Here is a 56308-nt window from a genome sequence, read left to right on the forward strand (position 1 = left end):
GGCTTTTTTCGTTTCTGGAACCGCCGCTGGGCCCGCGGATCAGTTCTTGCGGCTGCCGCCCAGCAACACGGCCAGCTGGCGCTTGGGCGCAGCCGGGCGGTCTTCTTCCTTGCGGGCATCCGTGTCGGTGGGCGCGGCAGAGGCGGAAGGCTCGTAGGGCTTGAGGAAGAAATCGTCCACCGGACGGCGTTCGGGGCGCGAGCGGCCACCGCGGTCGGCACGATCCGAGGTGCCGCGATCGCGGTCGCCACGGCTGGGGCGGTCGCCGCGATCACCGCGGTCGCGCTCTTCGCCGCCACGGCCATGGCTGCGGGCCAGCAATTCGGACGGCAACTCGAGATTGCCGCGCGGCACTTCGCGCTTGATCAGCTTCTCGATGTCCTGCAGGTAGCGCTCTTCCTCGGGGGTGAACAGCGCGATGGCCTCACCACTGGCGCCCGCCCGGCCGGTACGGCCGATGCGGTGCACGTAGTCTTCGGAATTGTGCGGCAGGTCGTAGTTGATGACGCAAGGCACGCCGGCCACGTCCAGGCCGCGCGCGGCCACGTCGGTGGCTACCAGCACTTCCAGCTCGCCTGCCTTGAAGGCTTCCAGCGCCTTCATGCGGTCAGCCTGGGTCTTGTCGCCGTGGATCGACTCGGCCTTGACGCCGTCGCGTTCCAGCTGGCGCGCCAGGCGGGCGGTGCCGATCTTGGTGTTCGAGAACACGATGACCTGCTTCAGGCCGCGCGACTTGACCAGATGCACGACGGCGGCGCGCTTGGCTTCGCCCGTCATCTTGTAGGCGATCTGCGTGACCGTGTCGGCCGTGGCGTTGCGCGCCGCGACCTCGATTTCGACGGGCTGGTTCAGAAAGGTGCGGCCCAGCTTGCGGATCTCGTTGCTGAAGGTGGCCGAGAACAGCAGGCCCTGGCGCTGCGGGGGCAGCAGCCTGATGATGCGGTCCAGGTCGGGCAGGAAGCCCATGTCCAGCATGCGGTCGGCTTCGTCCAGCACCAGGATGCCGACCTGGCTGAGGTTCACGTTCTTCTGTTCGACGTGATCGAGCAGGCGGCCCGGCGTGGCGACCAGCACCTCGCAGCCCTGGCGCAGTTCTTCCTTCTGCGGGCGGATGTCGACGCCGCCGAACACCACGGCCGAACGCAGCGGGGTGCGCTTGCTGTAGCGCTTGACGCTTTCGAAGACCTGGTCGGCCAGTTCGCGCGTGGGCGTGAGGATCAGCGCGCGCACCGGATGGCGCGCGGGCGAGGCGCTGGGATTGGCCAGCGGCATCAGGCGATGCAGGATCGGCACCGTGAACGCGGCGGTCTTGCCCGTGCCGGTCTGGGCGGCGCCCATGACGTCACGCCCCGCGACCACCACCGGAATGGCCTGCGCCTGGATGGGCGTGGGGGTGGTGTAGCCGGTTTCGACGATGGACTGGAGCAGGAGCGGGTGCAGACCGAAATCGGCGAAGGTGCGCGAAGGCGCGTCTGCGGCGGGCGCTGCGGGAGAGGTAGATTGCGTCATCAAGTGTGGCAGATACCGGGGCGGTGAAAGAACAAAACGGAAATACAACGCGTCCCGGATTGCTGTGGATAACTTATTTTAGCAGCCGGCCGCCCACGATCCCAACCCGTCCGCCCGAACACGGGAAAACCGGGCCGGCGCACGCGCCCGGAACCCGGTCTGCCGCCCCCCCCCCGCGCGGGAACTATCCGGCCAGCCAGCGCAGCGCCCACAGGGTGCACATGCCCGAGACGATGACCAGCACGGCGTTGCGGGTGCGCAGGAAGACCAGGATGCCGACGATGCCGGCCACCAGCTTGTAGTCGAAGACCGGGCCGATGCCGGTGCGCCAGGGCAGCATGTCGGGCACCAGGATGGCGGTGAGCGCCGCGGCCGGCGCGTAGCGCAGCGCGCGGCGCACGCCGTCGGGCAGCGGCAGGTAATCGCCGAACAGCATGAAGCCGGCGCGCGTGATGATGCTGCACGCCGTCAGCAGCAGGATGGCCGAATAGACGTAGATCTCGAAAGCACTCATGCCGGCCTCATCATGCGGGCTTTTTCAGATAGCGCTCGGCGGCGATGCCGGCGATGATGCCGACCACCACGGCGGCCGCCAGCCCCAGGCGCAGCGGCAGCGCCTGGCCCACCCAGGCAGTCAGGCCGGCGGCCAGCATGGACACCAGCACCGGCCGGGAACTGGCCAGCGGCACGGTGATGGCCAGCAGCGCCAGCACCGCCGCGAAATCGAGCGACCACGAGATCGGCACCTGCGAAGCCAGCACGATGCCCAGGATGGACGCCGTCTGCCAGGTGATCCAGCCGGGCGTGATGGCGCCCGCGAAGTACCAGACGTGCTCGCGCGTGCCGCGCTGCGACGCCTCGCCGAAGCGGGACATGAACAGCACGAACCCCATGTCGGTGGTGAAATAGCCCATGGCCAGGCGGCGCGGCCAACTGAGATGGCGGAAATACGGCTGCAGCGCCGCGCCGAAGATGATGAAGCGCAGGTTGACCACGAAACCGGCCGCGAAGATGAGCCACAGCGGCGCGCCCGCGGCGATCAGCGGCAGCGAGGTCAGTTGGGCCGAGCCCGCGTACATCAGCAGGGTCATGGCCAGGGCCATGGACTCGGTCAGCCCCGACTTGACCATGGCCACGCCGGTGACCAGGCCCCACGTGGACGTGGCGACCAGCGCGGGCGCCACCGCATGCACGCCAGCCAGGAAGGCCTCTTTGCGTTCGCGCCGTGTCTCCTCGGCGTCGGATGCTGCGTAATTGTCGGAGTCAGAAGCCAAGGACGAGCCCCTGGCGGATGTGGCGGGACGGCATGGAACCTGGACGGCAGAAATGGATCGATATTGTAGCCTTCGGCGCTTGATACAATACGCGCGACGATTGCCCGCCGTATCCCGGCTTTTTTCAGGAATACCTCAATGACCGCTGCTGCCTCGGCTGCCGTGCCCGCCCAGGAAGTCATCGAAGTCGGTGCCGAAGACCTGCCCATCCACTGTCCCGGCCCCAAGGCCCCGCTGTGGAGCATGCATCCCCGCGTGTTCCTCGACGTGGCCCACACCGGCTCGGCCCGCTGCCCGTACTGTGGCGCCGAATACCGCCTGAAGCCCGGCACGGTCCTGCGCGGCCACCACTAAACCCTAGTTGCGCGGCTTGCCATGTTCGCCACACCCGACGAAGCGGAACACGCCTTCTACGACGCCCTGGAGCAAGGCGACCTCGACCGCTTGATGCAGGTCTGGGCCGACGACGAGGAAATCGTCTGCATCCATCCGGGCGGCTTGCGCATCGTGGGCCACATGGCCGTCCACGAGTCGTGGCAGCAGATCCTGTCCAACGGCCCGCTGCACCTGCGCCCCCTGCGCCCGCTGGTCATACAGAGCATGATGTGCGCGGTGCACGTGCTGGTCGAACAGGTCTCGGCCGTCACGCGGGAAGGCACGCAATACGCCACCTGCTACGCCACCAACATCTATCACAAGGGGCCCGCCGGCTGGCGCATGGTCATGCACCATGCCTCCGCCGCGCCGCCCGAAGCCGGGGTGCTCGACCTGCACGACATCCCGGACAGGCTGCACTAGGCCCGGATGGTCTCGTTGGCTGCATCCCGTCTCGACACCACGCCCTGCCCGGTTCCCCCGTGGCTGCCCGGCCGGCATAGCCAGACGGTGTATGCCGCCCTGCTCGCGCAGTATCACCGGATCGCGTTCGTGCGCGACCGCGTCGATACCCCCGACGGCGACTTCGTCGATTTCGACTGGACGGGTCCGGGACTGTTTCCGCACAAGGCGGCCGACGGCAGCCCCATCAGCGGCCAGCCGCCCGTGGCCGCCGGCAAGGTCGCGGCCGCGCGCTGGATCGCGCCGGCCGACTGGGCCTCGCTGCCACAGGTGGCCGACACGCCCGCCCTCATCCTGTTCCACGGGCTGGAAGGCGGCAGCGCCAGCCGCTATGCGCAATCCATCGCGCACCATTTCCGTGCGCGGGGCTGGATCGTGGCCATCGCGCACTTCCGCGGCTGCTCGGGTTCGCCCAACCGCCTGGCGCGCGCCTATTATTCCGGCGACTCGGCCGAGGTCGGCTTCATGCTGGAAACGGTGCGCAGCCGCGTGCCGCACGCCCGCTGGCACGCCGTGGGCGTATCGCTGGGCGGCAACGCCATGCTGAAGTTCATCGGCGAACAGGGCGACGCCCTGCCGTGGCTGGCCGCCGCCTCGGCCGTATCCGTGCCGCTGGACCTGGCCGCCGGCGGCCGTGAACTGTGCAAGGGCTTCATCGCGCGCCAGATCTACTCGCGCTATTTCCTGAAGACGATGAAGCGCAAGGTGCTGGAGAAGGCCAAGCGCTTTCCGGGCGCCATCGACGTGCTGCGCATCGCCCACGCGCGCGACCTGCGCGATTTCGATGACGCCTACACCGCGCCCATGCACGGATTCCGCAACGCGCTCGATTACTGGACGCGCGCCTCCAGCAAACCCTGGCTGGCCCACGTGAAGGTGCCCACGCTGGTGCTGAACGCGCGCAACGATCCCTTCCTGCCCGAAAGCGCCCTGCCCGGCCCGGCCGACTGTTCGCCCAGCGTGCTGCTGCACCAACCGGCCCAGGGGGGACACGCGGGCTTTCCGACCGGCGCCTTCCCCGGCCACCTGAACTGGCTGCCCCAGCGCCTGGGGCGGTTCTTCGAGACCGGGCTGTAAACCGCGCCAGCCGCGCCCGAGGGCGCGGGTTTCACATCCTTCCCGTCACGACTTGAAGCGCTGCAGCAGTTCGCGCTCGTCGGCCAGCTTCTGCTTGACTTCCTTGATCTGCACGTCGATCTGCGATTGTTCGTAGAAGTCTTGCGAGATGCCGCGTGCCTGCTGCAACTGCGATTCGGCGGCGGCATAGGCGCCGGTCTGCAGATAGAAGCGCGCCATGTTGCGGCGCGCGGCCACCGTGCGGCCATTGCGGTCCTCGCTCTGGGCCAGCATCTGGTACAGGCCCGGCTCGTCGGCGCCCCATTGCTCGATGCGGTCGCGCAGGTAGTCCTGGGCCTCGTCGTTGCGGCCCGCGTCCTGCAGCACGGTGGCGTAGGCGATGCCCAGCGCCCGCCGGTCGGGCCAGCGCTTGATGGCCGCCTGGGCCTGCCGCATGGCCGCGCCGTCGTCCTTGCGCGCCAGGGCGATGTCGATGCCCAGCTTGGCCAGTTGCGGCGATTGATGGCCGCCCTCCTGGGCCATCTCCCAGGCCGTGGTGGCCTGCTTGGTCTCGTTGCGCTGCAGATGATAGAGCGCCAGGCCGTAGAACGCCGCCGACTTGCGCACGCCGGACAGCGCGCGCGACTCGTCCTGCAACTGCTGCTGCGCCGTGCGCAGGCTGAGAGCGTCGCGGCCCTGCACCACCCGCAGCTTGGCGCGGATATACCAATAGTCGTCGCTGTCCACATGGCGCACGGTAGACAGCTCGCGGATGCGGTTCTGCACGTCCGACATCCGGTCGATGGACAGCGGGTGGGTGCTGGCCCACGAGCCGCCGCCCATGCCCTCGTTCAGGCGGGAGGCATTCATCAGGCGCCCGAACATGCGCGCCATGCCGCTGGGGTCGTAGCCCGCCTTGGACAGCATCTGCAGGCCGGTGCGGTCGGCCTCGCGCTCGGCGTCGCGCGAGAAACCCAGTTGGCGGTTGATGGCGGCCGCCTGCCCGAAGGCGGCAACGCCCATGGCCAGGTTCCCGCCGCCGCCGGCCAACGCGGCCAGCAGCGCGCCGGCCAGGCTGGCCAGCATCACGGTGCTGTTCTGGTTCTGCTGGGTCATGCCGCGCGCGATGTGGCGCTGCACCACGTGCCCGATTTCGTGCGCGAGCACCGCCGCCAGTTCGGATTCGCTGTCGGAGGACACCACCAGGCCGGAATTGACCCCGACGAATCCTCCTGGCATGGCGAAGGCGTTGATCTCGGGATCGCGGACCGGAAAGACCTCGATGTCGGGCACGCCGCCGGGCGCGTTCATGGCCAGCTTGCGCGCCATGGTGGTGAGGTACTGGCTGATCTCGGGGTCGTTGATGTAGGTCGGGTCGCGCCGGCCCTGCGCCATGATGGCTTCGCCCAACTGCCGTTCGGTGGCCGGCGACAGCACGTCGGCCGACGCCGCCCCCATGGAAGGCAGGCCGACCGGCTGCGCGATGACGGGCGCCGCAGGCACGAGAATTGCTACGCAAATCCCGATGGCCATGGTGCGACGCAGAAATACCGAAGGATGTGTCATGTTACGACTCTGCATGGCACTATGATAGCCATACCTTTTGCAAGTTCGCCTACACATAATTCTTATCTACTCTGGAACCTCGATGCAACGAATCCGCAAAGCCGTTTTCCCCGTCGCCGGGATGGGTACGCGCTTCCTGCCCGCCACCAAGGCCATGCCGAAAGAAATGCTGCCGGTCGTGGATAAACCGCTGATCCAATATGCGGTTGAAGAAGCGGTCGCCGCCGGCATCACCGACCTCATCTTCGTGACGGGCCGCAACAAGCGCGCCATCGAGGACCATTTCGACTCCAATCCCGAACTGGAAACGGACCTGGAAGGCAAGAACAAGCAGGCGCTGCTGGCTATCGTGCGCGAGGTGCTGCCCGCGCACGTCAATTGCATCTACATCCGCCAGCGTTACCCGCTGGGCCTGGGCCACGCCGTGCTGACCGCCGCGCCAGCCGTGGGCAACGAACCCTTTGCCGTGCTGCTGGCCGACGACCTGATCGATGCCGACCAGCCCGTGATCGGCCAACTGGTCGACACGGCCGTGGCGCGCAACGCCAGCGTGCTGGGCGTGCAGGAAGTGCCCCACGAAGACACCAACAAGTATGGCATCGTCGCCAGCCAGACCATCGACGCCCGCACCGAGCGCGTCACCCACATGGTCGAGAAGCCCAAGCCTGAAGACGCGCCCTCGAACCTGGCCGTGGTCGGCCGCTACGTGCTCGAAGCCGAGATCTTCGACTACCTGCGCAACACCAAGTCGGGCGCCGGCAACGAGATCCAGCTGACCGACGGCATCGCCGCGCTGATGCGCGACCGGCCCGTCTACGCCTACCGCTACGAAGGCACGCGCTACGACTGCGGCAACAAGGAAGGCATGTTCCAGGCCACCGTGGCCTACGGCCGCAAGTATCACGGCCTGATCCCGGAATAAGTCCTCAAGTGGCGGGGCGCCGCGCCTGCGGCGCGCGCCCCGCCCTCGCCTGCCGGTCGGCGCGGCGCAGACGGCCCTTGCCCGACAGGCGCATCAAGGTGCCCAGGGCCACCAACAGGCCGACCACCTCCACCAATGCCGCCGGAATCCACATCGTCAGGCCACCGATCATCTGGTCGGTCTGCGCCGACATGGCCACGGCGCGTCCGCACAGTTCGAACAGCGGATAGATATCGGTCTCCGTGAAGGCGATGACGGCGCCCGCCACCATCTGCGGCGCCATCGTCAGCACGGGCGACAGCACGCGCCCGCCCGGGCTCATGGCCGCGGGCGGACTGGGCCGGCGGTCCAGGATCAGGTTCCAGTACAGGAAGCCGCTGATGACCACGGACCAGTTCATCAGCCGGTACAGGCGCCAATCGAGCATGCTGTAGAACTGCACCGACGGGATCAGCCACACCAGAACCAGGAAGACGAACAGGGCCGGCACGAGGATGCGGTGCGTCAGCACCCCTTGCAGCGCGCGCCCGGCGCCGGTGCGCAGGAAATCGCGCAGCCGCAGCCGCCAGGCCATGGGCAGGCCGGCCCGCATCGCGGACCCCGGAAAGGCGGCCATCACCAGCAGCGGGCCCAGGTGATGCAGCACCAGATGCTGGGCGCGATGGATGAAGAACATGCGCTCGGCGTAGTAATCCAGCCGGGTATGCAGGGACAGGTACAGCAGCGCCAGGCCGGCCCAGAAGAACACCTGCCGCGCCACGGTGACGCGATGCGCGCGCTGGCCGCGCACGAACAGCACGATGGCCGCGGCGAAGGCGGCGATCAGGGTGGGCGAGAATTCCCAGGGAACGAGCCAGCCGAGCAGATCCATGATCAGGGGGGACCTAGGGCCTGTTGACACTGAAGGCGCGCAGGCATCGCGCGGATGTCATGCGATTGTAGTGGAGCGCGGGTCGCGGCGATCAGGCATCAGAACCGCTGGGTGATCCCCATTCCCACGCGCGCGGTGCGCCCCGCCCCCTGGACGACGGGCTCGTCCAGCGTGCCGCCGGACAGGCGGGCGGCATACGCGTACAGGCTGGTGCGTGGCGACATGTCGAACCGGTATCCCAGCGAAGCCAGGCGGGCGGTTTTCGCGCGCGAGCCATCCTGCCAACGCCAATCCGGCGCCGCCATGGACCACTGCAGCAGGAGCGCGCCCGAGGCGCCCACGCCGATCTCGGCGCCCAGCAGCCAGGTATCGATGCCGCCGCCGCGCAGGAAAGCCGCCGGCCCCAGGCCGTCCAGCCCGCCCGCATTCTGGCTGGCGTAGCCATTGCGCAGGCGCGACCAGGCCATCGACAGGCGCAGGCCTTCCATCTTGTACGACAGGCCCGCCTGCCAGGCGCTGGGCGTACGATCGCCCAGCACATCGGCCGCCTGGCCCGCGTAATGCAGGCGATCCCAGCCCAGCACCGCCAGCCAGGTATCGGTTTCGTACTTCAGCCCGGCGCTCAGCGCGTGGCCGCGGCCACCGGAGGCTGCATCCGGCGCCACGCCGTCCGTCCGGCTCGTATCGAAGGCGTAGCCGACTCCTGCCTGCCAGCCCTCCACGACGGCCGTATGCAGGTTGACCAGATTATCCCGGCGGTAGTTGTCCGCCGCCCTGAACAGCGCCCCCATGCCCATGTCGCGCCAGGAGCCCACCTCCAGCGCGCTGGCATATTCCATCGAGAGGGTCTGCTGGCGGCCAAGGCGCAGCGACCCCACGCCGGGATGGGACAGGCCGGTCCAGGCGCCGTAGTCGAACAGGCGGCCGTCTTCATCCGCGTGGCCCGTCGCGGCGTCGAAGCCGCTTTCAAGACCGAACTCGGCGCTCCAGCCGTCATCCAGCGCCTCGCTGCCGCGCAGGCCCCACAGGCTGTCGGACAGGCCGCCGGACAGCGGCCGGACCGACGAGCCGGCGCCACTGACACGCGTGGCGGACAGGCCGGCATCGACCACGCCGTACAGGGCCAGGCCGGGATCGGCGGCACAGGCCGCGCCGGCCCACATGAGAACCGGCGCGGTGCGCACCGCGGCCCGGCAGGTGTAGCGCATCAAAGACTTCGTCATTGCCAACCATAACGGCGCACCCAAGCGCTCTTGACCACCTGCACCAGGCAGACGTATCCCATGAGAATCAGCGCCAGCCAGGGGAAGTACCCCAGTGGCAGCGCCCGCATGTCGAATGCCGGGGCCAGCGGCGACATCGGCAAGGCCACGCCCAACGCCATCACCAGCACCGTCGATACCAGCAGCGGCAGGCTGGCCCGGCTTTGCAGGAACGGAATGCGCCGCGTGCGGATCAGGTGCACCACCAGCGTCTGCGACAGCAGCCCTTCGACGAACCAGCCCGACTGGAACAGCGACTGGGCTTGCGGCACGTCGGCGTGGAATACATACCACATCAACGCGAAGGTGGCGACGTCGAACACCGAGCTCAGCGGACCGAAACACACCATGAAGCGGCCCAGCCCCGCCGGATCCCATTGCTGCGGGCTGCGCAGCGACTCGGGGTCGGCACGGTCGAACGGGATGGCGATCTGCGAAAAGTCGTACATCAGGTTCTGGATCAGCAACTGGGCCGGCAACATGGGCAGGAACGGCAGGAACGCGCTGGCGATCAATACCGAGAAGACATTGCCGAAGTTCGAGCTTGCCGTCATCTTCAGGTACTTGAGCATGTTGCAGAAGATGCGGCGGCCTTCCAGCACGCCGTCATGCAGCACCATCAGGCTCTTTTCCAGCAAGATGATGTCGGCGGCTTCCTTGGAAATGTCCACCGCCGAATCCACCGAGATGCCCACGTCCGCGGCACGCAGCGCGGGCGCGTCGTTGATGCCGTCACCCATGAAGCCCACCGTGGCGCCCTGCTGGCGCAACGCGCGCACGATGCGCTCTTTGTGCGCGGGCGTCAAGCGCGCGAACAGCGTGCCTTTCCGCACCGCCACGCCCAGCTCGGCGTCATTCATCGCATCCAGGTCGGCGCCAATGAACGCCTGCCCCGCTTCCAGCCCGACTTCGCGGCACACCTTGCGCGCCACGCGGTCCATGTCGCCCGTCAGCACCTTGATGGCCACGCCCGCGTCCATCAGCGCGCGCAGCGCGGGCGCGGCGGATTCCTTCGGCGGGTCCAGGAAGGCGATGTAGCCGATCAGGGTCAGGCCGGCCTCGTCCCCGAGGGCATACGGGCCGTGGTCCGCAGGCAGGTCGCGCACCGCCACGGCGATCACGCGCAGGCCCTCGGCATTCATGTCGCCGGTCTCGCGCCGGATCTGGTCGCGGCGGGCCTCATCGAGCGGCTGGTCGCCCCCCGGCCCGCGCACCGAACCGCACGCGGCCAGCATCTCTTCCACCGCGCCCTTGCAGATCAGCACATGGCCGCCATCGGCCGCATCGCGCGCGCTGACCACCACCGACATGCGGCGGCGCGCGAAGTCGAACGGAATCTCGTCGATTTTCACGTAGTTCGCCGCTGGATTCAGGCTGCGGCCCAGCTCGGCGTGCTCCAGCACCGCCACGTCCAGCAGGTTCTTCAGGCCGGTCTGGTAATGGCTGTTCAGGTATGCGTAGCTCAGCACCTCGTCGCTGGCCGCGCCGTCCACGTCGATGTGGCGTTCGAGCACGATGCGGTCCTGCGTCAGCGTGCCGGTCTTGTCGGTGCACAGCACGGTCATGGCGCCCAGGTTCTGGATGGCGTCCAGGCGCTTGACCACGACCTTGCGACGCGACATCGCCAGCGCGCCCTTGGCCAGCGTGGAGGTGACGATCATCGGCAGCATTTCGGGCGTCAGGCCCACGGCCACCGCCAGCGCGAACAGCAGCGCCTGCAGCCAGTCGTGCTTGGTCAGGCCGTTGATCAGGAACACCACCGGCACCATCACCAGCATGAAACGGATCAGCACCCAGCTGACGCGGTTGATGCCTTGCTGGAACCGGGTCGGCGCGCGCGAGACGGCCGACACGCTGCCGGCCAGCTGGCCGAAGCAGCTGCGCGCGCCGGTGCCCGTCACCAGCGCCAGGCCGGCGCCGCTGACCACGTTGGTGCCCATGAAGACGATGTTTTCCAGCTCCAGGGGATTGCCCAGGCCGGGCGTCGCCTGCACGAACTTTTCCACGGGCAACGCTTCACCCGTCAGCGCGGCCTGCGCCACGAACAGATCCTTGGCCGCCACCACGCGGCAATCGGCCGGCACCATGTCGCCGGCCGACAGGGCCACGACGTCGCCGGGCACCAGCTCGCGCAGCGGCACCTCGACCTTGCGGCCCGAACCGGGACGCAGCACGGTGGCCGTGTTCTGCACCATGGCGCGCAGCGACTCGGCGGCGGCATGCGAACGGCGCTCCTGTACGAAGCGCAGCAAGGTGGCCACGATCACCATGCCGGTGATCACGATGACCGACGACCAGTCCCGGTCGGCCGGTTCGGCCAGCTTCACGTCGGTGACCCAGGACACGGCCGCCAGCAGCGTCAGCAGCAGGTTGAAGGGATTGCGGTAGGCCAGCCAGAGATGGGTGTACCAGGCCAGCGGACGTTCCTGATCGACTTCGTTCGGGCCGAACTCGTCACGCAGCAGGGCCGCGCGTTCGACGGGCAGGCCCTGGGGCGTGGAATCGAGGCGGGCGTACAGCGCATCCAGGGGTTCGAAGGCGACATCCTGCAGCCGGCGGCCCGCGCGGCGCACCGCGCAGGCGGTGGCGGCAGGATCGGAACCGGGGCCGATGGGCTCCAGGATGGGCGTGCGCCGGAAATGGCGGCCGATATGGCGGACCCGGGCCGCCGACGAGAACAGGGACTTGAGCAAGTGCAGCATCGGAGCACTCCAATTTCTTGGTGGTGGAGTCAGTCCGGGCGAGCGGGTCCGCACAGGCCGCTACCGCCTGCCACTTGTTGGCGTGCAGTATGGGCGTGCAAGGTCACGACGCGACCGGCGTTCTGTGAACGGCGATGCGCCGGGCGTATTGGAGCGTGTGGCGGCGGGGTTGGGGTGGCCGGGAAATCCGGCGCACCGTCAGCGGCGGGCGCTGCACATTCCGTACGGCGGGACGCGCTGGTCCCGATCCGCGGGGAATGTGGAAAAGCGGATCAGGGCAGGCGTCGGGCCGCGCACGGCCGGCGCAATCGAGGCTCGGAATCTATGGCGCCTGGCATGGCGGCCTCCCTGGTGGATGTGAAAGGTCTGACCGCGCGGGTTACGCAGCGGCCGCCAGGGTGGCGGATGCTGCCGCGCTCGTGCCGAAGTGCACGTGGCGAACGGCCGGGTTGGCGCTCAGGCGCTTGGCCTGGGACATCAATTCGGCGCGCAGTTCGGGCGGACAGTCGACGGTGATGCAGGCTTGCGCCATGCCGGCTTGCGCCGTGGCGGCATCGACCTGGAACTGCGACACGCTGAGGCCAGCGGCCGAGAAATCCAGGCAGATCTGCTTGCGCAGCGAGTCGAGCGCATCGCGGGGGCAAACCACCGTCAGGCGTGACGTACCACGGCGGCGGCCGCCTGCCTCGGTACGCTCGACGCCGGCACGGCGCAGGAACAAGTCAAAGAAACGCATGCTGACCTCCTATGCTGCAAGGACGGAGCATCTTTGCCGCGAACGAACGCGCGCAGGCGCATGGCGTACCGGTTGCGGCTGGAAAAGACGCAAACAGACGCACCGCGCTGCGGCAACGCAACGGTTCTGGCGGTATGTGTAGCGGGGGGAATGTCCGGTAGCGGCGAAAAGCTGGCTAACCGGGAGATGTCCGCATCCTGCGCTGGCAGGACGCGGCAGAGGGATTCTGCGTGTGACCTGTCAGGCAGCGACGTCGATGCAAGATCGACTACTACTGTCGCCGGAATCGGTATTCACGGAAAGAACCCCTTGGGAATGATAACTTCGAGATCTTACCCGGGTTTGCCCTGATAAACAAGACTCGTAGCTTGATCGCCACAATTCCCGGGCAAGGGTTCTCAGCCGTAGAAATGCCAGATCAGATAGCCCGCGAACAGCACGTACAGCCCACCGACCGACGCCAGCGCCGTCACCGTCATGGCGCCGCGACGCAGGCGCATCCACAGCAGCGCGATGGACGCCAGCGTGAACAGCCCGGCGGCCCGCAGCGGCGCATCCAGCAGCCACGGCGTCATGAAAATGGCCATGGCGCTGGGAATAGTCGCCTGGATCATCATCGCGCCCGAGATGTTGGCCAGCGCCAGCCGCTCCTTGCCCTGCCGCACCCAGATCAGCGCGTTCAGGATCTCGGGCAGCTCGGTCGCCACCGGCGCCAACAGCAACGCGGCCAAGTGCGCGGAGATGCCCATGGCCACGCCCAGCGTCTCGATCTGCTGCACGAACACGCGCGACGCGGCGGCGATGACCACCAGCGCCAGCACGGTCTGCGTACAGGCCCAGAACATCGACGGGTCCGTATCGCGGGGGCGCAGCTTCAGCGGCTCCAGGCCGTCCTCTTCGATGCCGCCGTCATCGTGCGACAGCTCGCGCTTCACATACAGCGCATACACCGCCAGGAACAGGATGCCCAGCCACGGCTTCCAGGCAAAGGCCAGCAGGCCCAGCGCCACCTTGAGAACGAAGATGCCCATGAACCAACTCTGGTCGCGGGCCAGCCGGCCCTGGTCGGCCTTGATGGGAATGGATACGCCGACGTGCGCGGCGCGGCGATTGCGCCACAGCGCCAGGCCCACCACGGCATAGGCCACGGTGGCCAGCACCAGCGGGCCACCCATGGCGGCGCCGACGCCGATGTCTTTCTGCTCGGGGGTGTTGCCGAAGACCACGGCCATGAAGGTCACGGCGCTTTCGGGCAAGGCGGTGCCGAAGGCGGCCAGGACGGTGCCGGTGGCCGTGGCGCCCAATGCCATGCGGTGGCCGACCCACTCGACGCCGTTGACGAAGTATTCACAGGCCAGATAGATGATGGCCGCGGACAGCAGGAAGAGAGACAAATTGAGCAACATGACGCGCAGCCGGACGAGCGAACACAATGGCGCAACGCGCGGCTCGCCCGGCTGGGGTGAACGCGACGTGGCCAAAGGTCTCGCCTGGCTGGCCGGGAACCGGTATGAAAGCGGTGCCCGGCAGCTGCCGGCGCCATGGGGTGCAAGACCACCAAGTTTGTTGACGCGGGCTTTCGCAAAGGCTGCGAAATGGCTACTCCCCGATGGGGTGCGCGGATTTTAGCAGCACCCACCCCCCCGCTGTCGAGGCCCTTTGCATGATGTGCGGCGCTGCGGCACGGGTTCAGCGGGCTCAGCGGGCTCAGCGGGTTCAGCGCACGGACGGTGTTTCCGAGGCGATCCGCCTGGCGTGCTCGATGAAATAGGCCAGTTCCGGGCCGGGAACGGCACTGCGCCGGACGATGTAGGTGTGCAACACGGGCGCGGCGGCCTCCAGCGGACGGGCCGCCACGGCATACTTCCTGTTGCCCTGGAGGTGCGAGGCGGCCATGATCGCCACGCACTTTCCCGCGCTGACCTGGGCCAGCATGAACTCCGCGGTCGCCACGCGGCCCGCGACGAACGGCCGATGCGGCGTGCGCATCAGCACCTGCTCGACCTGGGCGGAAAACCCGGCGCACCAATCGGGATCGCCCAGCACCAGGGGATAGCTCTTCAACCTGTCCAGCGGGACAGCCGCATATTCGAGCAGGGGATGGTCGAGCGGCAACGCGGCGACCAGCGGCTCGCTGAGCACGGGCTCCGTCGTCAATGCGCCATCCGAGCCTGGCATGTGAGAGAACCCGGCATCGTAGAGCCCTTCGCGCAGCCCCGCCAGAAGCTGGGCTTCGGACACCTCGAACAGGCGGATCTCGATGCCTGGGAACGCCTCGTGGCATCGGTTGAGCAGCCTCGGGAACCGCGTCGACGTGCCGAAGTCCGCCTGGGCCACGCGCAACAGGCCGCGATAACCCTGCTTCCAGGATCTGACGGCATCCTGGCTTTGCTCCAGGGCGGCGAAGACCCGCGGCACGTGCGCCAGGAACACCTTGCCGGCGGACGTCAATTGGATGCTGCGCGTGCTCCTGGCGAACAGCCCCACGTCCAGCTCGCGCTCCAGCTCTTTGATGGTGCGGGAAAGCGCCGACTGATCGATGTGCAGCCGCTCGGCCGCCCGCGAGAAATGGAGTGTTTCCGCGACGACGAGAAAACAACGCAGGTGGCGCAGTTCCAAGGCTATTTCCTGGCCTCTCGATTGAATCCGGCGGGGGCGTGTGCACGGCCCGGCGGCCGGCGGGCGGGTGTGGAATGCTTCAGGATCAGCGCCACGGACAGCACGATCATGCCGCCGCCCGCCAGGATGGCGGGCGTCAGGGCTTCGCCCAGGAAAAGAATACCCCAGGCGATTCCGAACAACGGCGTCAGGAATGCCACCATCATCGCCCGGGCAGGGCCGACGTCGCGCAACAGCCGGAAGTACAGCAGGAATCCCAGGGCGCTGCAGAGCAGTCCCAGGCCGAGCAGGTTCAAGGCGGCGGCGCCACCGAGGGTGCCGGCGGGCGGCGCCAGGACCCACAGCGGCGCCAGCACGGCCGCGGCCAGCAACTGGCCGCATCCCGCCGAGCCCAGGGGATCCACATGGCTGGCGAAACGCCTGATGTAGACGCCTGCGCCGGCATAGGACGCCGCCGCCAGCAGGCATGCCAGGACACCGCACAGGAACTTTGCATCCGCCATGGCCGGCGGACCGGCGCCCGTGATGACCGCCACCCCCGCCAGGCCCAGCCCCAGTCCGACGACCTTGCCGCGCGTGAACGGCTGCCCCAGCCACCACGCGGCGAACACCGTGCCGAACAGCGGCGTGGTGGCATTGATGACAGCCGAATAGGCCGCCGGCAGGTACTGCGCGGCATAGGCGAACAGCAGGAACGGCAACCCGATGTTGAACACGCCGATCACGCCGTAGTGCCGCCAGTGCCTGCGCCAGGCTGGCCGGAAGCCGATGAACAGGAAATACAGCGACAGCGCGACGGCGCCGATGGCCACGCGCAGGTCGGCCGTTGCCACGGGGCCGAGCACCGGAGCGAGCACCCGCATGAAGACGAACGAGGCGCCCCAGACCGCGCTGAGCGCGAGCAGGCGGAACCAGTCGGCGCTGTTCATCCGCGCCCTCCGGTCAACCCGCCTTCCAGCCGGGCCTGGACATCGCGTCCTGCGGGACGATGCATGGCATCACGCTCCAATACCGGGCAAGGCACCCGCCACGCCATGCTATGGGATCGCATCGCTCGATTAAGGCCGTTCGGGCCTGGGACGTGGCCGGAATTGCATGGACGGGGTCAGGCGGCTGCGGTGCCTGGCCTCGTGGGCAATGGAGGATGGCGGCCGGGCCTGCTTTCCCGTGTTCCCGTGTTCCCGTTCGCCCGTTCGCCCGTTCGCCCGTTCGCCCGTTCGCCCGTTCGCCCGTTCGCCCGTTCGCCCGTTCGCCGGGACGGCGCGACGCATTTGCCACACCAGCCGCGTCATGCTTCGCGGTAAAGTCGCCGAATCTCCACCTCGACGCCGACGCCGCCATGTCCCTTCCGCCCAACGACATCACACCGTTCCAGCAGCGCCGCGCCCGCCTGCTGGCGCGGATGCGCGCACAGGGCGGTGGCATCGCCGTGCTGCCCACGGCACCGGCCGCCATGCGCAACCGCGACGCCGAGCATCCCTATCGTCATGACAGCGACTTCTATTATCTGAGCGGCTTCATCGAGCCCGAGGCCTGGCTGGTCCTGATCGCGGGCGCGGATGACCGTTCTCTGCTGTTCTGCCGGCCCCGCCATCCCGAGCAAGAAATCTGGGAAGGCCTGCGCTGGGGCCCCGAGGCGGCGGCCGAACGTTTCGGCTTCGACGACGCGCACAGCATCGAGACGCTGGACCAGGTGCTGCCCGACCTGCTGCTGGACCAGCCCGCGCTGTATGCGCCGATGGGGCTGGACGACACGCGCGGCAAGCAAATGCGAGGCTGGCTGGCGGCTGCCCGGGGCCGGGCACGCGCAGGCCGCCGCGCGCCCGAGCAATGGCGCGACCTGGGCGTTGCGCTGGCCGAGATGCGGCTGATCAAGGATCCCGACGAGATCGCCGCCATGCGCCGCGCGGCGCGCATCTCCGCGGGCGCCCACGCACGGGCCATGCGCGCGGCCCGCCCAGGCATGCACGAGTACGAGCTGGAAGCCGAGCTGTTATATGAATTCCGCCGCCATGGCGCCCAGGCGCCCGCCTACGGCAGCATCGTGGCCGCCGGCGCCAACGCCTGCGTGCTGCACTATCCCGCCGGCGACGCGGTGATGAAGGATGGCGACCTGGTGCTGATCGACGCGGGCTGCGAGTTCGACAGCTACGCCGCCGACATCACCCGCACGTTTCCCGTGAACGGCCGCTACAGCGGCCCGCAACGCGCCCTGTACGACCTGACGGTGGCCGCGCAGGAAGCGGCGGCGCAGGTCACGCGGCCCGGCAGGTCGTTCAACGACGGCCACCTGGCGGCGCTGCGCGTGCTGGCCCAGGGACTGATCGACGAGAAACTGCTGGAAGGATCGCTGGACGGCGTGCTGGAATCGGGCGCGTACTCGCGCTTCTACATGCATCGCACGGGCCATTGGCTGGGGCTTGACGTGCACGATGCCGGCGATTACCGCGAACCCGGCCCGATCGGCGAGGAGCGGCCCTGGCGCATGCTGCAGCCGGGCATGGTGCTGACGATCGAGCCGGGTCTCTACGTGCGGCCCGCCGATGACGTGCCGGCGCGCTTCTGGGACATCGGCATCCGCACCGAGGACGACGCCCTGGTCACCGACACAGGATGCGAACTGCTCACGCGCGGCGTGCCGGTGGATGCGCGCGAGATCGAGGCGCTGATGCGGGAATGAAGGCGATCGCGGGCCTGGCGGGCGCAGGCTCCAGGGCCGGCACGTCCCCCCCATCGGCCGCCGCTTGCGGCAGCCCGCCCACTACAACACGTAGCCGTCCAGCCAGCCCATCGCGGTCCAGGTGTAGACCACCACCATCGCGATGGCGAACATCGCCACGATGGCGCCCGCCATGCAGCCGAAGATCGCCACCAGCACGGGGCCCCAGCCGGTGTGCGTGACCCGGCCCAGGCCGGGATTGCACAGGCGGTCGAACTTCTCGTCGGGCATCAGGCTGTAGACCACGCCCTCGATGAAGCCCGCGACGGCGGGAATGAACAGCACGAAGAAGACGGGATTGTCGTACCAGGGGGTGAAGAACTGCGCGCCGGCCAGACACAGGCAGCAGAGCAGCGTCACCAGCCAGGCGTGCCGGCGCCCCAGGTACCACCAGTGCACGCCCAGCCAACCCAGGCCGCAGGCCAGCAGGCCCAAGGCAACCTTGCCGCGCGCGCGGCGCGGCGCAGCCACGGAGAACGTCGGCATGGACGGCGTAGGGGTCATCGTCACTGGCTCCACTTGAGGATCGTCGTGGCGGGCGCGGGCCCGCACGCATCGGACTGTCCTGGCCCGTGGCGGCGCTGCCGCCGCATGCTCGCCCGTGTCCGACCTGGGGATTGTAGCCATCGGGCAGTAAAATCGCCCGCATGAATGCTCCCGCCTACGATATCGCGGTGCTCGGCGCCGGCCCCGTCGGGCAGGTGCTGGCGCTGCTGCTGGCGCGCCTGGCGCCAGAACCCGCTCGCATCGCGCTGCTGCAAGGCGACGCCGCCCAGTCGCCTCGCGACCCGGCCGCCGATCCGCGCGTGCTGGCGCTGAACCACGGCAGCCGCGTGCTGCTGGATGCGTTGCGGGCCTGGCCCGCGCGCGCGGCCGACATCCGCCACATCCACGTGTCCCAATGCGGCCGGCTGGGCCGCACCCTGATCGACCACCGCGATTTCGGCGTGCCCGAGCTGGGCAGCACGGTGGGCTACGCCGGACTGCACGCCCGCCTGCAGGAACGCGTGGCGGCCAGCGGCGTCACCGTGCTCAATGGCCCGCCGGCGCGGGTGCTGTCGCAGGATGGCGGCGGCGCGCGCATCGAGCAGGGCCAGAACGTCCTTACCAGTTCCGTGGCCGTGCTGTGCGATGGCGCGGGCGGCCAGGACGTGCGGCGCGACTACGGACAGCATGCCGTGCTGACCAGCGCGCGCGCCACCCTGCCGCGCAACGGCTGGGCCTACGAGCGCTTCACCCGCGAAGGCCCGCTGGCCATGCTGCCGCACCCGCAGGCGGCCGACACGTATTCCGTGGTGTGGTGCTGTACCCCCGGCCGCGCCGCCGAACTGGCGCAACGGGACGACGCGGCGTTCTCCGCCGAACTCGCCCAGGCCTTCGGCACCCGGCTGGGGCGCCTGCACAGCCAGGCGCCGCGCCATGTCTTCCCCCTCGAACTCAAAGCCCGCCAGTCGCAGGCGCAGGGCCGGGTGGCCATCATCGGCAACGCCGCGCAGACGCTGCACCCCGTGGCCGGCCAGGGCTTGAACCTGGGTCTGCGCGATGCCGCGCAACTGGCGCAGGCGCTGGGGGGCTGGCTGGCCTCCCCCCAGGGCGATCCCGCTGCCTTGCTGGCGGACTTCGCCCGGACGCGCCGCGCGGACCGCTGGGTCACGGCCGGCCTGACCGACCTGATGCCGCGCCTGTTCGCCACCGGCCTGGCCCCGGTGGAACACGCCTGCGGCCTGGCGCTGCTGGCGCTGGATGTGACGCCGCCGCTGCGCGCGCCGCTGGCGCGGCACCTGTTGCAAGGCTTGCGCGCCTGATTTGACCGGTCACATGGCCTGCCGTGTCCCACCCCCGCCACGGAATCAACTGGTAACCCGGCATTTGACCGATGTCCTAAATAAGGGCCAAAACAAGCGGGGCTAAAATCCCGCGATGCGTATCGGCCCCTGGACTCTGCACAACAACGTATTGGTCGCCCCCATGGCGGGCGTGACCGACCGTCCCTATCGCCAACTGTGCAAACGGCTGGGCGCGGGCTATGCCGTCTCCGAGATGGCGGCCAGCAACCCGCGCCTGTGGGACAGCGTCAAGACCTCGCGGCGCCTGAACCACGACGGCGAGATCGATCCCGTCTCGGTGCAGATCGCCGGCGCCGATCCCGCCATGATGGCCGAGGCCGCCGCGTTCAACGTCTCGCGCGGCGCGCGCATCATCGACATCAACATGGGGTGCCCGGTCAAGAAGGTCTGCAACCTGGCCAGCGGCTCGGCGCTGCTGCGCCACGAAGACCTGATCGCCCGCATCCTGGATGCCGTGGTGGGCGCCTGCGCGCCCCTGGGCATCCCCGTCACCCTGAAAACCCGCACCGGCTGGGACCGCGCCAGCCGCAACGCCGTGCGCGTGGCCCTCCTGGCGCAGGAAGCCGGCATCGCCGCCCTGACGCTGCATGGCCGCACGCGCGCCGACCTGTACACCGGCGAAGCCGAATACGACACCATCCGTGAAGTCAAGGCCGCCCTGCGGATTCCCGTGGTCGCCAACGGAGATATCGACTCGCCCGAGAAGGCCCGGGCCGTCCTGGATTACACTGGCGCCGATGCGGTGATGGTTGGCCGCGCGGCGCAGGGACGTCCCTGGATCTTCCGCGAGATCGACCATTACCTTCGAACCGGCGCAAAGCTGCCGCCCCCCACGACGGCCGAAATGCGCGACCTTTTGCTGGAACACCTCGACGATCACTACCGCTTCTATGGCGAGCACACGGGCGTTCGCACCGCGCGCAAGCACATAGGCTGGTACCTCGAAGGCCTGCCCGAGGCCGAGGAATTCCGGGGCCGCATGAACCAGATCGACAACACCGCCGACCAGGCGCGCGCGGTGTCGTCATGGTTCGAGGACCTGGTGCGTGCAGAGGCCGCCGCCCGACCCGCGGGCGCAGCACCGATTCCGCTGGCGGCCTGAGCCGACCGCCCGCAACCTCCATTCATACATACAACAAACAATCGATCTGTATATGAGCAAGCAAGATGTTCTCCAAGAATGCGTCCGTGCCAGCCTGGAGCGCTATTTCGAGGACCTGGGCGATTCCGAGCCGCACGACATGTGGGACATGGTGATGCGCTGCGTCGAACGCCCCGTCCTGGAAGTGGCCCTGGAGCGCGCCGGCGGCAATCAGTCGCGTGCCTCGGAGATGCTTGGCATCACCCGCAATACCCTGCGCAAGAAGCTGCTTGCGCACAATATCCAGCTCTGATCCGATCCTTCCGCCCATGAAAATCGAAACCGCCCTGCTTTCGGTCTCCGACAAGACCGGCATCGTCGAATTCGCACGCGCGCTGCACACGCGCGGCGTGCGCCTGCTGTCCACCGGCGGCACCGCCCGCCTGCTGGCCGAGTCCGGCCTGCCCGTGACCGAAGTGGCCGAGCACACCGGCCAGCCCGAGATCCTGGACGGCCGCGTCAAGACGCTGCACCCCAAGATCCACGGTGGCCTGCTGGCGCGCCGCGACAGCGCCGAACACCTCGAGACGCTGGGCAAGCACGGCATCGACCGCATCGACATGCTGGTGGTGAACCTCTACCCCTTCCGCGAGACCATCGCGAAGGCGGGCTGCACGTTCGCCGACGCCGTCGAGAACATCGACATCGGCGGCCCGGCCATGCTGCGCGCCGCGGCCAAGAACCACGGCACCGAGGAAGGCGGTGTCACCGTCGTCATCGACCCGGTGGACTACAGCCGCGTGCTGACCGAGATCGACCAGTCGGGCAAGACCTCTTACGCGCTGCGCCTGGAACTGGCCGGCAAGGTCTACGCGCACACCGCCGCGTACGACGGCGCCATCGCCGCCTACCTGAGCAGCCTGACCGAACCGGCCCCCGCGCAGGATGCCGAGCCCGCCCGCCAGGAATGGCCGCGCGTGCTGACGCTGCAGGTGCGCCAGGAACAGGCGCTGCGCTACGGCGAGAACCCCCATCAAAGCGCCGCCTTCTACGTCGACGCACAGCGTCCGGCCGGCCTCTTGGGCAACTACAGGCAGTTGCAGGGCAAGGAACTGTCCTATAACAACATCGCCGACGCCGATGCCGCCTGGGAGTGCGTGCGCGGCTTCGACACGCCGGCCTGCGTCATCGTCAAGCACGCCAATCCGTGCGGCGTGGCCGTGGCTGACGATCCACTGGCGGCCTACCAGAAGGCCTTCAAGACCGATCCCACGTCGGCCTTCGGCGGCATCATCGCCTTCAATCGCCCGGTGGACGCGGCCACGGCCGAAGCGGTCAGCGGCCAGTTCATGGAAGTGCTGCTGGCGCCCGCCTATGATGGCGCCGCGCTGGCCATCCTGGCTGGCAAGAAGAACGTGCGCGTGCTGCAGGTGCCGATGGGCCCCGGCCAGAACGCGCTGGACGTCAAGCGCGTGGGCGGCGGCTGGCTGGTGCAGACCCCGGACGCCTACGCCGTGCCGCGCGACGCGCTGAAGGTCGTCAGCAAGCGCGCGCCGACCGACGCCGAGATGGACGATCTGGCGTTTGCCTGGAAGGTCGCCAAGTACGTGAAGTCGAACGCCATCGTGTTCTGCGCGGGCGGCATGACGCTGGGCGTGGGTGCCGGCCAGATGAGCCGCATCGACTCGGCCCGCATCGCCTCGATCAAGGCCGAGAATGCCGGCCTGACGCTGCGCGGCTCGGCGGTGGCGTCGGATGCCTTCTTCCCGTTCCGCGACGGCCTGGACGTGGTGGTGGCCGCGGGCGCCACCTGCGTGATCCAGCCCGGCGGCAGCGTGCGCGACGACGAAGTGATCGCCGCGGCCGACGAGCACGGCATCGCCATGGTGCTGACCGGCACCCGGCACTTCCGTCACTGACCGGATGCGCGTCCTCGGTATCGATCCCGGCCTGCGCCGCACCGGTTTCGGTGTGATCGACGCCGAGGGCATGCGTCTGCGTTATGTGGCCAGCGGCACCATCGTGGTTCCGCCGGCCCTGCCGCTGCCCGAGCGGCTGAAAGTCATCCTGGACAACCTGCGCCAGGTGGCCCGCGACACGCAGCCCGACGTGGCCGCGCTGGAGATTGTCTTCCTGAACGCCAATCCGGCATCCACCCTGCTGCTGGGCCAGGCCCGCGGCGCGGCGCTGTGCGCGCTGGCCGACAGCGGCCTGGACGTGCACGAGTACACCGCCTTGCAGATCAAGAAGGCGGTGGTCGGCACGGGGCGTGCGGCCAAGGAACAGGTGCAGATGATGGTGCAGCGGCTGTTGTCGCTGGACGGCACGCCCGCGCCGGACTCGGCCGATGCCCTGGCCTGCGCAATCTGCCATGCGCATGTGGGGCCGCTGCAACAGCGATTGGGAAGTGTGCTGGAGCGCGTTGGAGCGCGGGGCACGCGGCCTGGGGTGCGGAATGGGCGGTTGGTGGGGTGAAGGTTCGCGCACGCAGCGGATGTTAGCCGTTGAACAAGGCCTGCGGCGATTCGGCTGCAAAAATACGGCGCAGCCAGTTGCGCAGTTGAGGGGTCTGCGCTTGTTCGATCTGTTGCGATGCCCAATCGGGAATCGAGCCGAACTTCTGCTCGAGCTGATCGTGCAACGCCGTCGACAAGGCGCGCCTTTCGCCTTCCTTGAGGCCGATCTCTTCGCCTTGTTTGAGACCGATCTCGATACCGCGTTTGGTATAGACCCGTTCAAAGCTGGTGACGTAAGCCATTGAGGACTCCTTCTTGATGTCTTCGACTGCGCGGACGTAGGCGTTCTCCTGCTCGGCAGGCAACGCCAGCATCCAGTCGATCAGTCTGAGCAAGGTACTGGATTGCGCGCTGGGATAGCGCAGTTCGAGCAGAAAGCGGACCAGTCCGAGCTTTGCCGGCATTCTCTGGGGACGACGATGTTGCTGGGCCAGCAGCTGCGCCATCACGATCACGCCGAAAGGATTGCTGCGCGCCAGGGTTCGCAGTTCCGGCCACCGCGCCAGCCAGCTTTCCAGAAAGAGGGATCGATATCGCAATGGCCGCGCGTTCTGAATAGACTGATGTTCGGCCGTCAGACGATCAGGTCCCGCACCGCGCGTAAAAATCACCAATGAGCAGACCGTGACGAACACTTGCGCATCGTCCTGGGCGAGTGCGGGCTGCAGCACATAGCGATCATGGATGCGGTAATCGTACTGCCGCACGCGCAAGGTTGTCCGTCGCAATGCCGCGCAGGAAGGACGCCGGCTTTCGACCTCGACATGCAGCAGCAGCCGCGGATAGCGACTGCACTTCAAGGCCAACCGAACCAGTTTATCCACATGGCGACGGCTGCGGCCTATGCCCGGAACAAGATCCTGGAACTCTTTGTCCAGGAACGTCGGCGGCTGATGCCAGTCGATCCGCGCATGCAACGAAGGCGAGAACATCGCGATGGCTTCGGGGAGAAAGCACTCCAGCGCTTCCTTCCAGGCAGAATCGTAGTCCTCGTGATCGCGCGGGCTGTCGTGGTCCATGAAGCGGCTTACCCGCGGAACAGGAAACCCGCACTCTAGGCGTCATCGCCACGTGCCGCCAGATCGGCATCTACGTAGAGCGATAAATGTCCCTCTGCAACGGAACACCGACATCCTGAACTGCCTCCCGAAGGTCGGAGTCATGTCCAACTGGTTGGCCAGGCCCACGCCGATGATCGAGCCCACCAGCGTGTGCGAGCTGGACGACGGCAGGCCGAAATACCAGGTGCCCAGATTCCACACGATGGCGGCCAAGAGCAGCGCGAACACCATCGCCATGCCCGCGCCCGATCCGACCTGCAGGATAAGCTCGACGGGCAAGAGCGAGATGATGCCGAAGGCCACCGCGCCGCCGGACGTCAGCACGCCCAGGAAGTTGAAGAAGCCCGACCACAGCACGGCGACCTGCGCGGGCATGGAGCGCGTATAGATGACGGTGGCCACGGCGTTGGCCGTGTCATGGAAGCCGTTGACGAACTCGAAGCCCAGCGCGATCAGCAGGGCCAGGCCCAGCAGGATCCAGGGCACGGCCTGCGAGGCGTTCTCCAGGTCCCGGGACAGCGCATAACCCACGTACGTCAGGCCCAGCACCACCACCAGCATGAATACCGAAGTGAACAGTTTGTCGTTGCCGCGCTTGTCCAGCGGATGCGGCGCAGCCCCTGCGGGAGCGGTCTGTTCGTAAGTCGTGTCGGCCATGAACCTCGTCCTCATCGAATGTCGAGTGCGGGATAAGGCAGGCAGAGGCGATGACAGTCGGGTTTCAAGCAGGCATGGGGCAACCATTGCGCCGCAAACCTTACCAACGCTTACCGGCGGCGTTCCGTTGGACATGAATTCCAGCCGCTTGCGCAGTTCGCCATATCGCTGGACCAGGCGATCGCGCAATCCGCCGCGTGGGGTATCCGGCATGCGTCAGTGCTCCGTGCGCAATAGAGAGGGGCAGCGCGTCACGGCGCCAGGACCGTCCGGCACCAGCAGCAGCAGCACGGGTTGCGGCATGGCCGGCGGCGGCGGGGCAAAGCGCAAGGCCCGCAGGGCGGCATCCACGGCCTGGTCCCGGGCCGCTTCGCCGGTCGAATCCAGCAAGCGCAAGCCGGCCACCTGGCCCATGCCATCCAGCCGCATCTGCAGGGCCAACCGATAGCGGCCCGGGCGGGTCTGTTGCTGGCGGCACAAAACCTGCGTCACCTCGGTCTGCAGGCGCGCCACGTAATCGCCATACGACGCCTGCGCCGACGACCGCGCGGCAGACGGTTCGGACGTTCCTTGAGGGGCGTAGACGATCACGGCGTCGCCGCCGATGAAGCGCGCCAGCAGGCCCGTGCCCGACAGCAGCCGCTGCATCGCGACGCTGGCCGTGTACGAACCAGCCACTTCCCGGACCGGCTGATCGCTGTAGCGGTCGTCCAGCATCACCGCGATGCCGGTCGCCCGGCCATAGGCATGCAGGGCGGGGCCCAGCGTACCGGCATCGATGCGGAATGGAATCTGCTCGGGACCCTGCGCCTGCGCCGGCTGCCAACAAGGCGACAAGGCCAGCAGCGAGAGGCATCCCGTCAGCATCCATGCACTGGCTGACGTTTGCGTGCCGGTCATGTGTGTCGAGTGGAGTACGGCCTGGCGTGGAAGGCGCCCGGGCCCGATGAGGAAGTGCGTGCGCCGACATCGTATGAGCGCCTCGTGACTGTTACATGACAGCATGGCGTAAGCATCCCGCGCCGGGGCGATAGAATCCGCCATCGGCCGCCGTTCCGCGCGGCCCCTTTTGCCTGCGAATCCATGATCGGCCGCCTGACCGGAACCCTGCTCGAAAAGACCCCGCCCACCGTCCTGGTGGACGTCAATGGCGTCGGCTACGAAGTCGACGTGCCCATGAGCACGCTGTACGCCCTGCCGGAGAACGGCGCGCGCGTCACGCTGCACACCCACGTGATCGTGCGCGAGGATGCGCACCTGCTGTTCGGCTTCGCCTCGCCCTCCGAACGCGCCGCCTTCCGCCAGTTGATCAAGATCACCGGCGTGGGCGCCCGCATGGCGCTGGCGCTGCTGTCGGGGCTGTCGGTGGCCGAACTGGCCCAGGCGGTCACGCTGCAGGAATCCGGCCGGCTGACGCGCGTGCCCGGCATCGGCAAGAAGACCGCCGAGCGGCTGCTGCTGGAACTGAAGGGCAAGCTGGGCGCGGACATCGGCGCCACGCCGCACGCCGTGCCGGACAGCCAATCCGACATCCTGAACGCGCTGATGGCGCTGGGTTACTCGGACAAGGAATCGGTGCTGGCGATGAAGCAGCTGCCGGAAGGCGTCAGCGTGTCGGACGGCATCCGCCTGGCGCTGAAGGCATTGGTGCGCTGACGAGAAAACCGCACGCGCGAGGCCTGGCCGGCCAACGGGGGGCGCATGCAACGCCGATCGGAACACCTGCGGGCTTCGCCATCATCGCGGCGCACCGCAAGCCGGTATCCCCTGGAACGGCAGGCTACGGCAGCCCCGTCTGCGCCGGCTGCCCGCCGCGCTTCAGGTAGCCCGGCGCCACGGCCTCCAGCGGCGTGGGAATCACGCCGAGGTCGGGCGACATTCCCTGGGGACACACATTGTCCACGGTCAGCGAATCCAGGTTGTCGCGCGACATCAGCGGCGTACCTGGCAGCATTTCGAAGAATCCCGCCTGGATCTTGCCCAGGCCCATGGGGACGTCCACGACCCGCCGCGGATGGCCGCTCCAGATCGCACAGAGCCTGACGACGTCGCCCAGGGTGTGAACCTGCGGACCGCACAGTTCATAGGCCTGGCCCCAGGTCTCGGTGCGGCGCAGCGCATTGGCCATGGCCGACGCCACGTCGCTGACATACACCGGCTGGATGCGCGCCCCCGCGCCCGCCATCGGCAGCACGGGAAACCATCGCGCCAGACGGGCAAAGAGGTTGGTGAAATTATCGTCGGGACCGAACACGACGGATGGACGAAAAATGGTCCATCCGCCCTCCCACCCTTGCAGCTCGGTCTTCACCGCATGCTCGCCATCGCCCTTGGAGCGCGCGTACATGCTCGGACCCTGCGCATCCGCCCCCAGGGCGCTCATGTGCAGCAGGCGCGCCACCCCATTGCGGCGGCAGGCCTGCGCGATACGCCGCGGCAGCTGCACGTGCGAGCGGGAAAAGCCCTCGCCATACGGCTTGCCATGCCCGCCGTGCAACACGCCCACGAGATTGACCACGGCGCCGCACTGGACCATCAGGCGGTCGAGTTCGGCATCGTCGTGCACGTCGGCCTGGATCAGCGTGACCGCGGGCAGCACCTGCAGGTCGCGCCCGTTGGCATAGCGCCGCGTGGGCACCAGCAACTGGTGTCCATCGGCTGACAGCCGCGCCGCGAGGTGGCGGCCGATGAAGCCGGTTCCGCCGATGACTAGGATACGCATGCGTGGTCGCTCCTGGTTCGTGTGGTAGGCCGGGCTGTTCCATCCCGGTTGGATCGGGTTGCCGCAACCGGCGTGCCTGCGCACGCACTGGCTAAGGCTGCGCGGCAGCGCCCAGGCTGGCGCGTATCAACCGCGCCAGCCCACTTGAATCGCCGTTATACGCCTGGATCGACGCGCGCACCATCTCGGCCTGCCCCACCGCGCTCCAGTCGGCACGATGGCCGGCCTGGCGCGCCAGTTGCCCGATGAACTCGCGCTGGGTGCGGCCATTGCCCTCGCGAAAGGGGTGCAGCACGTTGATCTCGCCCAGGTAATGCCCCGCGCGGATGCTGAAACGGTCCACGTCCAGCCCCTGCAGATAATCTTCGCCGGCCAGTTGCTCGAACAACTGCCCCGCCGCGCTTTCGATCATCAGGCGGCGCGCGAACATGGTCTGTCCCTTGGTGATCTCGACATGGCGCACCTGGCCGGCCCAATCGTAGACGTCGCCGAACAGGCGTTCGTGGATCTTCAGCAGATGGGTCAGGTCGAACCGGCCCGCCACGGGGCGCTCGCGCAGTTCGGCGGCCCGTAAAAAAGAAAGGGTGGACTCGACCTTGTCGAGCGCACCCTGGCTTTTGATACCCAGGAGATTGCGCAGCACTTCCGTACCCGGATACAGGTAGGGATCGCCACGGTCTCCGGCGTACTTCATGGCATGTCTAACCGGACCCGCATCTTGAAATCCGCGACGGCGGCGCCGATGGTGATTTCGCCGCGGGCCCATCGTTCGGCATCGGCCACGGCACGGGGATCGGGTTCGAGACCTTCGATACGTTGGCTGGCCAGCGCGCTGCGGATGGCCGCCATGCGTTCGATCTGCTCCTGTTCCGCCACCAGGGAAACGGCTACGGTTTCCGGCGCGGCATCAGCGGTTTTCGGCATTGAGAACATCTTGTTATCTTACCGCAAAACCCCTGATATTTCATATGTTTAAACCCTTCGGGGACAGATGGATCAGGCCGCCACCAGACGGCCGTAATTGGCCAGGTCGACGTTGCCGCCGCTGAGGATGACGCCGACGCGCGCGCCCTCGGGGATCGCCACCCGCTTGTTCAGCACGGCAGCGGCGGCCAGGCAGCCGGTGGGCTCGACGACGATCTTCATGCGCTCGGCGAACATGCGCATGGTCTGGGCCAGTTGCTCGTCGGTCACGGTGAGGATGTCGGTGACGTGCTCGCGGATGATGGGGAAAGTCAGGTCGCCCAGGTGTGTGGTGGCCGCGCCATCGGCCAGGGTCTTGGGCGTGGGGATGCGCACCACTTCGCCCTTGCGCAGCGACTGCTGGCCATCGTTTCCGGCCTCGGGCTCGACGCCATAGACCTTGCACGACGGCGACAGCGCCTTGGCCGACAGCAGCGAGCCCGACAGCAGGCCGCCGCCGCCCAGGCAGACGAACAGGTAGTCCAAGTCGCCCACTTCCTCGAACAATTCCTTGGCGGCCGTGCCCTGGCCGGCGATGACGTCGGGGTGGTCATACGGCGGGATCAGCGAGGCCCCGGTCTTCTCCTGGATGGCGCGGGCCACGGCCTCGCGGTCTTCCTTGTAGCGGTCGTAGGTGACGACGTTGCCGCCGTAGCCCTGCGTGGCGGCCTTCTTGGCGGCCGGCGCGTCCTCGGGCATGACGATGGTGGCCTGGACGCCCTGAAGGCGCGCGCTCAGCGCGATGGCCTGGGCGTGGTTGCCCGACGAGAAGGTGATGACGCCGGCCGCGCGCTGCCCGGGCGAGAGCTGCGAGATGGCGAAGTAACCGCCGCGGAACTTGAACGCACCCATGCGCTGCAGGTTCTCGGCCTTGAAATACAGCCTGGCGCCGGCCAGCGCATCGGCCGTGGCCGAAGTGAGAACCGGAGTGCGGTGCGCAACACCCGCCAGCACTTCGCTGGCGCGGACGACGTCGGAATACGTGGGCAGGGCGGTCGGCATGATGATCCTGGGCGTGTCGGGAAAAGGGCAAAACGGGATGATACGCCTGACGCATGCACGGCTGCGAGGGTGCGCCGCGACCGGTGCCCGGGCATGCACGCCAAGCTGCGCACCCGCCATGCGTCCCCTGCGCGCGCCCGCCTTACCGCGCCTGTACAAGCGCCCGCCCGTGGCCGCCCGTATGCACACGTTCGCAAAAGATGCCGTGGTGTACCATGACCCCGCGCATCCGCCCGCGCTACGAACCATGGCCATCCAGAACGACTCGCTTTCCTCCCTGCCCGACGCGCCCCGACTGGTCGCGCCGCAGCCGACCTCGCCCAACGAGGAATCCATCGAACGCGCCCTGCGCCCGAAAGCGCTGCAAGAGTACGTGGGGCAGGCGCGCGCGCGCGAACAACTGGAAATCTTCATCGCGGCGGCCCGCGGGCGCAACGAATCGCTGGACCACGTGCTGCTGTTCGGCCCGCCCGGCCTGGGCAAGACCACGCTGGCGCACATCATCGCGCACGAAATGGGCGTGCAACTGCGCCAGACCTCCGGCCCCGTGCTGGAGCGCCCTGGCGACCTGGCCGCGCTGCTGACCAACCTGGAACGCAACGACGTCCTGTTCATCGACGAGATCCACCGGCTGTCGCCGGTCGTCGAGGAAATCCTGTATCCCGCCCTGGAAGACTTCCAGATCGACATCCTGATCGGCGAAGGCCCGGCGGCGCGCAGCGTCAAGCTAGACCTGCAGCCGTTCACGCTGGTGGGCGCCACCACGCGCGCGGGCATGCTGACCAATCCGCTGCGCGACCGCTTCGGCATCGTCTCGCGGCTGGAGTTCTACGACGTGGCCGACCTGTCGCGCATCGTCACGCGCAGCGCCGGCCTGCTCAATGCCACCATCACCCCCGAGGGCGCCCAGGAAGTGGCGCGCCGCGCGCGCGGCACGCCGCGTATCGCCAATCGCCTGCTGCGCCGCGTGCGCGACTATGCCGAAGTGAAGGCGGGCGGCGTCATCGACGCCGACGTGGCCGGCCGCGCGCTGTCCATGCTGGAGGTCGATCCGCAGGGCCTGGACCTGATGGACCGCAAGCTGCTGGAAGCCATCGTGCACAAGTTCGACGGCGGCCCGGTGGGCGTGGACAGCCTGGCCGCGGCCATCGGCGAAGAGCGCGACACCATCGAGGACGTGATCGAACCCTACCTGATCCAGCACGGCTACCTGCAGCGCACCTCGCGCGGCCGCATGGCCACGCGGACGACGTGGCAACACCTGGGGCTGGCGGTGCCCGCCGGGCGGCCGGGCGCGGGCAGCGGCGACCTGTTCGAATAACGTCACGGCGGATCACGCATCGGCGCGAGGCCGCTGCAGGGGCGTTTCGGCGCCGGGGATCAACGCTTCCGACGTCGCGGCATCGGCCGCTTCCCGCGCCTGCGACACCGCCGCATCGTCCCCGGGCGCCGTCCCGGCCTCGGGCGCTGGCGGTGATTCCGTGGCGGATGCCGGCGGCGTCACCACGTCGGCCTGGGGCTCGGCCATTTCCATGGTGGTGTCCAATTCGGGATCGACCCGCGGGTCCAGCGTGACCGACGCGGGCGAGCTCTGCAGCGAATCCGGCATGGGCACGAAGTGCGTGGGCGCTTCATCGACCTGGTGCGCGCCGGTGACGCGGCCCGGCTGCACGCGCCAGACCAGGATGACTGCGCAGGCCGAAATGAACACGTAGTACATCGCCGGCCCGCCCACCGACATCAGGAAGCCCGCGATCAGCGGTCCCAGGCAGGCGCCCACCCCGTAGGTCATCAGCAGGATGGCGCTGAGGCTGACGCGGCGCTGCGGCTCGACGTGGTCGTTGGCGAAGGCGGCGCCCAGCGGGTAGAGGGTGAACTGCAACACGCCGAACACGCAGGACAGCGCGATCAGCAGCCAGTACGGCAGCGTGACGAAGCCCCACATCGCCACCGGCAGCAGCACCAGCAAGGCGGCGTTGAAGCGGATCAGGCCCGCGCGGTTGATGCGGTCGGACAGCCAGCCCATCGGCCATTGCGACAGCAGGCCGCAGGTGACGGCGGACGCCACGAACACCGCGATCTGCGAGGTCGTCAGGCCGTACTTCAGCGCGAACACCGGCGCCAGGCCGTAGAACGCGCCGGACAGGTTGCCCGCCACGAACAGCACCGTCAGCGACAGCGGCACGCGCTTCAGGTAGAAGCGCAGGTCCAGCGGCGCGGGCAAGGGCGTGGGCGGATGCGAGCGGGCGGTGATGGCGATCGGCACCAGGCACAGCACCATGCACATGGCCACCAGCGTCAGCGGGCCGTTGTCCATGTCGGCGTACAGCGTCAGCGCCAACTGGCCCAGCACGGTGCCCAGGCCGGACACGGCCATGTAGAGGGAGAACACGCGCCCGCGCTGGCTGTTCTCGGTCTGTTCGTTCAGCCAGCTTTCGATGACCATCAGCTCGGTCACCATCACCACGCCGGCGACGATGCGCAGCGGCAGCCAGTAGAGGGGATCGTCGATCAGCATCTGGCCCAGGATCATGCTGGTGGCGATGGCCGCGCAGGCCGAGAAGGCCCGTATGTGGCCGACCCGGATGATCAGCTTGTGGCCCAGGCGCGCGCCGCAGACCAGGCCGAAGTAGTAACCGGCCATCAGCAGGCCGATCCAGGTCTCGCTGACCTCGGCCTGCGACAGCCGCAGGCCCATGTAGGTATTGAACAGGCCCGTGCCGACCAGCATCAGCAAGGTGGCGCTGTATAGCGGGGAAAACGTCGAGAATGTGGAAATCATGGCAACTCGGCCGGTACGCGGCGGGATTGCCGGCCGGGACGCGCATGGCGTACCCGGCCGTGGGTGCGACGGAAAGGAATCAGGCTTGCGACAGCATCGTGTCGACGTCGCTGACCTCGAACTTGCCGGGGGCCTCGACGTTGAGCGCCTTGACCACGCCGTCCTCGATCAGGGCGGAATAACGCTGCGAGCGCACGCCCATGCCGCGCTGCGTCAGGTCCAGTTCCAGGCCCAGTTCGCGCGTCCACAGCGCGGAGCCGTCGGCCAGCATGCGCACCTTGCCGGCGGCCTGCTGCTCGCGGCCCCAGGCGCCCATCACGAAGGCGTCGTTGACCGACACGCACCACACTTCGTCCACGCCCTTTTCGCGCAGTTGCTCTGCCTTGGCGACGAAGCCGGGCAGGTGCTTGGCCGAGCAGGTCGGCGTGAAGGCGCCCGGCACGGCGAACAGCGCGATCTTCTTGCCTCGCACCAGGTCGGAAACCTGGAAGGCGTTCGGACCGAGCTGGCAGCCCTCGGTTTCGGTTTCGATGAATTCGGTCAGCGTGCCTTCGGGCACGCGATCGCCGACTTTGATGGTCATGGACCTCTCCGTGATGGGGAAATGGGAGCACGGCACTTCGCCGTGTCCGCCGCCTCAATCATAGATCGACTCGCCGGGCGACATGGCCCGTGATGCTGCAAGCTGCAACGACCGGAAACCGGTCTTGCCCCTGGGCATGCCTCTGGGCAAGGCCGGCACCGCGCCGCAACGGCCCGCAACGGCCTCGAACGAGCGTGACGGGGCTGCGCTCAGGCCGAGCCGCGACCGGCCGGCAGGCCGTGCGTGGCGAACCAGTCCATCATGCGCTTCCACGCCTGCTCGGCCTCGGTCTTGCTGTAGCTGGGACGGTAGTCGGCATGGAAGGCATGGCCCACGTCGGGATAGACGTCGATGCGCGAGGCGCGCGCGGCCTCGGGGCCCTTGGCCAGGGCGGCGCGCATCCTGTCCACGTCTTCCAGCGGAATGCCGGCGTCCTTGCCGCCGTAGGCGCCCAGCACCGGGGCGTTCAGCTTGTCGACCAGGCTGAGCGCCGAGGCGGGCTTGAGCTCGCTGGGCTGGCCGCCCAACTGGCCGTACCAGGCCGCGCCGGCCTTCAGCCTGGGATTGTGCGCGCTGTACAGCCACACATTGCGGCCGCCCCAGCAGAAACCCACGATGCCCAGTTTCTCGGCCGCGCCGCCTTCGGTGGCGGCCCATTTGGCGGTGGCGTCCAGATCGGCCATGACCTGGGCATCGCCGGCCTTGTCCACGACTTCCTTGCGCAGCGTGGGGATGTCCGTGTACTTGGACGGGTCGCCGTGCCGCGCGAACAGTTCGGGCGCGACGGCCAGATAACCCGCGTGCGCCAGGCGGCGGCACACGTCCTGGATGTACTCGTGCACGCCGAATATCTCGGACACCACCAGGAGAGTGGGCAGGTTCTTCTTGCCCGCCGGCGCCGCGCGATAGGCCGGCATGTTGCCGTCGGTGGTGGGGATCTGCACCTTGCCGGCGGTCAGCCCGCTGGCATCGGTGTGGATGGCGGTCTGCGCGTTGGCCTGGCCAGCCGCCAGCGCGAAGCCCGAGGCCACGCTGGTGACAATGAAACCGCGGCGCGACACGCGCAGCGGGGGCAACAGGCTGTCGAATTCGGGATCCTTGACTTCCATGGTGGTGCGAGCCTCCGGTAGTGACTAAGGGAATTACTGCAGCGAGAAATCGACACGCGTGGGCGGACCGCCATCCTCGATGCCCTGGGCATCGAGCCTGGGCTCGACCACGAAGATGCGGTCGGCCGGCCCCTGCGCCTGCAACGGTTCGTAGACGGCCCGCGCGCGCGCCTCGGCCAGATCGCGCAAGGCCTGCGGCCCGATGGGCGCGGCATCCAGCAGCATGGTTTCCATCTGCGCCGCCGGGATGGACTTGGACAGGCCGATGAAGTTCCTGGGCTTGTCCTTCAGATCCGTGGCATCGTAGACCTTTTCCAGGTACCTGGTTCGATCCTCGGCCGACAGCCGGACGCTTGCCGCGTCGGGCGTCCGGGTCCGGCTGGCGGTATCGCGCAGCTTGGCCTGGCGCATCTGCGCCTCCAGCCAGGCGTGACGCAGCGCGGATTCGTCGGTGGCCGGATCGGCCCGGCCCGTCACGTCCAGTTTCAATGCGGGACGGTCGTTCAAGGCTTTTGCCAGCGTATCGATGCGTTGCCGCGCATCGCCCGCCAGTTCCGCGCTGCCCGGCTCGAAAGCGATGAAAGACAGCTCCTCACCGCCGCCGCCGAAAGCCGAGGCCAGCAATCGGAATGGCGAGGCGATGGCCTTGCCCAGCAGGTTCGACACCACGCGCCACACCAGCCCGCCCACCGAGAACCGCGGATCGTCCAGCGAACCCGACACCGGCAGGTCCAGGTCGATATTGCCCTGGCTGTCCTTGAGCAGCGCCACGGCCAGCAGCACCGGCAACTGGATGGCGTCGGCGCTGTCCGTCTTGTCGCCGAAAGTCAGCTGGTTCAGCACCAGGCGGTTGCTGGCCTGCAGTTCGCGGTTCCTGATCTGGTAGTGCACGTCCAGCGACAGCTTGCCCCGCTTGATCGGATAGCCCACGTACTTTGCGGAATACGTGGTGAAGCGCGGCAGGTCCACGCCCTTGGCCGCCGCCTTCAGGTCGAGCGACAGGAATTTCTCGAACGGCTGCACGCTGCCCGAGACCGAGAACGGGGCGCTGCCGTAGACGCGGCCGCCCACGTTGACGCGGGCCGGCGCGGGCCGGGTGGACGAGACGCCCGACACCGTGCCCTCGATGCGGGACAGTTCCGCCGAATAGTTGGGCTTGACGAAGCGGTCGTTGAACGTCATGCGGCCGCGCTTGAGCGTCACGCTGGCGACGGCGATGTCGGGCAAGGCCCGCGCCTGACGCGCGGCAGGCGCGGCGGCGGGCCCACGCGCACGGGTCTGCGTGTCCTGCGTGATGGACCCCGCGGCCTGGCCCGGCTCGGCCACCAGGTCCAGCACGTTCAGGCGGCCCTCGGCATTGAGCAGCACGTTGCCGTAGAAATCTTCCAGCACGACGTCGCCCAGGTTCGCGCCGATGCGCTCGCCCGCCAGCGACAGGTCCATGCCGGACAGGCCCAGGTGCTTCCAGTTCAGGAAGTCGGCCTGGTTGACGCGGTCTTCGAGGTTCAGGTCGTTGACGTCCAGCGCGCCGCGCCAAGCGGCGCGCATGGGCGTTGCGCCATTGGCCGCCGCGAACTCGGCCTGGCCGCGCGCAGCCACCGAGACGCTGCGCACCGTGGCGTTCAGGCTGGAGGCCGCATAGGGCGCGAACGGCGTCAGGTCCAGGCCCGCCAGGTCGACGGAAGTCTTGACGGACAGCGGCTGCGGCACCAGGGTGCCCCGCAGGGCGAGGCTGGCGCCGCCTTGCAGGCCGGTGGCCTTCAGCGTGAAAGCCGTGGGCCGCGAACCCAGCGCCACATGATCGGCGGTCAGCGCCAGGCTGCCCAACGCGATCGGGATGGAAGGGGTGACGCCCTCGTCGCGCAGCGACAGGTTGGCCAGTTCCACCTTCAGGTCCTGCGCGGATACCTGCGTGCCGGCCAGCATCACGCGCGCCTGCGCGCCGAGGCGGCCATCCAGCAGTTGCACGGGGGACTGGCCCCGCACCAGGCCCGCGAAAGGCGCCAGGGACAGCCGCTCGACCGTCAGGTCCGCGTCCAGCGCCAGCGGTTGCAGCGTTACCGGCGTGGCCAGCCGCAAGCGGCTGCCGTCGGCGGGATTGTCCATGTATGCCCAGACGCGCATGGGCTGGCCGGCGGCCTGCGGGAAAGCCACTTCCTCGATGGCCACGGACAGTCCGTCCAGCGGGTAGTCCAGGCCAGTCGGCTCGTCGCGCACCCGGACGGCGGCATCGGTCAGGCCGATGCCGGCGACGTGGATTTTCCAGGGCGGTGGCTCGGCGGGCCTGGCCCCGGACGCGGGCGCCCCCACATGGGCCAGCGCGTTCACTACCCTGGACCAGTTCAATTGCCGGTTCGCATCGCGCTGCACCAGCGCCTGGGCACGCGCCAACTGCACCAGATGCATGTCCAGCGTGCCCGCCAGCGGCTCGAAGGCGATGCCCTGCACCCGCAGCGACTGCCAGGCCAGCAGCGGCGCGCCGCCCGCTTCGCGCAGGTCCAGGCCGCGCACGCCCGCCTCGCCCTGCACCCGGATGCGCGGCGCCGTGTCGGCAGGCTGTTCGAACAGCACTTGCAGATTCGAATCCAGCAGCCCCTTTTCCAGCTTGACCGGCAGTTTCACGGGCCACACGTCCGCCCACTTTTCCAGGTCGAGTCCGTCGAACTTCAGGTTCAGGCTATAGGACGGCGTCGTGTCGAAAGGCCGGGCCGTGCCGCCCAGTTCGAAGACGCTGCCGTTGATGCGCAGATGCACGCGGGGCAGCACGTCGATCTCGGTGGCGTGGCGGAACGTGGAGATGAAGGGCAGGCCGATCCGCAGATCGTCGATGACCTGCCGGCGGCCCGTGACCCGGTCGTCCAGGCTGATCGCGCCGCCTTCCAGCACCACGTTGCTCAGGGAGAAGCGCGGCAGGCCGCCGTCGGGCGGGCTGGGCGGGCGGGCGGCGGCCTGCTCGGCCAGGCGCTGCGGGATATCGGAGAAATTGAAGCGCGCCGCGTCCTCGCGCACCAGGGTCAGCTTGGGCTGGCTGACGCGTACCCGGTCGACCACCGGCGCCGCGCGCACCAGCGAGGCCCACGAGGCGCTGACGTCCAGCTCGACCACTTCCAGCAAGGGCGCGGCGCCGGGCTGCGCGATGGACAGTTCGTGCGCGCGCAGCGTCAGCGTGAAGGGGTTGAACCCGATGTGGCCCACGGATATCTGGCGGCCCAGCATGGCGGACACGTCATCGGTCAGCGCGCCGCGCACCACGTAGGGCACCAGCCATGCCGACAAGCCCAGCAAGGCCAGCATGGCCAGCGCAAGGACCAGGATGACTGTCGCGATACGGCGGCCAAACCCGGCGCCCGGCATCCGCAGCGGCATTGCGCGATCTCCCGACATGGACTGCGGGGGATTATCGCGCCCCGTCCCTGGCTCGTCTATCATAGGCGCGACAAGGCGGCTTCCCTGGCGAAGCCGTCCAACGAACCCACCCCTGCTCGATCAGAATATCCCTATGTCGTCCCCTCCCACGCTCAGCCACCTGGATGATTCCGGCCAGGTCCGCATGGTCGACGTCGGCGCCAAGTCGGACACCGATCGCGTGGCGATCGCATACGGCCGCGTGCGCATGAATGCCCACGCCTATGGCCTGCTGACCGCCCCCGGCCAGGGCAAGGGCGAAGTGCTCAATACCGCCCGCGTGGCCGCCGTGCTGGCCGCCAAGCGCTGCGCCGAGCTGATCCCGCTGTGCCACAGCCTGCCCCTGGCCTTCGTCGGCATCGACTTCGGCCTGCTGGACGACGCCCACGCCGTCGAAATCCGCGCCACCTGCCGCACGCAGTACAAGACCGGCGTCGAGATGGAAGCCATGACCGCCTGCAGCGTGGCCGCGCTCACCATCTACGACATGTGCAAGGCCGCCGACAAGGGCATCGTCATCGAACAGATACGCCTGGAATACAAGGCCGGAGGAAAAAGCGGTGAATGGCGCAACGGTTAATCTGCTCTACTTCGCCCGCGTGGCGGAACTGATCGGCAAGCGCTCGGAAAGCTGGCCGATTTCCGGCGTCACCACGGGCGCGCAATTGCTGGCCGAACTGCAGCAGCGCTATCCCCAACTGGGGCCCGCCCCGCGCCTGCGGCTGGCCATCAACCACGAACACGCCAAGAGCACCGAGCCGGTGCAACCGGGCGACGAGGTGGCCATCTTCGAGCCGGTCACCGGAGGCTGACGCCATGATCCAGGTGCAGGAAGCCGATTTCGACGCCGCCGCGCTGACGGCCGGACTGCGCGCCCGCACGGGCGCCCAGGCCGGCGCGCTGGTCACGTTCACGGGCTACGTGCGCGACTTCTCGCCCGACCAGCCCACCGGCACGCTGTACCTCGAACACTATCCGGGCATGTGCGAGCGCGAACTGGACAGCATCGCCGCCACCGCGCGCCAGCGCTGGAACCTGGCCGGCACGGTCATCGTGCATCGCGTCGGCGCGCTGTCCCGCGAGGCCCAGATCGTGTTCGTCGCCACGGCCAGCGCCCATCGCGGCGATGCCTTCCGCGGCTGCGAGTACATCATCGACGCGCTGAAGACGCGCGCGCCCTTCTGGAAGCGCGAGACCCTCGCTTCCGGCCAACAGTTCTGGGTCGAGCAACGCCAGGCAGACGACGACCGGACCCAGGCCTGGGAGGCCGGCGGTCCCCCCAAGGAACGACCATGACAGACCTCATCTCGCTGGGCTGCGCCGTGCTGACGGTCAGCGACAAGCGTACGGCGGGCGACGACACCTCGGGCAACCTGCTGGCGCAGAGCCTGGCGCAGGCCGGCCACGTCTGCGTCAGGCGCGACATCGTGCCCGAGAACCTGTATCAGATCCGCCGCGTGATCAGCGACTGGATCGCCGACCCCGCGGTGCAGGTCATCCTGACCTCGGGCGGCACGGGCTTCTCGCACAAGAACTCGGTGCCCGAGGCGGTGGCGCCGCTGTTCGACAAGGAAATCGCGGGCTTCGGTGAACTGTTCCGCCAGTTGTCGTATGCCGAGGTCGGCAGTTCGACGATCCAATCCCGGGCGCTGGCGGGCCACGCCAACGATACGGTCATCTTCTGCATGCCCGGATCGAACGACGCCGTGGCCCTGGCCTGGACGCACATCATCCGCGAGCAACTGGACAGCAGCTACAAGCCCTGCAACTTCGCCACCCATCTGCATCGCCGCGCCAACCCGGCCTGAGCTCGCCCGGCCACCGCCGGCCGGTGCGCGGTCTCCCTTCGTACAACAGGCATCCCCAGGTTTCTCCATGCTCGAATTCGATCAGGCACAGGCCCAGTTGGCCGACGCCGCGCCCGCTCCCACCCGCACCGAAACCGTCTCGCTGGCCGAGGCACCGGGCCGCGTGCTGGCCGTCCCGCTGGACGCCACGCTTGATCTGCCGCCGGCGGACAACAGCGCCATGGACGGCTACGCCATCCGCCATGCCGACTACCAGCCCGGCGCGCGCCTGCCCATCCAGCAGCGCATCTACGCGGGCGACATGCCCCGGCCGCTGGCGCCCGGCCAGGCCGCGCGCCTGTTCACCGGCAGCCTGATTCCGGAAGGCGCCGACACGGTCATCGTCCAGGAAGACACGCGCGAGGCCGACGGCCACGTCGAGATCACCGAAGCGCCCCGCGCGCTGGGCCAGCACATCCGCCGCCGTGGCGAGGATACCCGCGCGGGCCGGCCGCTGCTGGCCGCGGGCACCGTGCTGCAGGCCGCGCACGTGGCGCTGCTGGCCTCGCAGGGCCTGGCGGACGTGCAGGTCTACGCGAAGCTGCGCGTGGGCGTGCTGACCACGGGCGACGAACTGGTGCCGCCGGGCGCCGCGCGCGCCACCCAGCAGATCTACAACTCGAACGCCAGCATGCTGGGCGCGCTGGTGCGCGGCATCGGCGCCGAGCTGACGCAGGCGCTGCACGCCCGCGATGAAGAGTCCGACCTGCAGGCCGCGTTGCAGACGCTGGTGGACGACTGCGACCTGGTGCTGAGCGTGGGCGGCGTGTCGGTGGGCGAGAAAGACCTGGTCAAGCCCGCCATCGAATCCCTGGGCGGCGAACTGACGCTGTGGAAGGTACGCATGAAGCCGGGCAAGCCGGTGGCGCTGGCCCGCATCGAAGGCACGCCGCTGGTGTGCCTGCCGGGCAACCCGGTGTCCGCCTACGCGGTGTTCGCCGTGCTGGTGTCGCCGATGCTGCGCCGCATGCAGGGCCGCACCGAGATCCATCCGCCACTGTCGCGCGCCGCGCTGCGCATCGAACGGCCGCGCCAGGACAGCCGCGAGGAGTTCGTGCGGGTGCAGGCGCATGCGCTGCCGGATGGCGGCATGGAACTGACGCCTTACGGCAATCAGGGATCGGGCGTCATCAGTTCCCTGCCGTGGGCGACCGGGCTGGCCCGTCTGCCGGCCGATGTGCTGGTGCAGGACGGCGCACAGGTGCCCTACTACGACCTGCGGCACTGGCTGGCCTAGGAGTCTGCGGCGTAACGCCCGGCTTCCGACAGCTCCTGCGCCGTATTGATGTTCAGGAAGGCATGCGGGGCGGCATCGTCGAAGGCCACGTCGATCACGCCCGCGCGTTGCTGCCATAGCTCGACCTTGCGGTCTCCGGCCAGCAGATAGTCGCGCAGTCCGGGCGCCTGGTCCGTGCGGACCGCCATGCACACCGAATGCCGGCGGCCCTGCGCGCAGGCCACGGCGATGGGCGCGCCTTGCGCCTGCGCCGCGCGCACCAGGCGTGGCGCCAGATCGGCGGGCAGGAACGGCGTATCGCAAGATGCGGTGACCAGCCAACGCCCCGGCCAGGCCGCCAGGCCCGCCGCGACGCCCGCCAACGGGCCTGACCAGGCCGGCAGGCCGTCATCGTCGGACAATACCCTGCCCACGGCCGCATAACGTTCGAGATTGCGGTTGGCGCTGATCAGCAGGCCCTCGACCTGCGGCGCCAGGCGCAGCGCCACGCGCCGCACCAGCGGCACGCCGGCCAGCTCCAGCCAGCCCTTGTCGGCCTCGCCCAGCCGCGCACCGCGTCCGCCCGCCAGGATCAGGCCGCCGATGCCGGCCCGGGACGATGGGCGCTCAGCCACCGATGTAGCTCATCTCGACCTTGCGCGGCGCGGGCCCCGCCGGATCGGAATCCGACGCATGCCCCGCGCGCCGCTCGGAATAGTTGTCGGCGCGCGCCCCCCAGACCGACGCCAGGCGCGCGGCCAATTGTTCGTCGGATGCGCCTGAGCGCAGCGGGTCGCGCAGGTCGTGGCCCTGCGTGGCGAACAGGCACAGGAACAGCTTGCCCTCGGGCGACAGGCGCGCGCGCGTACAGCCTTCGCAGAAGGCATGCGACACGCTGGAGATGACGCCGATCTCGCCGCCGCCGTCCAGGTAGCGCCAGCGCTCGGCCACGCGGCCCATGGGATCGGTCTGCAGCGGCGCCAGGGGCCACACCGAGCCGATGCGCGCCAGCACGTCGGCGCTGGGCAGCACCTCGGTCAGGTTCCAGCCATTGGTGCTGCCGACGTCCATGTATTCGATGAAGCGCAGCACGTGTCCGGTATTGCGGAAACGCCGCGCCATGGCCACGACCTGGTCGTCGTTGACGCCGCGCCGCACCACCATGTTGATCTTCACGGGCGACAGCCCCGCCTCGGCTGCGGCATCGATGCCGCGCAGCACGTCATCGGGCGTGAACTGGCTGTCGCTCATGCGCGCGAACAGGGTGGGATCGAGCGCGTCGAGGCTGACGGTGACGCGGTTCAGGCCCGCCGCTTTCAGCGCGCGCGCCTTGCGGGCCAGCAGCACGCCGTTGGTGGTCAAGGTCAGGTCCAGCGGCCGTCCTTCCGGCGTGCGCAGCTCGGCCAGCAACCCGACGAGCGTCTCGATGTTCTTGCGCAGCAGGGGTTCGCCGCCGGTAAGCCGGATCTTCTCCGTGCCCTGCCGGGCGAACACGCCGGCCAGCCGCGCGATCTCCTCGAAGCTGAGCAGCGCGGAATGCGGCATGAAGGTGTAGTTGCCGTCGAACACTTCGCGCGGCATGCAATAGGTGCAGCGGAAATTGCAGCGGTCGGTGACCGAGATGCGCAGGTCGCGCAGCGGCCTGGCCCGGCGGTCGAGCAGGTCCTGGCCCGGCGCGGGCACGGGACCGGCGGGGAACGCTGCTGTGCCGTCGTTTGGACGGCGATCGGCCAGGAAAATCACTTTCGTCATGGGGAAATCATAGCGCGGCGGGCGCGAACGCTCCGTCATGGTCCATGGCTGGCGCTGTCCCGGGTTTTCCGGCCTCAGTGCCTTGTCGTCACTGCCTTGTCGTTGGGAAGGCCTCTCGTATCGTCTGCAGGCGGCCGGTTTCCGTGGCGTCATAGCCGATCAGTTGCCCGACATACCCGACGTACTCCGCGCTGCGCATGATGGCCAGCAGGTCCTGCATGGCGGGCGTGTCCAGCGACGTCTTCCGGATGGCGAAGAAGTAGCGCTCGCGCACCAGCGGGATGAAATCCAGCCCGAACCGCCAGGCTGCCGTTTCCACGCCCACCCCGGTATCCGCCATGCCGCTGGCGATGTGCGCGGCGATCGCCATGTGGGTGAACTCGTTGGTTTCGTACCCCTGCACCTGGCTGATCGAGACCCCTGCGCGCTCCAGCATCACGCCGACCAGGTAGCGCGTGCTGGAACCGATCTGGCGGTTGACGAAGCGGACGTCGGGGCGCGCCAGGTCGGCCATGCCGTCGATGTGCTTGGGGTTCCCGGGCTGCACGAACAGGCCGGTGCTGCGCGTGGCCAGGTGGATCAGCAGGTAGTCGTCGGGGTGCAGCCAGGCGGCGTAGCGGGACATGATGGCGGCCTCGAAATCGCCGCAGGGGATCTGGAAACCAGCCAGGTCGCATTCGCGGCGCTCCAGCGAGGCCAGCGCCTCGATGGCCGTGCGGTAGCGCAGTTCCAGGCCGGGGCTGCGGCCGCCCATGTGCTGCATCAGCGCCTCGACGGCGAAGCCGTGGCTGGCATGCAGGCGCAGGTGCGGCACGCTTTGCGGCAGGAGGCGCTGCAGTTCCTCCTGCAACTCGGATGCCATGCTTTCCAGCGTGGGCATCAGGCGGGCTTCGATGCGCCGATTGGCCCACAGGAGCCGCTGCGCGAATTCGGACAGGGTGGTGCCCTGGCGGCGCTTGGTGATCAGCAACTGGGTGCCGAAGATGCCCTCGAAACGGCGCAGCACGCCCCAGGCATGCCGGTACGACAGCCCACAGGCGCGGCAGGCGCCGGCGATGTTGCCGGTGGCGTCGATGGCCGACAACAGCGCCAGCACGTCCTGCAGCGGCAGGTCGCCGTCTTCGGGCGTGCCGGACAGCAGCCATTGCGGGCGCAGGCCCAGTTGGAACTTATATGTCATTTATTTCTTATTGAGACGCTGAAATTTCAGGATTAGAGTTAGCGCCATCGGGGTCTCGACTTTATTAATATGTTTTTTCAAGCATATTAATCACGCACAGACGCCAAGGCAATCACGAACAGGACCCGTCCGAAGGCGGGCCATAAAGGAGACAAGCCATGCGCCAGCGCGAGGCCAGGTCCGATCTGTCGTCCACGGGCGCCGCCCGCGGGGGCCCGCAATCCCTGGCGGATGCCCAGTCGTCCGAATCCGCCGACATCGCCGCCGCCGCGCGCGTGCTGGCCCGGTTGAAAGACCAGCCCGGCGCGCTGCTGCCCATCCTGCACGGCATCCAGGAAGACCTGGGCTGTATTCCGCCCGAGACGGTGGCGCTGATCGCCGAGGCGCTGCACCTGTCCCGGGCCGAAGTGCACGGCGTCATCACTTTCTATCCGCATTTCCGCCAGGCGCCGCATGGCCGGCACACGTTGGCGGTGTGCCGCGCCGAATCCTGCCAGGCCCTGGGCGCCGAGCGCCTGGCCGACCATGCCCGCGAACGCCTGGGCTGCGATTTCCATGCCACCAGCGGCGACGGCGCCTTCACGCTCGAACCGGTCTATTGCCTGGGCCTGTGCGCCCAGTCGCCCGCGGTGATGCTGGACGGCCGGCCGCACGCGCGGGTCACGCCGGCCCGCCTGGACCGCCTGCTGGACGCGGCGCGCGACGCGGAGGGTGTGCAATGAATCCCGTCACCCTCTACCTTCCCCGCGATGCCGCCGCGCTGGCCATGGACGCCGACGCGGTCGCCACGGCCATCGAGCACGAGGCGAAGCAACGCGGCCAGGCCGTGAAACTGGTGCGCAACGGCTCGCGCGGCCTGCTGTGGCTCGAACCGCTGGTCGAGGTGGCGACACCGGCCGGCCGCATCGCCTATGGCCCTGTGCAGCCCGAGGACGTGCCGGCCCTGTTCGATGCGGGCTGGCTGCAAGGCGGCGCGCACGCGCTGTGCCACGGCCTCACCGACGACATTCCCTACCTGAAGAACCAGGAGCGCCTGACCTTCGCGCGGGTCGGCATCACCGACCCGCTGTCCACCGAGGACTACCTGGCCCACGGCGGCATGGCGGGCGTGCGCCGCGCCATCGGCATGACGCCGCAGGCGATCGTGGACGAAGTCACGCAATCCGGCCTGCGCGGCCGGGGCGGCGCGGCCTTTCCCACGGGCATCAAGTGGAAGACGGTGCTGTCCTCGCCCGCCGACCAGAAGTACATCGTGTGCAATGCCGACGAGGGCGACTCGGGCACCTTCGCCGACCGGCTGCTGATGGAAGGCGATCCGTACGTGCTGATCGAAGGCATGACCATCGCCGGCCTGGCCGTGCAGGCGACGATGGGCTACCTCTACGTGCGCTCCGAGTATCCGCACGCCATCGCCACGCTGGAAGCCGCCATCGAGCGCGCCCGCGACGCCGGCTGGCTGGGCGACGACGCGCACGGCAGCGGGCGGCGCTTCGACCTGGAAGTGCGCAAGGGCGCGGGCGCCTACATCTGCGGCGAAGAGACCTCGCTGCTGGAAAGCCTGGAAGGCAAGCGCGGCGTGGTGCGCGCCAAGCCGCCGCTGCCCGCCATGCGCGGCCTGTTCGGCAAGCCCACCGTCATCAACAACGTGATCTCGCTGGCCTCCGTGCCCATCATCCTGGCGCGCGGCGCGGCCTTCTACCGAAACTACGGCGTGGGCCGCTCGCAGGGCACCCTGCCCTTCCAGCTGGCCGGCAACCTGAAGCACGGCGGGCTGGTGGAAAAGGCCTTCGGCCTGACGCTGCGCGACCTGCTGTACGGCTTCGGCGGCGGCAGCGCCACCGGGCGGCCATTGCGCGCGGTGCAGGTGGGCGGACCGCTGGGCGCCTACCTGCCCGAATCGCAATGGGACGTGCCGCTGGACTACGAGGCCTATGCCAAGATCTCGGCCATGATCGGCCACGGTGGCCTGGTGGCCTTCGACGACAGCGTCGACATGCTGCGCATGGCCCGCTACGCCATGGCGTTCTGCGCGGTGGAGTCGTGCGGCAAGTGCACGCCCTGCCGTATCGGATCGACGCGCGGCGTCGAAACGCTGGACAAGATCGCCGCGGGCGGTCCCGCGCGCGAACAGCAGGTGCATCTGCTGCGCGACCTGTGCGACACCATGCTGGGCGGCTCGCTGTGCGCGCTGGGCGGGATGGCGCCGTACCCGGTGCTGTCCGCGCTGAATCACTTCCCCGAAGACTTCGGCGTGTCCGCCGACCACGCCGCCACGACGGCGGCTTGAAGGAGATCACGCCATGCTCGAAACCGTCGTCAAGCGCGACCGCGACCTGGGCACCCCGGCCCGGGTGTCCGAAAAGCTGATCACCCTGACCATCGACGGCCAGGAGATCTCGGTGCCCGAGGGCTCCTCGGTGATGCGCGCCGCCGCGCAGGCCGGCATCAACATCCCCAAGCTGTGCGCCACCGACAGCCTGGAAGCCTTCGGCTCGTGCCGCCTGTGCCTGGTGCAGATCGATGGCCGCCGCGGCTATCCCGCCTCGTGCACCACGCCCGTGGAAGAAGGCATGGTCGTGTACACCGAGACGCCCAAGCTGCATGACCTGCGGCGCGGCGTGATGGAACTGTACATCTCCGACCATCCGCTCGATTGCCTGACCTGTCCCGCCAACGGCGACTGCGAACTGCAGGACATGGCCGGCGTGGTGGGCCTGCGCAACGTGCGGTACGGCTACGAAGGCGCGAACCACCGGCACGAGGCCAAGGACGAATCCAATCCGTACTTCACGTACGACCCGTCCAAGTGCATTGTCTGCAACCGCTGCGTGCGCGCCTGCGAGGAAACGCAGGGCACCTTCGCGCTGACCATCTCGGGCAAGGGCTTCGACTCGCGCGTGTCGGCAGGCCAGGACGAAGCCTTCCTGGAAAGCGAATGCGTGTCGTGCGGCGCCTGCGTGCAGGCCTGTCCCACCGCGACGCTGCAGGAGAAGACCGTCATCATGATGGGGCAGGCCGAGCACTCGGTGGTGACCACCTGCGCCTACTGCGGCGTGGGCTGCGCCTTCAAGGCGGACATGAAGGGCCAGGAAGTGGTGCGCATGGTGCCGTGGAAGGACGGCCAGGCCAACCGCGGCCACTCGTGCGTGAAGGGCCGCTTCGCCTGGGGCTACGCCACGCACAAGGAGCGCGTGCTGAAGCCCATGATCCGCAAGCACATCAGCGATCCGTGGCAGGAAGTGTCGTGGGACGAGGCCATCGGCTACGCGGCGTCGGAATTCCGCCGCATCCAGGGGCAGTTCGGCCGCGACGCCATCGGCGGCATCACGTCCTCGCGCTGCACCAACGAAGAGACCTGGCTGGTGCAGAAGCTGGTGCGCGCCGCCTTCGGCACCAACAACGTCGATACCTGCGCCCGCGTGTGCCATTCGCCCACGGGCTACGGGCTGAAGCAGACGCTGGGCGAATCCGCCGGCACGCAGACCTTCGACTCGGTGATGCACACCGACGTGGTGATCGTGATGGGCGCCAACCCCAGCAGCGGCCATCCCGTGTTCGCCTCGCGCCTGAAGCGGCGCCTGCGCCAGGGCGCGCGGCTGATCGTCATCGACCCGCGCCGCATCGAGCTGGTCAGCTCGCCGCACATCAAGGCCGACTACCACCTGCAGGTGCGGCCCGGCACCAACGTGGCCCTGCTGTCCTCGCTGGCGCACGTCATCGCCACCGAGGGCCTGATCGACGAGGCCTACGTGGCCGAGCGCTGCGACACCAAGGCCTTCAACGAATGGCGCGAGTTCGTGTCGCGCCCCGAGAATTCGCCCGAGGCGATGGCAGCCACCACCGGCGTGCCGGCCGACGCCGTGCGCGGCGCCGCGCGGCTGTACGCCACCGGCGGCAACGGCTCCATCTACTACGGCCTGGGCGTGACCGAACACAGCCAGGGCTCGACCACCGTCATGGGTATCGCCAACCTGGCCATGGCCACCGGCAACGTCGGCCGCGAAGGCGTGGGCGTGAACCCGCTGCGGGGCCAGAACAACGTGCAGGGCTCTTGCGACATGGGCTCGTTCCCGCACGAACTGCCGGGCTACCGCCACATCTCGGACGACGGGGTGCGCGCGCAGTTCGAAGCGGACTGGGGCGTGACGCTGCAGCCCGAGCCGGGCCTGCGCATTCCCAACATGTTCGAGGCGGCGCTGGCCGGCAGTTTCAAGGGCCTGTACTGCCAGGGCGAGGACATCGTGCAGTCCGATCCGAACACGCAGCACGTCGCCGCCGCGCTGGCCTCGATGGAATGCATCGTGGTGCAGGACCTGTTCCTGAACGAGACCGCCAAGTACGCGCACGTGTTCCTGCCGGGTTCGTCGTTCCTGGAGAAGGACGGCACCTTCACCAACGCCGAGCGCCGCATCTCGCGCGTGCGCAAGGTGATGGAGCCCAGGAACGGCAAGGCGGACTGGGAAGTGACGGTGGCGCTGTCCAACGCGCTGGGCTACCGCATGGACTACACGCATCCGCGCCAGATCATGGAAGAGATCGCGCGGCTGACGCCCACGTTCGCCGGCGTGAGCTACGAGAAGCTGGACCGTCTTGGCAGCCTGCAATGGCCCTGCAACGACAATGCGCCCGAGGGCACGCCCATCATGCACATCGACCATTTCGTGCGCGGCAAGGGCAAGTTCATGATCACGCAGTACATCCCGACCGACGAGCGCAGCACGCGCAAGTTCCCGCTGCTGCTGACCACGGGGCGCATCTTGTCGCAGTACAACGTGGGCGCGCAGACGCGCCGCACGCCCAACGTGGCCTGGCACAGCGAGGACCTGCTGGAGATGCACCCGCAGGACGCGGAAGACCGTGGCGTGGACGACGGCGACTGGGTGGGCATCCAGAGCCGGGCGGGCCAGACCGTGCTGCGCGCCATCATCACCGACCGGGTGCAGCCGGGCGTGGTATACACCACGTTCCACTTCCCCGAATCGGGCGCCAACGTCGTCACCACCGACAACTCGGACTGGGCCACCAACTGCCCCGAGTACAAGGTGACGGCGGTGCAGGTGACCCGCGTGTCGCAGCCTTCCGAGTGGCAGCGCCAATGGACGCGCTTCTCCGACATCCAGGAAAAGCTGCTGCGCGAACGGGCCCGCGAGAACGAAGCGGCGCTCAGCGGGAAATAAACGCCTACCCGCCATGGACCGCATGCCCGACTCTCAAGCCCCCCGCACCGACAGCGCCCAGGTGCGCATCACCCGCGTGCGCGCGGGCGCCCTCGCGCCTAAGCCGCAGGACGACCACGTCGCCGAGGAAACCCCGGTGGCGCTGGAGTTCAACGGCATCAGCCACGCCACCATGCTGGCCACGCCGGCCGACCTGGAGGACTTCGCGATGGGCTTCGCCCTGACCGAGGGCATCGTCGGCAGCGCCTCGGACGTGCGTGGCATCGAACTGCGGCCGCAATGCGACGGCATCGTGGTCGAACTGGAGATCGCCACCGCCTGCGCCGTGCGCCTGCGCGAGCGCCGGCGCGCCATGGCCGGGCGCACCGGCTGCGGGCTGTGCGGGGTCGAGACCCTGCCCGAAGTGCTGCGCGACGTGCCCTCCGTCACGGCCAACGCGCCGATCGCCGTGGGCGCGGTGCTGCGGGCCATGCGCGAGATGCGCACGCGCCAGTCCCTGCACGACCTGACCGGCGCCACCCATGCCGCGGGCTGGGCCCGGCTGGACGGCACGATCGAGCGGGTGCGCGAGGACGTGGGCCGCCACAACGCGCTGGACAAGCTGATCGGCGCCCTGGCCCGCGAAGGGCGCGACGCCTCGGCCGGCATGATCCTGGTGTCCAGCCGCGCCAGCTTCGAAATGGTGCAGAAGGCCGCGTCGGCCGGCGCCGGCGTGCTGGCGGCGGTGTCCGCCCCCACGGCGCTGGCCATCCGCACCGCGCAACGCGCCAACCTGACGCTGCTGGGTTTCATGCGGCAGGCCGACGCGTCGATCTACACCCATCCCGAACGCATCGTTCCCTAATGGCGCAGCCCACATGGATATCGGCAACCTGATCCGCATGGCCAACCGCATCGGCGATTTCTTCGCGGCCCTGCCCGACCGCGACGAAGCCGCCGAAGGCGTGGCCAACCACATCCAGAAATTCTGGGAACCGCGCATGCGCCACGCCCTGCTGGATTTCCTGGCGGACCATCCGGACGGCGACGCCGGCGCGCAGCAATTGCACCCCCTGGTGCTGGCGACGGTGACGGCGCAACGCGCCCGCCTGACGCCGCGCGGGGTTTAGGCACGACACCCGCGTTCCCCTTCGTACCGGGCCGGGGCAGAATACCGCCCCCTTGAAAAGCAGCAGTCCGAAGGCGCAGCGTGATCCGATTCATCGACGCAGAACGATTACATACAAAAGCGGCAGACAGCCGCGACCTAGGAGGAGACCCACAATGAGCCAGTCCACCACGCTCGACCTGCCGGGCCCGCGCCCGGGCATCCTGGCCAAGGAGCGCACCATCGCCGGCCCCGGCTTCAGCCGATGGCTGGTGCCGCCCGCCGCCCTCGCCATCCACCTGTGCATCGGCATGGCGTATGGTTTCTCCGTCTTCTGGCTGCCGCTGTCGCGGGCCGTGGGCGGCTCGGCGCCGCTGGCCTGCCCCAAGGACATGAGCCTGCTGGCCGAACTGTTCACCACCTCGTGCGACTGGAAGATTTCCACGATGGGCTGGATGTACACGCTGTTCTTCGTGCTGCTGGGCTGCTCGGCGGCGCTGTGGGGCGGCTGGCTGGAACGCGCCGGCCCGCGCAAGGCCGGCGTGGTGTCGGCCGTGTGCTGGTGCGGCGGCCTGGTCGTTTCGGCCATCGGCGTCTACCTGCACCAGATGTGGATGCTGTGGCTGGGCTCGGGCGTGATCGGCGGCATCGGGCTGGGGCTGGGCTATATCTCGCCCGTCAGCACGCTGATCAAGTGGTTCCCCGACCGGCGCGGCATGGCGACCGGCATGGCCATCATGGGCTTCGGCGGCGGCGCGATGATCGGCGCTCCGCTGGCCGACCTGCTGATGCGCCACTTCGCCACGCCCACTTCGCCCGGCGTGTGGCAGACCTTCCTGACCATGGCGATCATCTACTTCGTGTTCATGATGTCGGGCGCCATGGGCTACCGCGTGCCGCCCACGGGCTGGAAGCCGGAAGGCTGGACGCCGCCCGCCAGCCAGGCGAACAACGCCATGATCACCCAGGGCCACGTGCACGTGAAGCGCGTGTGGAGCATTCCGCAGTTCTGGCTGGTGTGGCTGGTGCTGTGCCTGAACGTGACGGCCGGCATCGGCATCCTGGGCATGGCCTCGCCGCTCCTGCAGGAAGTGTTCGGCGGCATCCTGATCGACAAGCCGCAACTGGGCTACGCCGACCTGGACAAGGCGCAACTGGCCGCCATCGCCGCCATCGCCGCGGGCTTCACCGGCCTGCTCAGCCTGTTCAACATCGGCGGCCGCTTCTTCTGGGCCAGCCTGTCGGACAAGCTGGGCCGCAAGCTGACCTACCTGACCTTCTTCGTGCTGGGCTTCGTGCTGTACGCGTCGATTCCGTGGTCGGCGCATGCCGGGTCGCTGGCGCTGTTCGTGGGCGCGTTCTGCATCATCCTGTCGATGTACGGCGGCGGCTTCGCCACGGTGCCTGCCTACCTGGCCGACCTGTTCGGCACGCAGATGGTGGGCGCGATCCACGGCAGGCTGCTGACGGCGTGGTCGGCGGCGGGGATCTTCGGGCCGGTGCTGGTGAACTACATCCGCGAGTACCAGCTGTCGCTGGGCGTGCCGCGCGCGCAGGTGTACGACATCACGATGTACATCCTGGCCGGGATGCTGGTGCTGGGCTTCCTGTGCAACCTGGCGATCCGGCCCGTGGACAGGAAGTACTTCATGACGGACGAGGAACTGGCGCGCGAGAAGGCGCTGGCGCACGAGCGGGCGGCGGCAGCCGAGGTGCGGGGACAGTCGACGTCGACGTTCCGCACGCCGATGGCGCTGGTGCTGGCGGCGTGGGCCTGCGTGGGGATCCCGTTGGCCTGGGGGATCTGGATCACGTTGCAGAAGGCGGTGGTGTTGTTTCACTGACCAACGGCGCTTGCTCGCAGCGCTTGTATTGTTGAGTTCCCAAGACGCCGTAGACGTACCTGCGAAGTCCCGTCCTCGCGCTTTCGCGCTGCGGGCGCGACTTCTCCGGCACGCCTACGGCTCCCGGCACATCAATGCGACGGACGTATCCTGCCCATCGGATGCGGGGTGCCTTGCACGAAGGCCGGTATAAGACGGCCTGAGCCGCGGTCATGGCGGAGAAGTCGCGTCCGCAGCGCGAGGACGAGAGTCCGCAGCCGTGGCCGCGGCGCCCGAGAACCCCGATCTGCGCCAAGCTAAAATGACGGAAACGGCGCTCCCGCCATCTACCCGCATTTGCGTGCCGCCCGGCATGCGGACGTCGACCACTCCGTGACTGAACAATCCCCCTTCCCCCTCCTGACCTGGACCGAATCCGGCGCCGAACATCAGTTGCGCTGGCGTTCCGAACGCGGCCTGCCGCCGCCCGTGCGCGTGATCACCGCCGACGACACCCTGGCGGCCGACGCGGCGTTCCGGCTGGCCAGCGAGGGCACCGCGCTGCTCTGGCAAGGCGACTTCCAGAACGCGCGGCTGTTGCTGCAGGCCATCGCGCGGCGCATCGACAAGCGCGCCAAGCCCATCGAGGGCGAACCGCGTGACCGCTTCAACCGCTATCGCATGGCGCAGGCGCAGCGGGCGCGCACGCTGGGCATGCTGCTGGTGCCGGTGCAGGCGGACCATTCCATCACGCTGCGGCGCGCGCCCGACGTGCAAGCGGCCTGCCAGGAAGTCTATGGCGACGTGGCCGAGGCCTACGCGATCTCGCTGCGCGAACTGCAAGGCCTGATCGGCGCGCACGAGTGGCGCCACAAGGGCGTGGAAATCGGCCCGCTGGCCGGGCGCATCCATCCGCACTATGGCGTGTTCTCGCCGGTGCGCGGCGAGTATCTGGACCTGATCGCCCGCGCGCCGCTTCCCACCGACGAACTGGCGTTCGACGTGGGTACGGGCACCGGCGTGCTGGCGGCCGTGCTGACCAAGCTGGGCGTGAAACGCATCATCGCCACCGACCAGGACGACCGCGCGCTGGCCTGCGCGAAAGACAACGTGGGCCGCCTGGGCTTGAAGCAACGCATCCTGGTCAAGCGCGCCGACCTGTTCCCCACCGGCACCTCGCCGCTGATCGTGTGCAACCCGCCCTGGCTGCCGGCCAAGCCCGGATCGCCGCTGGAGCACGCGGTCTACGACCCCGACAGCCGCATGTTGCGCGGCTTCCTGCAAGGCTTGCGCGACCATCTGACGCCGGATGGCGAAGGCTGGCTGATCATGTCCGACCTGGCCGAGCGCCTGCAACTGCGCGCCCCGGGCGACCTGCTGGCCTGGATCGATGCGGCGGGCCTGAAGGTGCTGGAGCGCATGGACGCCAAGCCGCGCCACGGCCGCGCGGCGGACGCCACCGATCCGCTGCATGCGGAACGGTCCAGGGAGGTGACATCGCTATGGCGGTTGGCGACGGCTTGAAGATCAGGGATGGGGTGCCTAGCGAAATCGTGCTGCCACAGAAGTGAGTACGCGGCAGTCCTGGCATGCCAGTTCTTGATGCTCGGGCAGAAACATCCCTACCTCTGCCTAGAAACTTCCCGCCAACCCCAGCAGTCCCCCCGCCATCAGCATCCACAGCGGATGCACGCGCGTCAGCACCGACACCGCCGCGGTGCCCGCCGCGATCACCGCCAATAGCCAGTCGTGCACCGAGGTCTCGACGATCAGCCAGGCGCTGGCGGCCACCATGCCGGCGGTCACGGGCACCAGGCCCGCCTGCAACCGGGCGCGCCAGGGCTTGTGGCGGAAACGCTCCCACAGGCCCATCACGATCATCGTCAGCAGCGAAGACGGCCCGAACTTGGCCAGCGAGGTCACCAGCATGCCCGCCCAGCCGGCCACGTGCCAGCCCACCAGCGGCACGATCATCAGGTTGGGGCCGGGCGCGGCCTGGCTGAGCGCGAACAGCGCGCTGAAATCGGCGGCGGACATCCAGCCGTGTATCTCGACGACCTGGCGCTGCATTTCCGGCAGGATGGTGTTGCCGCCGCCGAACGCCAGCAGCGACAGCTGGGTGAAGATCACCGCCAGTGCGATCAACGTGGCGCTCATTTTCCGGGCCTCCGCACCAGCAGCACGCTGACCGGCGTCAACACCAGCATGGTCGGCAAGAGCGGCAGGCGCAGCACCGCGATCGCCAGGCAACCCGCCAGCGCCAGCAGCAGGCCCACCACGCTGCGCCGCAGCGGCATCACGATCTTGACGGCCATGGCCACCAGCAACCCCGCCGCCGCCGCGGCCAGGCCGGCGAAGACGTGCTGCACGTGGGGATCGGAACTGTAGCGGTCATACACCACGCCCAGCATGATGACCACGGCGGTGGGCACGGCGATCAGGCCCATCAGCGCGGCGAAGGCGCCCGAGGGCCCCCGGAACTTCATGCCGATGGCCACCGACATGTTGATGATGTTGCCCCCCGGCAGGAACTGGCACAGGCCCAGCAACTCGCTGAATTCCAGCCCGCTGAGCCAGCGGCGGCGCTCGACCACCATGCTGCGCGCCAACGGCAACGCGCCGCCGAAGGCGGTCATGCCCAGCGTCAGGAAACCGAGGAACAGTTCGAGGCGGGTGGGCGGCGGCGCGGTGTCCGGCGCCTGGGAATGCTCGGGGAGATCCATGAAGGAATGGCCGGGCGGCCCCGGCAAGGCGGATGAAGGAAACCGGGAAGCCTACTCCCGGGCCGGTGCGCTGTCCATGCATGCCACTGGCCTCAAGAAAACGTCAGGGATCCGGCCGGTGGCCCTGCGTGCCAGGCACCACGCAGACGGGCGTCGCGCCACGGCCAGGGGCAACGCGCACCATTTGACGGCCTGCGCGCAATGCCGCTGCATGTACGGGCCCCGGAACGCACTTGCGCACCCAGCCGCTCACGTAGAATGGCACCGCCGCATCGAGGCGGCCCGCATCATGACCTCCGCCACACGCTCCACCCCCCGCCAGAGCGCCCTGCTGCCCATTACCTTGCTGGTGATCGCGATGATCTCCATCCAGGGCGGCGCGGCGCTTGCCAAGACGCTCTTTCCCGCCGCGGGCGCCATCGGCACCTCGGCGCTGCGACTGCTGTTCTCCGCGATCATGCTGACGCTGGCGATGCGGCCCTGGCGCCTGAGGATGGACCGCGCCGGCTGGCTGGCCGCCTTGCCCTACGGGCTGTCGCTGGCGGGCATGAACCTGCTGTTCTATATGTCGGTGGAACGCATCCCGCTGGGCATCGCGGTGGCGATCGAATTCACCGGCCCCCTGGTGCTGGCCGTGTTGTCGTCGCGCCGCGCCACCGACTTGCTGTGGATCGTGCTGGCGGCCTGCGGCCTGTGGGTGCTGCTGCCGCACGACGGGGGCGGCGGCGCGCTCGACCCCTGGGGCGTGTTCTTCGCCGCGGCCGCCGGCGTATGCTGGGCGGCCTACATCGTGTACGGCCGGCGCGCCAGCCTGAAGGGCGGCGTGCCCATGGTGGCCCTGGCCTCCATCGTGGCCGCCGCGGCGGTGCTGCCGCTCGGCCTGGCGCAAGGCGGCACGGCATTGTTCTCGCTGGAGATCCTGCCATACGCGCTGGGGGTCGCGCTATTGTCCAGCGCCCTGCCCTACGGGCTGGAAGTCTGGGTGCTGGCCCGCTTGCCGGCCCGCGTGTTCGGCACGCTGCTCAGCCTGGAAGCGGCTTGCGCGGCCCTGTCCGGCCTGGTGTTCCTGGGCGAGACGCTGACGCTTGCCCAGTGGCTGGGCGTGGCAGCCATCGCATCTGCGTCGGCCGGCGTGACGGCCACGCGCGGCAGGGACTAGAGCCTGCTCAACTGAGCTGCCTGTACACCTCGTCCGCCACGCGCTGCAGCGTGGCGCGGTCGATCTCGCCCGACAGGGCGTAGCCGAAGCTGCCCTCGACCCAATAGAACACCCGCACCGGGCCGTCCTGCGTGAAGCGGAACGCGGTCTGGTTGCCGGTGGCCTCGCGCGTCACGTACAGCGTCAGCCGCTGACCGTCGGGCGCCGAGTACATGAACTGCGCCACGGGGCCTTGCCCGCCGGGCAGCAGGCGGCCACCGACCAACTCGTAGCCTACGCCGCTCAATGCCGGCGCCTTCACCGACGCGCCCAGCCGCTTGGTCAGCCACGTGACCAGGGCCTGTTCCTGGTCGGCGCCGACCTCGACGGGGCGCCGCACGTCGGCCGCGAAGACGGCATGGGCCACGGCGGCGCGGCGCGCAAAGGAAGCGCCATCGGCGGCCGACACGGGCGCAGGCGCGATGAGCGCCTCGTGCGCGTCCACCGCGCCGCGCACGAACCACGCCGCGCTGGCACTGGCCACGGCAACCGCCAGGCCGGCCG

Annotated in this window: 53 protein-coding genes and 1 pseudogene (1 of these 54 running past the window's edge); 25 read left to right on the plus strand and 29 right to left on the minus strand. The window is 68.7% G+C overall.

What is annotated here, in order from left to right; genetic code table 11:
- Positions 1 to 39: 39 nt before the first annotated feature.
- The 3 genes from A6745_RS11440 to A6745_RS11450 form a co-directional block, all read right to left on the minus strand.
- The gene (locus tag A6745_RS11440) at positions 40 to 1509 is read right to left on the minus strand and encodes a DEAD/DEAH box helicase (RefSeq protein ID WP_066126966.1); all 1470 of its coding nucleotides are present in this window, start codon (positions 1507 to 1509) and stop codon (positions 40 to 42) included.
- A 184-nt stretch (positions 1510 to 1693) separates the two neighbouring features.
- The gene (locus A6745_RS11445) at positions 1694 to 2023 is read right to left on the minus strand and encodes an AzlD domain-containing protein (RefSeq protein WP_066126970.1); all 330 of its coding nucleotides are present in this window, start codon (positions 2021 to 2023) and stop codon (positions 1694 to 1696) included.
- 10 nt (positions 2024 to 2033) lie between these two features.
- On the minus strand, positions 2034 to 2783 hold the full coding sequence (locus A6745_RS11450; protein WP_066126973.1) for an AzlC family ABC transporter permease: 750 nt from the start codon (positions 2781 to 2783) through the stop codon (positions 2034 to 2036).
- Positions 2784 to 2921: 138 nt separating this feature from the next.
- On the opposite strand from A6745_RS11450, the gene A6745_RS11455 reads away from it, so the two are divergent.
- From A6745_RS11455 to A6745_RS11465, 3 genes are read left to right on the plus strand one after another with little or no spacing between them, the layout of a single operon-like run.
- The gene (locus tag A6745_RS11455; protein ID WP_066126975.1) at positions 2922 to 3137 is read left to right on the plus strand and encodes a zinc-finger domain-containing protein; all 216 of its coding nucleotides are present in this window, start codon (positions 2922 to 2924) and stop codon (positions 3135 to 3137) included.
- 21 nt (positions 3138 to 3158) lie between these two features.
- The gene (locus A6745_RS11460) at positions 3159 to 3581 is read left to right on the plus strand and encodes a YybH family protein (protein WP_066126978.1); all 423 of its coding nucleotides are present in this window, start codon (positions 3159 to 3161) and stop codon (positions 3579 to 3581) included.
- Between the two features lie 15 nt (positions 3582 to 3596).
- Positions 3597 to 4697, plus strand: coding sequence for a YheT family hydrolase (locus A6745_RS11465; RefSeq protein WP_066128731.1), 1101 nt, complete (start codon positions 3597 to 3599; stop codon positions 4695 to 4697).
- Positions 4698 to 4742: 45 nt separating this feature from the next.
- On the opposite strand, the gene A6745_RS11470 is transcribed toward A6745_RS11465, so the two are convergent.
- The gene (locus A6745_RS11470; protein WP_066126981.1) at positions 4743 to 6209 is read right to left on the minus strand and encodes a M48 family metalloprotease; all 1467 of its coding nucleotides are present in this window, start codon (positions 6207 to 6209) and stop codon (positions 4743 to 4745) included.
- Positions 6210 to 6324: 115 nt separating this feature from the next.
- On the opposite strand from A6745_RS11470, the gene galU reads away from it, so the two are divergent.
- Entirely contained in the window at positions 6325 to 7164 is an 840-nt protein-coding gene (galU, locus tag A6745_RS11475) for a UTP--glucose-1-phosphate uridylyltransferase GalU (protein ID WP_066126985.1), read from the plus strand.
- A gap of 4 nt (positions 7165 to 7168) precedes the next feature.
- Here the strand turns inward: galU and A6745_RS11480 are convergent, their stop codons facing one another.
- The 7 genes from A6745_RS11480 to A6745_RS11510 form a co-directional block, all read right to left on the minus strand.
- Positions 7169 to 8035, minus strand: a complete 867-nt coding sequence (locus tag A6745_RS11480) for a cytochrome c oxidase assembly protein (RefSeq protein ID WP_066126988.1) — start codon at positions 8033 to 8035, stop codon at positions 7169 to 7171.
- A gap of 98 nt (positions 8036 to 8133) precedes the next feature.
- On the minus strand, positions 8134 to 9258 hold the full coding sequence (locus A6745_RS11485; protein WP_156513362.1) for a porin: 1125 nt from the start codon (positions 9256 to 9258) through the stop codon (positions 8134 to 8136).
- The gene (gene mgtA / locus A6745_RS11490; protein WP_066126996.1) at positions 9255 to 11999 is read right to left on the minus strand and encodes a magnesium-translocating P-type ATPase; all 2745 of its coding nucleotides are present in this window, start codon (positions 11997 to 11999) and stop codon (positions 9255 to 9257) included. The genes A6745_RS11485 and mgtA overlap by 4 nt, the downstream gene beginning before the upstream one ends.
- 379 nt (positions 12000 to 12378) lie before the next feature.
- The gene (locus A6745_RS11495; RefSeq protein ID WP_066127001.1) at positions 12379 to 12735 is read right to left on the minus strand and encodes a hypothetical protein; all 357 of its coding nucleotides are present in this window, start codon (positions 12733 to 12735) and stop codon (positions 12379 to 12381) included.
- A gap of 398 nt (positions 12736 to 13133) precedes the next feature.
- Entirely contained in the window at positions 13134 to 14141 is a 1008-nt protein-coding gene (locus A6745_RS11500) for a sodium:calcium antiporter (RefSeq protein WP_066128734.1), read from the minus strand.
- Between the two features lie 310 nt (positions 14142 to 14451).
- The gene (locus A6745_RS11505; RefSeq protein ID WP_066127004.1) at positions 14452 to 15354 is read right to left on the minus strand and encodes a LysR family transcriptional regulator; all 903 of its coding nucleotides are present in this window, start codon (positions 15352 to 15354) and stop codon (positions 14452 to 14454) included.
- A gap of 2 nt (positions 15355 to 15356) precedes the next feature.
- Positions 15357 to 16283, minus strand: coding sequence for a DMT family transporter (locus tag A6745_RS11510; protein WP_066127007.1), 927 nt, complete (start codon positions 16281 to 16283; stop codon positions 15357 to 15359).
- A 410-nt stretch (positions 16284 to 16693) separates the two neighbouring features.
- On the opposite strand from A6745_RS11510, the gene A6745_RS11515 reads away from it, so the two are divergent.
- Entirely contained in the window at positions 16694 to 18034 is a 1341-nt protein-coding gene (locus A6745_RS11515; RefSeq protein WP_066127010.1) for an aminopeptidase P N-terminal domain-containing protein, read from the plus strand.
- Positions 18035 to 18115: 81 nt separating this feature from the next.
- On the opposite strand, the gene A6745_RS11520 is transcribed toward A6745_RS11515, so the two are convergent.
- A complete protein-coding gene (locus tag A6745_RS11520; protein ID WP_066127013.1) occupies positions 18116 to 18577 on the minus strand; it encodes a TM2 domain-containing protein in 462 nt (153 codons plus the stop codon).
- Positions 18578 to 18720: 143 nt separating this feature from the next.
- Here A6745_RS11520 and A6745_RS11525 point away from each other — a divergent pair, with 143 nt between their 5' ends.
- The 5 genes from A6745_RS11525 to ruvC all read left to right on the plus strand — a co-directional run bounded on the left by A6745_RS11525 (position 18721) and on the right by ruvC (position 23476).
- Complete coding sequence (locus A6745_RS11525; protein WP_066127016.1) at positions 18721 to 19878, plus strand: UbiH/UbiF/VisC/COQ6 family ubiquinone biosynthesis hydroxylase; 1158 nt, start codon at positions 18721 to 18723, stop codon at positions 19876 to 19878.
- Positions 19879 to 19993: 115 nt separating this feature from the next.
- Positions 19994 to 21022: a tRNA dihydrouridine synthase DusB gene (gene dusB / locus A6745_RS11530; protein WP_066127019.1), complete on the plus strand. Its 1029-nt coding sequence runs from the start codon at positions 19994 to 19996 to the stop codon at positions 21020 to 21022.
- Between the two features lie 52 nt (positions 21023 to 21074).
- On the plus strand, positions 21075 to 21314 hold the full coding sequence (locus tag A6745_RS11535) for a helix-turn-helix domain-containing protein (RefSeq protein ID WP_066127022.1): 240 nt from the start codon (positions 21075 to 21077) through the stop codon (positions 21312 to 21314).
- 16 nt (positions 21315 to 21330) lie between these two features.
- Positions 21331 to 22920, plus strand: coding sequence for a bifunctional phosphoribosylaminoimidazolecarboxamide formyltransferase/IMP cyclohydrolase (gene purH / locus A6745_RS11540; protein WP_066127025.1), 1590 nt, complete (start codon positions 21331 to 21333; stop codon positions 22918 to 22920).
- Positions 22921 to 22924: 4 nt separating this feature from the next.
- The gene (gene ruvC / locus A6745_RS11545; protein ID WP_066127028.1) at positions 22925 to 23476 is read left to right on the plus strand and encodes a crossover junction endodeoxyribonuclease RuvC; all 552 of its coding nucleotides are present in this window, start codon (positions 22925 to 22927) and stop codon (positions 23474 to 23476) included.
- Positions 23477 to 23498: 22 nt separating this feature from the next.
- On the opposite strand, the gene A6745_RS11550 is transcribed toward ruvC, so the two are convergent.
- The 3 genes and pseudogenes from A6745_RS11550 to A6745_RS11560 form a co-directional block, all read right to left on the minus strand.
- Positions 23499 to 24536: an RpnC/YadD family protein gene (locus tag A6745_RS11550; RefSeq protein ID WP_066127031.1), complete on the minus strand. Its 1038-nt coding sequence runs from the start codon at positions 24534 to 24536 to the stop codon at positions 23499 to 23501.
- Positions 24537 to 24683: 147 nt separating this feature from the next.
- Positions 24684 to 25235 (minus strand): annotated as a pseudogene (locus tag A6745_RS11555) (inorganic phosphate transporter); the annotation flags it as partial.
- Between the two features lie 216 nt (positions 25236 to 25451).
- The gene (locus tag A6745_RS11560) at positions 25452 to 26135 is read right to left on the minus strand and encodes an STN domain-containing protein (protein WP_197488140.1); all 684 of its coding nucleotides are present in this window, start codon (positions 26133 to 26135) and stop codon (positions 25452 to 25454) included.
- 183 nt (positions 26136 to 26318) lie between these two features.
- On the opposite strand from A6745_RS11560, the gene ruvA reads away from it, so the two are divergent.
- On the plus strand, positions 26319 to 26891 hold the full coding sequence (gene ruvA, locus A6745_RS11565) for a Holliday junction branch migration protein RuvA (RefSeq protein ID WP_066127040.1): 573 nt from the start codon (positions 26319 to 26321) through the stop codon (positions 26889 to 26891).
- A gap of 124 nt (positions 26892 to 27015) precedes the next feature.
- Here ruvA and A6745_RS11570 read toward each other — a convergent pair whose 3' ends face one another.
- From A6745_RS11570 to A6745_RS11585, 4 genes are all read right to left on the minus strand, one after another.
- Positions 27016 to 27957 (minus strand): complex I NDUFA9 subunit family protein, encoded by a 942-nt coding sequence (locus A6745_RS11570; protein ID WP_066127043.1) that lies wholly within the window; start codon positions 27955 to 27957, stop codon positions 27016 to 27018.
- A 91-nt stretch (positions 27958 to 28048) separates the two neighbouring features.
- Entirely contained in the window at positions 28049 to 28651 is a 603-nt protein-coding gene (locus tag A6745_RS11575) for a Fic/DOC family protein (RefSeq protein WP_066127047.1), read from the minus strand.
- Positions 28648 to 28881, minus strand: a complete 234-nt coding sequence (locus A6745_RS11580) for an antitoxin VbhA family protein (RefSeq protein ID WP_231885977.1) — start codon at positions 28879 to 28881, stop codon at positions 28648 to 28650. Before A6745_RS11580 ends, A6745_RS11575 begins: the two co-directional genes overlap by 4 nt.
- Before the next feature lie 72 nt (positions 28882 to 28953).
- A complete protein-coding gene (locus A6745_RS11585) occupies positions 28954 to 29922 on the minus strand; it encodes a threo-3-hydroxy-L-aspartate ammonia-lyase (protein WP_066127048.1) in 969 nt (322 codons plus the stop codon).
- Between the two features lie 247 nt (positions 29923 to 30169).
- Here A6745_RS11585 and ruvB point away from each other — a divergent pair, with 247 nt between their 5' ends.
- On the plus strand, positions 30170 to 31243 hold the full coding sequence (gene ruvB / locus A6745_RS11590) for a Holliday junction branch migration DNA helicase RuvB (protein ID WP_066128738.1): 1074 nt from the start codon (positions 30170 to 30172) through the stop codon (positions 31241 to 31243).
- Positions 31244 to 31255: 12 nt separating this feature from the next.
- Here ruvB and A6745_RS11595 read toward each other — a convergent pair whose 3' ends face one another.
- From A6745_RS11595 to A6745_RS11610, 4 genes are all read right to left on the minus strand, one after another.
- Positions 31256 to 32704: an MFS transporter gene (locus A6745_RS11595; protein ID WP_066127052.1), complete on the minus strand. Its 1449-nt coding sequence runs from the start codon at positions 32702 to 32704 to the stop codon at positions 31256 to 31258.
- A 79-nt stretch (positions 32705 to 32783) separates the two neighbouring features.
- The gene (locus A6745_RS11600) at positions 32784 to 33287 is read right to left on the minus strand and encodes a peroxiredoxin (RefSeq protein ID WP_066127055.1); all 504 of its coding nucleotides are present in this window, start codon (positions 33285 to 33287) and stop codon (positions 32784 to 32786) included.
- A 209-nt stretch (positions 33288 to 33496) separates the two neighbouring features.
- On the minus strand, positions 33497 to 34396 hold the full coding sequence (locus A6745_RS11605) for a dienelactone hydrolase family protein (RefSeq protein WP_066127058.1): 900 nt from the start codon (positions 34394 to 34396) through the stop codon (positions 33497 to 33499).
- Between the two features lie 33 nt (positions 34397 to 34429).
- The gene (locus tag A6745_RS11610) at positions 34430 to 37762 is read right to left on the minus strand and encodes a DUF748 domain-containing protein (RefSeq protein ID WP_066127064.1); all 3333 of its coding nucleotides are present in this window, start codon (positions 37760 to 37762) and stop codon (positions 34430 to 34432) included.
- Positions 37763 to 37895: 133 nt separating this feature from the next.
- Between A6745_RS11610 and moaC the strand changes: the two genes are divergently transcribed.
- The 5 genes from moaC to A6745_RS11635 all read left to right on the plus strand — a co-directional run bounded on the left by moaC (position 37896) and on the right by A6745_RS11635 (position 40885).
- Positions 37896 to 38381, plus strand: a complete 486-nt coding sequence (gene moaC / locus A6745_RS11615) for a cyclic pyranopterin monophosphate synthase MoaC (RefSeq protein WP_066127067.1) — start codon at positions 37896 to 37898, stop codon at positions 38379 to 38381.
- Positions 38362 to 38613 carry a MoaD/ThiS family protein gene (locus tag A6745_RS11620; RefSeq protein WP_066127070.1) on the plus strand — a complete coding sequence of 84 codons (252 nt, stop codon included), beginning with the start codon at positions 38362 to 38364 and terminating at the stop codon, positions 38611 to 38613. Before moaC ends, A6745_RS11620 begins: the two co-directional genes overlap by 20 nt.
- Before the next feature lie 4 nt (positions 38614 to 38617).
- Positions 38618 to 39097 carry a molybdenum cofactor biosynthesis protein MoaE gene (locus A6745_RS11625; protein WP_066127073.1) on the plus strand — a complete coding sequence of 160 codons (480 nt, stop codon included), beginning with the start codon at positions 38618 to 38620 and terminating at the stop codon, positions 39095 to 39097.
- Positions 39094 to 39609, plus strand: coding sequence for a molybdenum cofactor biosynthesis protein B (gene moaB, locus A6745_RS11630; RefSeq protein WP_066127074.1), 516 nt, complete (start codon positions 39094 to 39096; stop codon positions 39607 to 39609). Before A6745_RS11625 ends, moaB begins: the two co-directional genes overlap by 4 nt.
- A 67-nt stretch (positions 39610 to 39676) precedes the next feature.
- Positions 39677 to 40885, plus strand: a complete 1209-nt coding sequence (locus tag A6745_RS11635) for a molybdopterin molybdotransferase MoeA (RefSeq protein ID WP_066127079.1) — start codon at positions 39677 to 39679, stop codon at positions 40883 to 40885.
- On the opposite strand, the gene mobA is transcribed toward A6745_RS11635, so the two are convergent.
- The 3 genes from mobA to A6745_RS11650 all read right to left on the minus strand — a co-directional run bounded on the left by mobA (position 40882) and on the right by A6745_RS11650 (position 43796).
- Positions 40882 to 41499: a molybdenum cofactor guanylyltransferase MobA gene (gene mobA / locus A6745_RS11640; RefSeq protein ID WP_066127083.1), complete on the minus strand. Its 618-nt coding sequence runs from the start codon at positions 41497 to 41499 to the stop codon at positions 40882 to 40884. The genes A6745_RS11635 and mobA overlap by 4 nt on opposite strands.
- Positions 41492 to 42616 (minus strand): GTP 3',8-cyclase MoaA, encoded by a 1125-nt coding sequence (gene moaA, locus A6745_RS11645; RefSeq protein WP_066128739.1) that lies wholly within the window; start codon positions 42614 to 42616, stop codon positions 41492 to 41494. The genes mobA and moaA overlap by 8 nt, the downstream gene beginning before the upstream one ends.
- Before the next feature lie 88 nt (positions 42617 to 42704).
- Entirely contained in the window at positions 42705 to 43796 is a 1092-nt protein-coding gene (locus A6745_RS11650; protein WP_066127086.1) for a substrate-binding domain-containing protein, read from the minus strand.
- 158 nt (positions 43797 to 43954) lie between these two features.
- Here A6745_RS11650 and A6745_RS11655 point away from each other — a divergent pair, with 158 nt between their 5' ends.
- The 7 genes from A6745_RS11655 (at position 43955) to A6745_RS11685 (ending at position 53407) form a co-directional block, all read left to right on the plus strand.
- Positions 43955 to 44518, plus strand: coding sequence for a formate dehydrogenase subunit gamma (locus tag A6745_RS11655; RefSeq protein ID WP_066127089.1), 564 nt, complete (start codon positions 43955 to 43957; stop codon positions 44516 to 44518).
- Positions 44515 to 46083, plus strand: coding sequence for a formate dehydrogenase beta subunit (locus tag A6745_RS11660; protein WP_066127091.1), 1569 nt, complete (start codon positions 44515 to 44517; stop codon positions 46081 to 46083). The genes A6745_RS11655 and A6745_RS11660 overlap by 4 nt, the downstream gene beginning before the upstream one ends.
- A gap of 13 nt (positions 46084 to 46096) precedes the next feature.
- Positions 46097 to 48973 (plus strand): formate dehydrogenase subunit alpha, encoded by a 2877-nt coding sequence (fdhF, locus tag A6745_RS11665; RefSeq protein WP_066127095.1) that lies wholly within the window; start codon positions 46097 to 46099, stop codon positions 48971 to 48973.
- A 13-nt stretch (positions 48974 to 48986) separates the two neighbouring features.
- On the plus strand, positions 48987 to 49817 hold the full coding sequence (gene fdhD / locus A6745_RS11670; RefSeq protein ID WP_066127097.1) for a formate dehydrogenase accessory sulfurtransferase FdhD: 831 nt from the start codon (positions 48987 to 48989) through the stop codon (positions 49815 to 49817).
- Positions 49818 to 49830: 13 nt separating this feature from the next.
- Positions 49831 to 50082, plus strand: a complete 252-nt coding sequence (locus A6745_RS11675; protein WP_066127101.1) for a formate dehydrogenase subunit delta — start codon at positions 49831 to 49833, stop codon at positions 50080 to 50082.
- A 154-nt stretch (positions 50083 to 50236) separates the two neighbouring features.
- Positions 50237 to 51904 (plus strand): OFA family MFS transporter, encoded by a 1668-nt coding sequence (locus A6745_RS11680; RefSeq protein ID WP_066127103.1) that lies wholly within the window; start codon positions 50237 to 50239, stop codon positions 51902 to 51904.
- Positions 51905 to 52276: 372 nt separating this feature from the next.
- Entirely contained in the window at positions 52277 to 53407 is a 1131-nt protein-coding gene (locus A6745_RS11685) for a 50S ribosomal protein L11 methyltransferase (protein ID WP_066128742.1), read from the plus strand.
- 108 nt (positions 53408 to 53515) lie between these two features.
- Here the strand turns inward: A6745_RS11685 and A6745_RS11690 are convergent, their stop codons facing one another.
- Both A6745_RS11690 and A6745_RS11695 read right to left on the minus strand, forming a co-directional pair.
- Complete coding sequence (locus tag A6745_RS11690) at positions 53516 to 54040, minus strand: chromate transporter (protein WP_066127105.1); 525 nt, start codon at positions 54038 to 54040, stop codon at positions 53516 to 53518.
- Positions 54037 to 54606, minus strand: a complete 570-nt coding sequence (locus A6745_RS11695) for a chromate transporter (RefSeq protein ID WP_066127108.1) — start codon at positions 54604 to 54606, stop codon at positions 54037 to 54039. The genes A6745_RS11690 and A6745_RS11695 overlap by 4 nt, the downstream gene beginning before the upstream one ends.
- 358 nt (positions 54607 to 54964) lie before the next feature.
- Here A6745_RS11695 and A6745_RS11700 point away from each other — a divergent pair, with 358 nt between their 5' ends.
- Positions 54965 to 55765 carry an EamA family transporter gene (locus tag A6745_RS11700; RefSeq protein ID WP_066128748.1) on the plus strand — a complete coding sequence of 267 codons (801 nt, stop codon included), beginning with the start codon at positions 54965 to 54967 and terminating at the stop codon, positions 55763 to 55765.
- A gap of 7 nt (positions 55766 to 55772) precedes the next feature.
- Here the strand turns inward: A6745_RS11700 and A6745_RS11705 are convergent, their stop codons facing one another.
- On the minus strand, positions 55773 to 56308 hold the 3' portion of the coding sequence (locus A6745_RS11705; protein WP_066127111.1) for an anti-sigma factor family protein. The gene runs 286 nt beyond the window's last position; only the last 536 of its 822 coding nucleotides appear in the window; its start codon lies beyond the right edge, outside the window; the stop codon is at positions 55773 to 55775.

Origin of the sequence: Bordetella ansorpii (genome assembly GCF_900078705.1) — a bacterium.
GTDB classification, from domain to species: domain Bacteria; phylum Pseudomonadota; class Gammaproteobacteria; order Burkholderiales; family Burkholderiaceae_B; genus Bordetella; species Bordetella ansorpii_A.

Coding starts and splice junctions, on each gene's coding strand:
- A6745_RS11440 (WP_066126966.1), bottom strand. CDS start 1,509: ATGACGCAATCTACCTCTCCCGCAGCGCCCGCCGCAGACGCGCCTTCG.
- A6745_RS11445 (WP_066126970.1), bottom strand. CDS start 2,023: ATGAGTGCTTTCGAGATCTACGTCTATTCGGCCATCCTGCTGCTGACG.
- A6745_RS11455 (WP_066126975.1), top strand. CDS start 2,922: ATGACCGCTGCTGCCTCGGCTGCCGTGCCCGCCCAGGAAGTCATCGAA.
- A6745_RS11460 (WP_066126978.1), top strand. CDS start 3,159: ATGTTCGCCACACCCGACGAAGCGGAACACGCCTTCTACGACGCCCTG.
- A6745_RS11470 (WP_066126981.1), bottom strand. CDS start 6,209: ATGGCCATCGGGATTTGCGTAGCAATTCTCGTGCCTGCGGCGCCCGTC.
- galU (WP_066126985.1), top strand. CDS start 6,325: ATGCAACGAATCCGCAAAGCCGTTTTCCCCGTCGCCGGGATGGGTACG.
- A6745_RS11480 (WP_066126988.1), bottom strand. CDS start 8,035: ATGGATCTGCTCGGCTGGCTCGTTCCCTGGGAATTCTCGCCCACCCTG.
- A6745_RS11485 (WP_156513362.1), bottom strand. CDS start 9,258: ATGACGAAGTCTTTGATGCGCTACACCTGCCGGGCCGCGGTGCGCACC.
- mgtA (WP_066126996.1), bottom strand. CDS start 11,999: ATGCTGCACTTGCTCAAGTCCCTGTTCTCGTCGGCGGCCCGGGTCCGC.
- A6745_RS11495 (WP_066127001.1), bottom strand. CDS start 12,735: ATGCGTTTCTTTGACTTGTTCCTGCGCCGTGCCGGCGTCGAGCGTACC.
- A6745_RS11500 (WP_066128734.1), bottom strand. CDS start 14,141: ATGTTGCTCAATTTGTCTCTCTTCCTGCTGTCCGCGGCCATCATCTAT.
- A6745_RS11510 (WP_066127007.1), bottom strand. CDS start 16,283: ATGAACAGCGCCGACTGGTTCCGCCTGCTCGCGCTCAGCGCGGTCTGG.
- A6745_RS11515 (WP_066127010.1), top strand. CDS start 16,694: ATGTCCCTTCCGCCCAACGACATCACACCGTTCCAGCAGCGCCGCGCC.
- A6745_RS11520 (WP_066127013.1), bottom strand. CDS start 18,577: ATGACCCCTACGCCGTCCATGCCGACGTTCTCCGTGGCTGCGCCGCGC.
- A6745_RS11525 (WP_066127016.1), top strand. CDS start 18,721: ATGAATGCTCCCGCCTACGATATCGCGGTGCTCGGCGCCGGCCCCGTC.
- dusB (WP_066127019.1), top strand. CDS start 19,994: ATGCGTATCGGCCCCTGGACTCTGCACAACAACGTATTGGTCGCCCCC.
- A6745_RS11535 (WP_066127022.1), top strand. CDS start 21,075: ATGAGCAAGCAAGATGTTCTCCAAGAATGCGTCCGTGCCAGCCTGGAG.
- purH (WP_066127025.1), top strand. CDS start 21,331: ATGAAAATCGAAACCGCCCTGCTTTCGGTCTCCGACAAGACCGGCATC.
- ruvC (WP_066127028.1), top strand. CDS start 22,925: ATGCGCGTCCTCGGTATCGATCCCGGCCTGCGCCGCACCGGTTTCGGT.
- A6745_RS11550 (WP_066127031.1), bottom strand. CDS start 24,536: ATGGACCACGACAGCCCGCGCGATCACGAGGACTACGATTCTGCCTGG.
- A6745_RS11560 (WP_197488140.1), bottom strand. CDS start 26,135: ATGACCGGCACGCAAACGTCAGCCAGTGCATGGATGCTGACGGGATGC.
- ruvA (WP_066127040.1), top strand. CDS start 26,319: ATGATCGGCCGCCTGACCGGAACCCTGCTCGAAAAGACCCCGCCCACC.
- A6745_RS11570 (WP_066127043.1), bottom strand. CDS start 27,957: ATGCGTATCCTAGTCATCGGCGGAACCGGCTTCATCGGCCGCCACCTC.
- A6745_RS11575 (WP_066127047.1), bottom strand. CDS start 28,651: ATGAAGTACGCCGGAGACCGTGGCGATCCCTACCTGTATCCGGGTACG.
- A6745_RS11580 (WP_231885977.1), bottom strand. CDS start 28,881: ATGCCGAAAACCGCTGATGCCGCGCCGGAAACCGTAGCCGTTTCCCTG.
- A6745_RS11585 (WP_066127048.1), bottom strand. CDS start 29,922: ATGCCGACCGCCCTGCCCACGTATTCCGACGTCGTCCGCGCCAGCGAA.
- ruvB (WP_066128738.1), top strand. CDS start 30,170: ATGGCCATCCAGAACGACTCGCTTTCCTCCCTGCCCGACGCGCCCCGA.
- A6745_RS11595 (WP_066127052.1), bottom strand. CDS start 32,704: ATGATTTCCACATTCTCGACGTTTTCCCCGCTATACAGCGCCACCTTG.
- A6745_RS11600 (WP_066127055.1), bottom strand. CDS start 33,287: ATGACCATCAAAGTCGGCGATCGCGTGCCCGAAGGCACGCTGACCGAA.
- A6745_RS11605 (WP_066127058.1), bottom strand. CDS start 34,396: ATGGAAGTCAAGGATCCCGAATTCGACAGCCTGTTGCCCCCGCTGCGC.
- A6745_RS11610 (WP_066127064.1), bottom strand. CDS start 37,762: ATGCCGCTGCGGATGCCGGGCGCCGGGTTTGGCCGCCGTATCGCGACA.
- moaC (WP_066127067.1), top strand. CDS start 37,896: ATGTCGTCCCCTCCCACGCTCAGCCACCTGGATGATTCCGGCCAGGTC.
- A6745_RS11625 (WP_066127073.1), top strand. CDS start 38,618: ATGATCCAGGTGCAGGAAGCCGATTTCGACGCCGCCGCGCTGACGGCC.
- moaB (WP_066127074.1), top strand. CDS start 39,094: ATGACAGACCTCATCTCGCTGGGCTGCGCCGTGCTGACGGTCAGCGAC.
- A6745_RS11635 (WP_066127079.1), top strand. CDS start 39,677: ATGCTCGAATTCGATCAGGCACAGGCCCAGTTGGCCGACGCCGCGCCC.
- moaA (WP_066128739.1), bottom strand. CDS start 42,616: ATGACGAAAGTGATTTTCCTGGCCGATCGCCGTCCAAACGACGGCACA.
- A6745_RS11650 (WP_066127086.1), bottom strand. CDS start 43,796: ATGACATATAAGTTCCAACTGGGCCTGCGCCCGCAATGGCTGCTGTCC.
- A6745_RS11655 (WP_066127089.1), top strand. CDS start 43,955: ATGCGCCAGCGCGAGGCCAGGTCCGATCTGTCGTCCACGGGCGCCGCC.
- A6745_RS11660 (WP_066127091.1), top strand. CDS start 44,515: ATGAATCCCGTCACCCTCTACCTTCCCCGCGATGCCGCCGCGCTGGCC.
- fdhF (WP_066127095.1), top strand. CDS start 46,097: ATGCTCGAAACCGTCGTCAAGCGCGACCGCGACCTGGGCACCCCGGCC.
- fdhD (WP_066127097.1), top strand. CDS start 48,987: ATGGACCGCATGCCCGACTCTCAAGCCCCCCGCACCGACAGCGCCCAG.
- A6745_RS11675 (WP_066127101.1), top strand. CDS start 49,831: ATGGATATCGGCAACCTGATCCGCATGGCCAACCGCATCGGCGATTTC.
- A6745_RS11680 (WP_066127103.1), top strand. CDS start 50,237: ATGAGCCAGTCCACCACGCTCGACCTGCCGGGCCCGCGCCCGGGCATC.
- A6745_RS11690 (WP_066127105.1), bottom strand. CDS start 54,040: ATGAGCGCCACGTTGATCGCACTGGCGGTGATCTTCACCCAGCTGTCG.
- A6745_RS11695 (WP_066127108.1), bottom strand. CDS start 54,606: ATGGATCTCCCCGAGCATTCCCAGGCGCCGGACACCGCGCCGCCGCCC.
- A6745_RS11700 (WP_066128748.1), top strand. CDS start 54,965: ATGATCTCCATCCAGGGCGGCGCGGCGCTTGCCAAGACGCTCTTTCCC.